At 61.8% G+C, this 57,671-nt stretch carries 44 protein-coding genes (1 of these 44 running past the window's edge); 25 read left to right on the top strand and 19 right to left on the bottom strand.

What is annotated here, in order from left to right; translation table 11 throughout:
• On the bottom strand, positions 1–1,658 hold the 5' portion of the coding sequence (locus L1073_RS03840) for a sigma-54-dependent Fis family transcriptional regulator (protein ID WP_246897010.1). 139 nt of this gene lie to the left of the window's left edge; only the first 1,658 of its 1,797 coding nucleotides appear in the window; the start codon lies at positions 1,656–1,658; its stop codon lies off the left edge, out of view.
• A 270-nt stretch (positions 1,659–1,928) separates the two neighbouring features.
• On the opposite strand from L1073_RS03840, the gene L1073_RS03835 reads away from it, so the two are divergent.
• The 8 genes from L1073_RS03835 to L1073_RS03800 all read left to right on the top strand — a co-directional run bounded on the left by L1073_RS03835 (position 1,929) and on the right by L1073_RS03800 (position 10,271).
• Positions 1,929–2,456, top strand: a complete 528-nt coding sequence (locus tag L1073_RS03835) for a 2,4'-dihydroxyacetophenone dioxygenase family protein (protein WP_246897009.1) — start codon at positions 1,929–1,931, stop codon at positions 2,454–2,456.
• Between the two features lie 8 nt (positions 2,457–2,464).
• Entirely contained in the window at positions 2,465–3,283 is an 819-nt protein-coding gene (locus L1073_RS03830) for an SDR family NAD(P)-dependent oxidoreductase (RefSeq protein ID WP_246897008.1), read from the top strand.
• Positions 3,283–4,299, top strand: coding sequence for an alcohol dehydrogenase catalytic domain-containing protein (locus tag L1073_RS03825; RefSeq protein ID WP_246897007.1), 1,017 nt, complete (start codon positions 3,283–3,285; stop codon positions 4,297–4,299). Before L1073_RS03830 ends, L1073_RS03825 begins: the two co-directional genes overlap by 1 nt.
• The gene (locus L1073_RS03820) at positions 4,280–5,566 is read left to right on the top strand and encodes an MFS transporter (protein ID WP_246897006.1); all 1,287 of its coding nucleotides are present in this window, start codon (positions 4,280–4,282) and stop codon (positions 5,564–5,566) included. Before L1073_RS03825 ends, L1073_RS03820 begins: the two co-directional genes overlap by 20 nt.
• A 68-nt stretch (positions 5,567–5,634) precedes the next feature.
• Entirely contained in the window at positions 5,635–7,089 is a 1,455-nt protein-coding gene (locus L1073_RS03815; RefSeq protein ID WP_246897005.1) for a carbohydrate porin, read from the top strand.
• Positions 7,090–7,640: 551 nt separating this feature from the next.
• Positions 7,641–7,748: an alcohol dehydrogenase catalytic domain-containing protein gene (locus L1073_RS17295; RefSeq protein WP_343322455.1), complete on the top strand. Its 108-nt coding sequence runs from the start codon at positions 7,641–7,643 to the stop codon at positions 7,746–7,748.
• Complete coding sequence (locus L1073_RS03805; protein ID WP_246897004.1) at positions 7,732–7,878, top strand: hypothetical protein; 147 nt, start codon at positions 7,732–7,734, stop codon at positions 7,876–7,878. The genes L1073_RS17295 and L1073_RS03805 overlap by 17 nt, the downstream gene beginning before the upstream one ends.
• A 290-nt stretch (positions 7,879–8,168) precedes the next feature.
• Complete coding sequence (locus L1073_RS03800) at positions 8,169–10,271, top strand: methyl-accepting chemotaxis protein (RefSeq protein WP_246897003.1); 2,103 nt, start codon at positions 8,169–8,171, stop codon at positions 10,269–10,271.
• Positions 10,272–10,420: 149 nt separating this feature from the next.
• Here L1073_RS03800 and L1073_RS03795 read toward each other — a convergent pair whose 3' ends face one another.
• The gene (locus L1073_RS03795) at positions 10,421–11,815 is read right to left on the bottom strand and encodes an aminotransferase-like domain-containing protein (RefSeq protein ID WP_246897002.1); all 1,395 of its coding nucleotides are present in this window, start codon (positions 11,813–11,815) and stop codon (positions 10,421–10,423) included.
• Between the two features lie 99 nt (positions 11,816–11,914).
• On the opposite strand from L1073_RS03795, the gene L1073_RS03790 reads away from it, so the two are divergent.
• The 3 genes from L1073_RS03790 (at position 11,915) to L1073_RS03780 (ending at position 15,936) form a co-directional block, all read left to right on the top strand.
• Positions 11,915–12,514, top strand: coding sequence for a LysE family translocator (locus L1073_RS03790; RefSeq protein ID WP_246897001.1), 600 nt, complete (start codon positions 11,915–11,917; stop codon positions 12,512–12,514).
• A 222-nt stretch (positions 12,515–12,736) separates the two neighbouring features.
• Positions 12,737–14,677, top strand: coding sequence for a methyl-accepting chemotaxis protein (locus L1073_RS03785; protein ID WP_246897000.1), 1,941 nt, complete (start codon positions 12,737–12,739; stop codon positions 14,675–14,677).
• Positions 14,678–14,946: 269 nt separating this feature from the next.
• Positions 14,947–15,936 carry a TerC/Alx family metal homeostasis membrane protein gene (locus L1073_RS03780; RefSeq protein ID WP_246896999.1) on the top strand — a complete coding sequence of 330 codons (990 nt, stop codon included), beginning with the start codon at positions 14,947–14,949 and terminating at the stop codon, positions 15,934–15,936.
• A 28-nt stretch (positions 15,937–15,964) separates the two neighbouring features.
• Here L1073_RS03780 and L1073_RS03775 read toward each other — a convergent pair whose 3' ends face one another.
• Entirely contained in the window at positions 15,965–17,539 is a 1,575-nt protein-coding gene (locus L1073_RS03775; RefSeq protein ID WP_246896998.1) for an alkaline phosphatase family protein, read from the bottom strand.
• 120 nt (positions 17,540–17,659) lie between these two features.
• On the opposite strand from L1073_RS03775, the gene L1073_RS03770 reads away from it, so the two are divergent.
• The 4 genes from L1073_RS03770 to L1073_RS03755 all read left to right on the top strand — a co-directional run bounded on the left by L1073_RS03770 (position 17,660) and on the right by L1073_RS03755 (position 21,203).
• Positions 17,660–19,429 (top strand): SLC13 family permease, encoded by a 1,770-nt coding sequence (locus L1073_RS03770; protein ID WP_246896997.1) that lies wholly within the window; start codon positions 17,660–17,662, stop codon positions 19,427–19,429.
• 94 nt (positions 19,430–19,523) lie between these two features.
• Positions 19,524–20,198 (top strand): alpha/beta hydrolase, encoded by a 675-nt coding sequence (locus L1073_RS03765; RefSeq protein ID WP_246896996.1) that lies wholly within the window; start codon positions 19,524–19,526, stop codon positions 20,196–20,198.
• The gene (locus L1073_RS03760; RefSeq protein ID WP_246896995.1) at positions 20,198–20,839 is read left to right on the top strand and encodes a DUF938 domain-containing protein; all 642 of its coding nucleotides are present in this window, start codon (positions 20,198–20,200) and stop codon (positions 20,837–20,839) included. Before L1073_RS03765 ends, L1073_RS03760 begins: the two co-directional genes overlap by 1 nt.
• A 121-nt stretch (positions 20,840–20,960) precedes the next feature.
• Positions 20,961–21,203, top strand: a complete 243-nt coding sequence (locus L1073_RS03755; protein ID WP_246896994.1) for a hypothetical protein — start codon at positions 20,961–20,963, stop codon at positions 21,201–21,203.
• A gap of 160 nt (positions 21,204–21,363) precedes the next feature.
• Here L1073_RS03755 and L1073_RS03750 read toward each other — a convergent pair whose 3' ends face one another.
• The 3 genes from L1073_RS03750 to L1073_RS03740 form a co-directional block, all read right to left on the bottom strand.
• Positions 21,364–22,776 (bottom strand): PhoH family protein, encoded by a 1,413-nt coding sequence (locus tag L1073_RS03750; protein ID WP_246896993.1) that lies wholly within the window; start codon positions 22,774–22,776, stop codon positions 21,364–21,366.
• A 303-nt stretch (positions 22,777–23,079) separates the two neighbouring features.
• Positions 23,080–25,122, bottom strand: a complete 2,043-nt coding sequence (locus tag L1073_RS03745; protein ID WP_246896992.1) for a CocE/NonD family hydrolase — start codon at positions 25,120–25,122, stop codon at positions 23,080–23,082.
• A gap of 60 nt (positions 25,123–25,182) precedes the next feature.
• Entirely contained in the window at positions 25,183–26,484 is a 1,302-nt protein-coding gene (locus L1073_RS03740) for an ATP-grasp domain-containing protein (RefSeq protein WP_246896991.1), read from the bottom strand.
• Positions 26,485–26,831: 347 nt separating this feature from the next.
• On the opposite strand from L1073_RS03740, the gene L1073_RS03735 reads away from it, so the two are divergent.
• Genes L1073_RS03735 through iadA form a run of 3 tightly spaced genes read left to right on the top strand, consistent with a single transcriptional unit; the run spans position 26,832 to position 31,485 of the window.
• Positions 26,832–27,686 carry a cyanophycinase gene (locus L1073_RS03735; protein WP_246896989.1) on the top strand — a complete coding sequence of 285 codons (855 nt, stop codon included), beginning with the start codon at positions 26,832–26,834 and terminating at the stop codon, positions 27,684–27,686.
• A complete protein-coding gene (gene cphA / locus L1073_RS03730) occupies positions 27,683–30,319 on the top strand; it encodes a cyanophycin synthetase (RefSeq protein WP_246896988.1) in 2,637 nt (878 codons plus the stop codon). The genes L1073_RS03735 and cphA overlap by 4 nt, the downstream gene beginning before the upstream one ends.
• Positions 30,316–31,485, top strand: a complete 1,170-nt coding sequence (gene iadA / locus L1073_RS03725; RefSeq protein ID WP_246896987.1) for a beta-aspartyl-peptidase — start codon at positions 30,316–30,318, stop codon at positions 31,483–31,485. Before cphA ends, iadA begins: the two co-directional genes overlap by 4 nt.
• A 36-nt stretch (positions 31,486–31,521) precedes the next feature.
• Here iadA and nirD read toward each other — a convergent pair whose 3' ends face one another.
• From nirD to L1073_RS03710, 3 genes are all read right to left on the bottom strand, one after another.
• Positions 31,522–31,890: a nitrite reductase small subunit NirD gene (nirD, locus tag L1073_RS03720; protein ID WP_246896986.1), complete on the bottom strand. Its 369-nt coding sequence runs from the start codon at positions 31,888–31,890 to the stop codon at positions 31,522–31,524.
• 180 nt (positions 31,891–32,070) lie between these two features.
• Complete coding sequence (gene nirB, locus L1073_RS03715; protein ID WP_246896985.1) at positions 32,071–34,638, bottom strand: nitrite reductase large subunit NirB; 2,568 nt, start codon at positions 34,636–34,638, stop codon at positions 32,071–32,073.
• A complete protein-coding gene (locus L1073_RS03710) occupies positions 34,635–35,918 on the bottom strand; it encodes an NAD(P)/FAD-dependent oxidoreductase (RefSeq protein ID WP_246896983.1) in 1,284 nt (427 codons plus the stop codon). The genes nirB and L1073_RS03710 overlap by 4 nt, the downstream gene beginning before the upstream one ends.
• A 597-nt stretch (positions 35,919–36,515) precedes the next feature.
• Here L1073_RS03710 and L1073_RS03705 point away from each other — a divergent pair.
• Positions 36,516–39,212: a nitrate reductase gene (locus L1073_RS03705; protein WP_246896982.1), complete on the top strand. Its 2,697-nt coding sequence runs from the start codon at positions 36,516–36,518 to the stop codon at positions 39,210–39,212.
• Positions 39,178–40,074, top strand: coding sequence for a uroporphyrinogen-III C-methyltransferase (gene cobA / locus L1073_RS03700; protein WP_246896981.1), 897 nt, complete (start codon positions 39,178–39,180; stop codon positions 40,072–40,074). The genes L1073_RS03705 and cobA overlap by 35 nt, the downstream gene beginning before the upstream one ends.
• A gap of 312 nt (positions 40,075–40,386) precedes the next feature.
• Here the strand turns inward: cobA and L1073_RS03695 are convergent, their stop codons facing one another.
• Both L1073_RS03695 and L1073_RS03690 read right to left on the bottom strand, forming a co-directional pair.
• A complete protein-coding gene (locus tag L1073_RS03695; RefSeq protein WP_246896980.1) occupies positions 40,387–40,611 on the bottom strand; it encodes an addiction module protein in 225 nt (74 codons plus the stop codon).
• Between the two features lie 79 nt (positions 40,612–40,690).
• Positions 40,691–41,626 carry a LysR substrate-binding domain-containing protein gene (locus tag L1073_RS03690; RefSeq protein ID WP_246896979.1) on the bottom strand — a complete coding sequence of 312 codons (936 nt, stop codon included), beginning with the start codon at positions 41,624–41,626 and terminating at the stop codon, positions 40,691–40,693.
• A 139-nt stretch (positions 41,627–41,765) separates the two neighbouring features.
• Here L1073_RS03690 and L1073_RS03685 point away from each other — a divergent pair, with 139 nt between their 5' ends.
• Positions 41,766–42,668, top strand: coding sequence for a DMT family transporter (locus tag L1073_RS03685; RefSeq protein WP_246896978.1), 903 nt, complete (start codon positions 41,766–41,768; stop codon positions 42,666–42,668).
• On the opposite strand, the gene L1073_RS03680 is transcribed toward L1073_RS03685, so the two are convergent.
• Positions 42,652–43,593 (bottom strand): LysR family transcriptional regulator, encoded by a 942-nt coding sequence (locus tag L1073_RS03680; RefSeq protein ID WP_246896977.1) that lies wholly within the window; start codon positions 43,591–43,593, stop codon positions 42,652–42,654. The two genes, L1073_RS03685 and L1073_RS03680, sit on opposite strands and share 17 nt — an antisense overlap.
• A gap of 169 nt (positions 43,594–43,762) precedes the next feature.
• Here L1073_RS03680 and aptA point away from each other — a divergent pair, with 169 nt between their 5' ends.
• Together aptA and L1073_RS03670 are read left to right on the top strand one after the other, a co-directional pair.
• Positions 43,763–45,106, top strand: coding sequence for an omega-aminotransferase AptA (aptA, locus tag L1073_RS03675; RefSeq protein WP_246896975.1), 1,344 nt, complete (start codon positions 43,763–43,765; stop codon positions 45,104–45,106).
• 170 nt (positions 45,107–45,276) lie between these two features.
• A complete protein-coding gene (locus L1073_RS03670; protein WP_246896973.1) occupies positions 45,277–46,767 on the top strand; it encodes a CoA-acylating methylmalonate-semialdehyde dehydrogenase in 1,491 nt (496 codons plus the stop codon).
• A 55-nt stretch (positions 46,768–46,822) separates the two neighbouring features.
• On the opposite strand, the gene L1073_RS03665 is transcribed toward L1073_RS03670, so the two are convergent.
• The 3 genes from L1073_RS03665 to L1073_RS03655 all read right to left on the bottom strand — a co-directional run bounded on the left by L1073_RS03665 (position 46,823) and on the right by L1073_RS03655 (position 49,289).
• Positions 46,823–47,254, bottom strand: coding sequence for a GFA family protein (locus tag L1073_RS03665; RefSeq protein WP_246896971.1), 432 nt, complete (start codon positions 47,252–47,254; stop codon positions 46,823–46,825).
• A gap of 54 nt (positions 47,255–47,308) precedes the next feature.
• Positions 47,309–48,322: a serine hydrolase domain-containing protein gene (locus L1073_RS03660; protein ID WP_246896970.1), complete on the bottom strand. Its 1,014-nt coding sequence runs from the start codon at positions 48,320–48,322 to the stop codon at positions 47,309–47,311.
• A 490-nt stretch (positions 48,323–48,812) separates the two neighbouring features.
• On the bottom strand, positions 48,813–49,289 hold the full coding sequence (locus tag L1073_RS03655; RefSeq protein WP_246896969.1) for a peroxiredoxin: 477 nt from the start codon (positions 49,287–49,289) through the stop codon (positions 48,813–48,815).
• A 173-nt stretch (positions 49,290–49,462) separates the two neighbouring features.
• Between L1073_RS03655 and L1073_RS03650 the strand changes: the two genes are divergently transcribed.
• Entirely contained in the window at positions 49,463–50,083 is a 621-nt protein-coding gene (locus L1073_RS03650) for a TetR/AcrR family transcriptional regulator (RefSeq protein WP_246896968.1), read from the top strand.
• Between the two features lie 72 nt (positions 50,084–50,155).
• Here L1073_RS03650 and preA read toward each other — a convergent pair whose 3' ends face one another.
• From preA to L1073_RS03630, 4 genes are all read right to left on the bottom strand, one after another.
• Complete coding sequence (gene preA / locus L1073_RS03645) at positions 50,156–51,454, bottom strand: NAD-dependent dihydropyrimidine dehydrogenase subunit PreA (protein WP_246896967.1); 1,299 nt, start codon at positions 51,452–51,454, stop codon at positions 50,156–50,158.
• Positions 51,454–52,833 carry an NAD(P)-dependent oxidoreductase gene (locus L1073_RS03640; RefSeq protein WP_246896966.1) on the bottom strand — a complete coding sequence of 460 codons (1,380 nt, stop codon included), beginning with the start codon at positions 52,831–52,833 and terminating at the stop codon, positions 51,454–51,456. Before L1073_RS03640 ends, preA begins: the two co-directional genes overlap by 1 nt.
• A 254-nt stretch (positions 52,834–53,087) precedes the next feature.
• Positions 53,088–54,530 (bottom strand): dihydropyrimidinase, encoded by a 1,443-nt coding sequence (hydA, locus tag L1073_RS03635; RefSeq protein WP_246896965.1) that lies wholly within the window; start codon positions 54,528–54,530, stop codon positions 53,088–53,090.
• 86 nt (positions 54,531–54,616) lie between these two features.
• Entirely contained in the window at positions 54,617–55,483 is an 867-nt protein-coding gene (locus L1073_RS03630) for a nitrilase-related carbon-nitrogen hydrolase (protein ID WP_246896964.1), read from the bottom strand.
• A gap of 614 nt (positions 55,484–56,097) precedes the next feature.
• Between L1073_RS03630 and L1073_RS03625 the strand changes: the two genes are divergently transcribed.
• Positions 56,098–57,603, top strand: coding sequence for an NCS1 family nucleobase:cation symporter-1 (locus L1073_RS03625; protein ID WP_246896962.1), 1,506 nt, complete (start codon positions 56,098–56,100; stop codon positions 57,601–57,603).
• The last annotated feature ends 68 nt before the right edge of the window (positions 57,604–57,671 follow it).

Genomic DNA, 57,671 nt, shown 5'->3' with positions numbered 1-57,671 from the left:
ATTTCCGCTTCTCGCTCGGTAGCGGGATTGATCGTCGTGTCAGGTCTGCTGACTTCAGCGGAGTCGGTGGGGCCGGCGGCCGTCTCGAGGTCTCCTGCGTCGTTGATTCGTAGCTTGGGCCCAGGATTTGAGGAGAATCCGGTGTCCTCGAAGAGATGGAGGATATCGATCGGCCCGCCATCGACGGCATTGATGACACCCCGTTCCATCAGGTTCTGGAGTTCGCGGATGTTGCCGGGATAGTCATATTCCAACAAGGCGTCGGAGGCCTTCCGGGTAAGCCCGGTAATGGATTTTCGGTAGCGCTCGGCGTATTGGCGTGAAAAATGCTCGACCAGCAGCGGGATATCATCGCGCCGCTCCCTGAGTGGTGGAAGCCGGATGGGGAAGACGTTCAGGCGGTAGTAGAGGTCCTCTCTGAACCGGCCGGCCTGAACCTCCTGGAAGAGATCCTTGTTCGAGGCAGCGACGATGCGCACGTCGACCCGGATCGACTGGCCCCCGCCGACCCGCTCGATCTCACCATCCTGCAGCGTGCGCAGCAGCTTGCCCTGGGCCTCCAGGCTCAGTGACGGAATTTCATCGAGAAAGAGGGTGCCGCCGTCGGCGCGTTCGAAGCGCCCCGGGCGGCTGCGCTCTGCGCCGGTAAAGGCGCCTTTTTCCACGCCGAACAGCTCGGCCTCTATCAGTGTCTCGGGGATTGCCGCGCAGTTGAGGGCGACGAAGGGGCCTTCGGCCAGCAGGCTGTTGCGGTGGAGGGCGTTGGCGAAGAGGTCCTTGCCCACGCCTGACTCGCCATTGAGCAGCACGGTGGCTGGCGTGGGGGCGACGCGTTCGATCTTCTGCAAGGCGATGCTGACAGCGGCAGACACACCCACGATTCTCTGGAAATCGACTCCGAGGGAAGTGTCCCCGGAGGTAGACGACGCCTCGGTCTTTCTGCGAGCGGTGCGAACTGGTGTTTCGTTTTTTGGCAACGTATGCCGATCGAGCTGCAGCCAACTGAGATCCTCGATGTCTTCCATGCGCTCATCGGTCGTTTCACCCACGATACGGCAATGCGAAGAGCCACAGCCGGCGCACTCGAGTTCACGGTAGATCACGCGCTTGCCATAGAAGGCGCTGGCATAGCCACTGGCGTAGCCGAGCTGCATCCAGCAGATAGGCTCCGGGGAAAGACCGTACGCCTTGATGTGCTCGGCGGCTTCGATGGAGTCATGCCAGAGAAACTCCGCGTCGAAGGTGCCGTTCGGGATGTCGTGATCGCGGCGTATCGTCTCGACCTTCACCATTCCCATCACGGCATGTAGGCGCTCACCCGCGGTCAAGACCCCGGCATCGTCGCTACCCGGCCAATGTTTTCGCACGAAGGCGGCATCCGAGGCGCCGGCCGAGAAGCCGACGCGCATCAGCAGGTCGCGTGCGCCGGTGGGTCCCAGGGCCTCGATCAGCTCTCGACGCAAGGCGCTAAAAGAGTTGGCGCCGAACAGCAGCATGCGGCGGGTATCGAACCAGATCCGCCCGTCGTTGGGCGTAAAACGCAGGCTCTCCGTCAAGTCGTGTAGCGTCGGCGGATCTCCGGCATGCAGCGCATCTTCGATGGAATCAGCTCGCTGAGCTTGCGCCGCTATCTCCGAAAGGCGCAGTTTTCTGGGCATATATTTACCCTACCTAAGTCGCATAAATTAATTCGGTCCGGCCTCGGTTTTCAAAATTTTTTGTGAAAATAATGAATTTTATAAAACTTAGAAGGTCGCTCTTTACTTTGCCGTTATCCATTGGTCTTTAGGGCGGGTGATATTTTGCTGGCTCAATGGGGAGTTATGCCCATTTCTTATACAAAGGTCTATTCCTCTTTGTCGATGGCATACCGCTTGCTGGTAGTTGATGGCAAAGCAGTATGACTCAGTATTTAGAGGAGAAAGACCATGTCGAATGCACCCGCAAGCTCGGCTTATAAAGTCGTCGAAGTACCGGAGCCGATGAAGGCAATGCAGGATCGATTCGGGCGAGAGGGGAGTTACGTCGGGCTCTCGGAAGCGGAAAGTCCGTGGGTTCCTTTTGGCGAAAACGCAGCTATACGCCATCTCGCTTTCGATGTCAGGAACAATGTTTACTGCAATATTTTGTGGATAAAGGGACCGGGCGTCATCGGCACGCACAAGCACCGTGGCATGGTGTGGGCCGTCGGCATGGAGGGGAGTTTTCGCTATCTGGAGTACGACTGGACCTGCGGGCCCGGTGAATTTATCACTGAAATGCCCGGCCAGGCCCACACCCTGGTGACCGATGAACCCAATGGCATGAAAGCGCTTTTCTGGATGCAGGGGGCCAATGAATTCTACGACGAAAATGGAGAGTGGGCAGAGACGCTGGATGTCTTCTGGTTCATCAACCATTACGTGACCTACTGCGAAGAAAACGGCATTCCCATCAACGACCAACTGTTTCTGTGAGGGATGCCATGCGCTTTTTTGAACAGTTCAGTGTCGAGGGGCGCTCGGCATTGGTGACAGGTGGTGCGTCGGGTCTGGGTCTCGCGTATGTCGAAGTGTTGGCGGAAAACGGCGCCAGGGTCACGCTCGCGGATATCGATACCGAAACTGCGGAGCGTGAAGCAGGTCGGTTGAGAGAGCGGGGGTTCGAGGTATACGCCCAGGCGCTCGATGTGGCCGACAGAGACCAAACGCACCTGGCATTCGAGGAACATGTTCGCCGCTTCGACGATCTGGATATCGTCTTCGCCAATGCGGGGATCGACCCTGGCGCGGGTTTCTGGAATCCGGCCGGGTGGCGCAACGAAGAGGGACAGGTCGACACGCTGGACCCCGCACGCTGGGACCGGACGATCGCCATCAACCTGACCGGTACCTTCAACACCGTACGCGTGGCGGCGAAGTACATGAAACCTCGTCGTCGCGGCTCCATCGTCGTCACCTCGTCGAATGCCGCCAACATTACCGAGCCCGTGGTGGGGCTCCCCTACATGCCGGCCAAGGCCGGTGTCTCCCACATGGTCCGCCAGTTGGCCCTGGAGCTCGCTGAGTTCGGGATACGTGTCAATACCATCGCGCCGGGCGGGTTTGCCACCAATATCGGTGGGGGCTGGCTCAAAGATGAAGCCGTACGGCGAAGCTGGGACGCCAAGGTGCCCCTCGGGCGAATAGCGGACCCCGAGCAGATCAAGGCGCTCGCGCTTTATCTGGCCTCGGAGGCGTCCTCGTATATGACGGGGGCACAGCTAGTTATCGATGGTGGAACTTCTCTCGGGAGGATCGCCTGATGCGTGCTGCCGTCTTTCATGAGTTACATCGGCCTTTGGAAATCCGTGAGCTCCCGGACCCCACGCCGGGCGACGACGAGGTCGTCATCCAGGTGAAGCGCTGCGGAATCTGCGGCTCGGACCTCCACATGACCGAAGACGCCGTGTTCGGTCTCTGCCCCGGTGCTGTGCTGGGTCACGAGTATGCCGGAGAGATCGTCGCCTGCGGTACAGCGGTCGACAATTTGCGAACGGGGCAGCAGGTCTCCGTCATGCCGTTTCGAAGCTGCGGGCGCTGCCTCGCCTGTCTTTCGGGAGACCCGGCCTGGTGTCGGCAGATGGTGCTCGAAGGCGGGGGCTATGGGGAGTATGCGGCAACCGCGGCACGCCAGTGCATTGCGCTGCCCGATGGCGTGAATACGGATGACGGCGCCATCGTCGAGCCCCTGGCCGTGGCGCTTCACGGGGTTCGGCTTTCCGGCCTGCAACCTGGCGATCGCGTGCTGGTTCTAGGCGCCGGCCCCATTGGCCTGGCGGCCGCCTTCTGGGCGCGTCGCTTCGGGGCGAAACAGGTCGTCGTCCAGGACATCGCCCGGTATCAGGAGCAGCGGGCCCACGACATGGGGGCAACCGGTTTCGTCTGCATGCCAGACGATCCCGTGGGAAGCGCGGAGCGTGAGCTCGGTGGGAAAGCGGACATCGTTTTCGAGTGTGCCGGTGTTCCAGGTCTCATCGCACAGGCCATCGATCAGGTCAGGCCTCATGGCACGATTCTGCTCCTCGGCCTGTGTACCAAGCCCGATAGCTTCGTCCCCTTTGCCGCCTTATCGAAAGAGGTACGCCTTCAAACGGCTGCCTTCTTTTCTCGGCGCGAGTACGAAAGTGCTCTGGATGTGCTCGATGCCGGTGCTATTGAACCTCGCCACTTGATTACCGAGACGGTGCCGCTGAAAAACGTGCCGACGGTATTCGAGTCCCTCAAAAACCGCACTCGCCAATGCAAGGTACTCATCAGCCATGAACAAAAACAATGCTAATGTCATGCCTAACACGCGCGCCAGCTCACGCTATCAGGTCATCCTGGTAGCACTGCTGAGCTTGAACTTCGGTATCGTCTTTTTCGACAGGAATGCGCTGAACTTCCTGATGCCTTTCGTCCAACCCGAACTCGGGTTGACGAATACCCAGATAGGCCTCACGGCCTCTGCGCTGTCGATTACCTGGGCCATATCGGGCCTGATATTTGGTGCCATGTCCGATCGCAGCGGGCGAAGAAAGATTTTTCTCATTCTGGCTACCATCACTTTCTCTCTCTGCTCTTTTCTGACGGGGCTCGCCACCTCCTTTCTGCTGCTGCTCGGCGCGCGACTGCTCATGGGGGTCGCCGAGGGTCCCATCCTGCCGATATCGCAGACAGTGACGGCCATGGAAGTGACGCCCGAACGCCGGGGCGTGGCCATGGGTGTGATGCAGAACTTCGGGTCGAATCTGCTGGGCTCTTTCGCGGCCCCGGTGGTACTGGTCGCCGTCGCCTCGGCCTTTGGTTGGCGAGAAGCCTTCTTCCTTGCCGGTATGCCGGGGCTGCTTGCCGCAGGACTCCTCTGGTGGCTGATGCGTGAACCTGGCGTCTCTCCGGTGCCGTCCGCCGTGGGTGACAAGCCCGCCTCACGGCGACCGAGCATTCGCGAGATGCTTGCGCACCGAAACATGGTCATCTGTTCACTGATGGCGATCCTGCTGGTCGGCTATCTGGTGGTCTGCTGGTCCTTCATGCCGATCTACCTGACCAGTGTGCGGGGCTACTCTCCACAGGCCATGGGCTGGCTGATGGGGACTCTGGGCATCTCGGCTGCCGTCGGAAGCTTCGTGGTCAGCGGTATCTCCGACAAGGTGGGCCGCAAGCCGGTCATGATCATTACGCCCTTCATGGGGCTGATTCTGACCCTGGGCGCAATGTACTTCCAAGGTCATGCCTTCATCCTGGCCATCCTGTTTTTCTTCGGTTGGTCCTTGAACGGCATATTCCCGCTGTTCATGGCCATTGTCCCGTCCGAGACAGTCGATTCACGCTACATCGCCACCGCGCTCGGCTTCGTGTGTGGTATTGGCGAGGTTCTGGGCGGCGGCATTTTCCCCACTTTGGCCGGTGCTGCAGCTGATATTGCTGGCGAGGCCGCACCGCTGTGGTTGATGAGCGGGATCTGTGTCCTTGCAGGCATTCTGGCACTGGGGCTTCAGGAGACCGCACCCGCGGTTTTGGCCAAGCGGTCGCAAGCGGCGTTAGCCTCGACATCTCTAAATTGAGTTAAAAAGCCGAGTGTCGAAAGCAACATAAAATTTATAAATGCATGCCGATAAATCCAAGGATAATAATGAATAATTCAATCTTGTCACGCCGATATGTCGAAAGGCAAGGTGGCCTTTCTAGTCAAAAGCATCCTGGGCTCAGAATGTTGAAGCTTGCCAAGTTAGGCTTGTTGCCAGCAGTCATCATGGCTATCTCGTTCAACGCCTGGGCAGAGAAGTCAGAACTATCGGAGCGACTCGATGATAATCGAAACGCTTCACACCTAACCCAAGGGGAGCCCCTTTTCAGCGAGCTGGGAAGAGAGCTGGAGGCTGCCGGCATCACCCCTCATTTATCGCTCTGGTCGCTGTGGGTCGGTAATCCTTCGACGGGACCGAGGGAGGGGAGTCATGCTGTTACCAACAATATATTTGCCGGCGCCGACCTGGATTTGGAAAGGATTCTCAGCATTCCCGATGCCGCCTTTCATCTAGAGTATACGTTCTTTCCTGGTAACCAGAATGTAGGGCAGCCTACGGGCCCTGCGTATGCCGGTGCGGCGGGCAGTTATTTTGGAGGATCGCCGGCACGCAACGATATTTCCAGCGGTTACCTGTCTCAATTTTCTTATGAGCAAGACTATTTCGATGGCCGGCTGAAGGCCGTGGTGGGGCGTACCAACGCCAGGCGCTATTTCTTCGAGAACAATTGCTCAAGTGTCGTGGCCTGCAACGATCCCATCTGGGACAACGCAACGGGATCGCTTCCGCCACCGTACGCGTCGTGGGGCGCCTTCGGGCAGCTCCAGATAGGTAACCATAAGAGTCTGAAGCTGGGTGTCTTTGAATCCGACCCTGGGCAGTATCTGGATGAGGGACATGGCTTCGACTGGAATCCATCGGATTCCGCGGGGGAAAGTATCCTGGCCGCGATCGGGCACGAGACGACGTTCTCGGAAAAAGCCTACCCGGGCCGATATGAGCTCATCGGGTTCTACAACACCAGTGACCAGTACGATCCACGTACCGGCGAACGTGACGAGAGTGGCACCGCCGGCGTCATGTTCAAGTTTCGTCAGGCGCTATGGCGCCCGGATGGAGGAATACGAGGCATCAAGGATCCAGAATCTCTTCTTTGGTTTGGATCGGTCGAGGCGGCGCCTGGTGACAACCAGCCCTACCAGGGTTTTGTCGAAACGGGGCTAACCTACTTGAATCCCTTTGATAGGCCTGCCGACATGGCCAATATCAAGGTGAGCTACGCCCGCTTGGGGGGGCGTCAGCTCGAGGCGCAGCGCGACGCACGCATGGCAAATGGAGGGTCGGCCGATACCGGATCCAGCAACGTGTATCGTATCGAGACGAATTACCACCTTGGGTTGCCCGGTTATATATTCCTTGAGCCTTCGGTGCAGTATGTCATCAACCCTAGTAACTTCTATAACCCTTCAGCACGCCATCTCAACGATGACGGGCTCGTGGTGGCCTTGCAGTTTGGCATCAATCTCGGCAAGGCCATGGGCTTGACTCCCGCGGATTGAAACGGGTGCTTGGCAAGAAACGCCATTAGATAAAATTGGCAAAGTCGGTGAACTGACAAGCTGATCTTCAAAATTACGGCGATGTTGGCGCCGGTAAAGGTGAAACTAGCGCTATTCATCGCCGAGAGGTCGAGCCGAAGAGGGTGAGATGACTTGAGTATTGTTTGGCTGTTTTGCAGCTATCCATTGCCTAAGGTCTCGCTGTCAGCGGCTCTTGAAGAGAAGCTAACCATGAGGTGGTAATCATGAAAAACAAAGACATTATGGATGTGCCGCCATCGACGGCATTCAAGGTTGTCGATGTTCCGAAACTCTATATTTGATTTTTCTGTAAAACGATGATCAATAGCCAGAAAAGGCAAAAAAGGAAAACATGACCCCAATCAACCTCTTTTCCCCGGCCCTTTCTATACTCAGTCAAAGTGCCTGCCGAGTCGCGGTGGGCGTTACCCGGGGAAGGGGACATGAAAGCACTTGTCTATGAGGGAGTGGGTCAGCGGGCCTGAAAGAAGAAGGAGCGACCGGGGATCGAGCAGCCCACGGATGCCGTCGTGCGGGTGACGCATACCACTATTTGCGGGACCGGTCTGCACATTCTAAAGGGCGATGTGCCGGCGGTGATGCCGGGACGTATCTTGGGTCATGAGAGCATCGGGTGATGAAGCCGGCGGCATCGATGCCGAAAGTCTGATCACCCATCGTTTCGCGCTGGACGAGATCGAAAAGGCGTATGAGGTGTTCTCGCGTGCCGCTTCGGAAAAGGCCATCAAGATGCTGCTGACCGCTTAAAGGCTCTCCGCTTCTACAATCTTTTCTGCTGTGCCGTAAGCCCTCTCTTTTTGGCTGCATATCCGAGAGCGACCACTCTCCATACCAACCCTAAAGGTTGCACCTGACATGCCGATACGCATGGCAATGGGCATTGCTTCCATGCCCATTGCCGTTCGAATCCTGTCCCCCCATGAGGTCGCTTCCATGTTGTCTTGTTTGCCCAGCTACCACGTAGCGGGCGGTGCCGTATCGACGTCGCCGCCGCCTGCATGTTCTTCCATCGAGCCGTCATGGCGGGAGGTGTGAGCATGCATTTCAAGTCGATTCGCACCCTGGTCGCGACGCTCGTCGGGGCCTGCATCGTGGTGCTGGTGGTGGCCTTGGTCGGCTATGTGGCCTTCGCCAACTCCCGGTCGGCGGAGTTCGTCGACCAAGAGACCCGTGAGTTGCTCGAGCAGAATATCGAACAGCGTCTGGATACCGTGGCCTCGACCCAGGCCGAGCGGATCAGGACCCGCCTGACCCAGGCACTGGGCCAGGCGCGTAACCTGGCCTCGCTCAATGAACTGATGGGCGAGGATGATGGCGTCTCGCTGCCCCGCGAGGAGCTGTCGAATGTCGTCCGAAACACGGTGGCGGAAAATCCCGACTTGTTGGATGCCTTCATCGGTTGGGAGCCCAACGCATTCGGCGATGACAGCGATTACACGGGCCGTGAAGACGCAGGCTATGGCCCCAATGGCCGTTTCATGCCGTGGTGGTATCGCGCCGAGGATGGCATCGAGGTGCTGACACTGGCACTGAACGACCGCCAGGAGATGCAGACGCCCGATGAGCAGGACATTCGCAAGGGTGAGTACTACCTGTGTCCGAAGGAAACCGGCCGGACTTGCGTCATCGATCCTCACTATTACGACTACGGCGGCGAACGCAAGCTGGTCACTTCCTTCAACGTACCGATCCAGATCGACGGTGAATTCCGCGGCGTGGCCGGTGTGGACTTCGACGTGGATTTTCTGCAAGGCCTGCTTACCGAGGCCAACCAGGGACTCTACGACGGCGCAGGGGACATGGCGCTGGTGGCCTCTCGCGGTGTGCTGGCTGCAGCTACCCAGGCGTCTGATGCGTTGGGTCAGGGAGCCTCTGACGCTCTCGACGAGTCGATGCACCAGCCGCTGTCCGCAGCCGCGAACGGCGAAACGACCTACCGTTTCGACGAGGCGGCCGAGCGCTTCGAGATCTATTATCCCTTCACCATCGGCGACTCACCAGCGTCCTGGGTGCTGACGATTCGTTTACCGGCCGATGTGGTCATGGCCGGAGCCAATAATCTTCACGGCGATCTCGAGGATCAGCGCCAGGCCGATATGATGGGCATGATGGCGGTGGGAGCAGTGATCACGGCGCTGGGCCTGGTGGTGAGCTGGTTGCTGGGCGGCAGCCTGGCGCGGCCTTTGCGCCAACTGGCCGGGAGCATGCGCGATATCGCCTCCGGCGGCGGTGATCTGACCCAGCGCCTGCCGGTACGTGGGCGTAACGAGATCGCCGAGCTGGCGACGCAGTTCAATGCCTTCGCCGACAAGATGAACGATGTGCTGCTGGAGGTGCGCGACAGCAGTGACTCGGTCCGCGTGGCGTCCTCGGAGATTGCCTCGGCGAGCCAGGATCTCGCCAGTCGCACGGATACCACCGCTTCCAGCCTGCAGGAAACCTCGGCCTCGATGGAGGAGCTGACCGGTACTGTCTCGCATACTGCGGACTCGGCGAGTCAGGCTAGCGGTCTGGCCGACTCGGCCAGTCAGTCGGCGACACGCGGTGGCGAGGTCGTCGGGGACGTGGTCAAGACCATGGACGAGATCGAGACCGCCACGCAGCAAGTCGCCGAGATCGTCACCACCATGGATGGCATCGCCTTCCAGACGAACCTGCTGGCCTTGAATGCCTCCGTGGAGGCGGCACGTGCCGGCGAGGAAGGGCGTGGCTTCGCGGTCGTTGCCAGCGAGGTGCGCCAGCTCGCCACGCGCAGTGCCGAGGCGGCCCGCGAGATCAAGTCGCTGATCGACAACGCCTCGAGCAAGACCCACAGCGGCGCCGAACTGGCACGCGGCGCGGGCACCGCGATGAACGAGATCGTCGAGGGCGTGGCACGCGTCACGGACGTGCTCAACGAAATCAGCGCCGCGACCAGCGAGCAGCGCGATGGCATCAGCCAGGTCAACGTGGCGGTGACCGATCTTGATAACATGACGCAGCAAAATGCCGCCATGGTCGAGGAAAGCGCCACCGCCGCCGCCGAGCTCAAGGGTCAGTCGGAACGTCTCGCCGAGACGGTGGGGGCCTTCACCCTGCGCGAGCGTGGCCAAGGCGCGAGCGAGCCCGCCGCTTTGCCTGATGGCTCCCGCACGAGCTGACGCATTACGGCAATGTGCCCTGATGAAAAGCCGCCGGTAGCAACCGGCGGCTTTTTCATTTTGCAGGGAGGAGCGACTTGCTGGGGGGGTGAGTATCACGAATATCATGCATGAGTACCGCACCGTTGTCCGGCACTTGAAACATGAGCTCAAAGGGTCTGCCAGGGCGAGGCCGGGACCTCTGCGAGGGCTTCGTCGATGATCGTCAATGCCTGCGTTAGTGATTCTCGGTCGACGGGCGGCCCTAGACACAGCCGTAGGGCTTGGGGCGCTGGCTCGCTGCCCATGCAGAATGGCTCAGGGGTAGAGACCTTGACGCCGCGTCGTGCCAGCAGGATCTGCAACTCGCTGCTACGCCGCCCTGCAGGGAGTGGCAACCAGAGGATCGACGAGCCCTCGTGGCTTAGCGGTTGATAGGCAGCCAGGCGTTCCAGAGCCAATTTGCGGCGGGCGGCAAGCTCACCGATCTGCCAGTGCAGTAGTTCTCGACTGCCAGGGTCCTCCATCCATCGGCAGGCCGTCTCTACCATCAGAGGTGGCGCCATCCAGCTCTGGGCGCGGATCGCCGTTCCCAGGCGTTCCACGAGGCGTTCTGGCGCTGTAAGACTGCCGACGCGTAGCCCGCCGGTCAGTACCTTGGAGGTGCTGAAGATGTGCAAGGTGCGCTCCGGTGCCAGCGTGACGAGTGGTGTGCCACGATTGGCCACGGGCAGATACTGCACGGCGTCTTCGATCAGCCAGATGTCGTGCTCGCGGGCTAAGGCCACCAATTGCTTGCGGCGTGTCTCATCGAGCTGGGCGCCTGTCGGATTGTTGAGGTCCGGCGTGGTGTAGAGCACTCGCGGTGGCTGTCGAGCGCACAGCCTGGCCAGGGCATCGACGTCCAGGCCGTTGGCGTCCATTGGCACTGCCGTCAGGCGTAGATGGGCCTGTTGAGCGGCGCAGATGAACCCGGGGTAGGTGAGGGTGTCGCTCGCGACCAGGTCGCCTGGCTGAGAGAGCACTTGCAGTGCGAGCTGGATGCCGTGCTGGCCACCCTGCGTAATCACCAGCCGACTTGGATCGTCGGGGAAGCCGAGGCTACCTTGCCAGGCGGCGATTCGCGCCCGCTGAGTCTTGTCGCCGGCCTCGGGCTGATACTCCGTGGCGGCCTGGAGGGCGCCGGGCGAGGCGGTGATGTGCTCGAGCGCACGTTGCAGGCCTTGGGCTCTTGACGGATGGGGTGGCGGTAGACTCATGCCCATGTCGATCATGCCCCGGTCGAGGGGCTGGCCGGCGCGAAAGCTGGTAGGGATTTCCTCGATCGAGCGACGCACATAGGTACCGCTGCCAACTCGGGACTCTACCCACCCTTGATGATGCGCCGTGGCGTAGGCGCGGGTAATGGTGCCGATGGTGACGCCTAGTCTATCGGCCAATCGGCGCTGGGGCGGTAGCTTATCGCCAGGGGCGAGTTCGCCACGCTCAATTCCTTGGGCGATGGCCTCGGCGATACGCCGGTAGCGTGGGCCGCCTTCAGGCAGCTCGGGTGTCCAAATTGTCATGGTGACAATAAAACCTTTGACGCCTTTATTGTACTCATTATGCTCAATATAGTCGGTAAATTGAAACCAGGAATTTAAAATTGTAGAGGTACAATCAAGATGGAGACCTTGGCCGCTCTAGGGCCCGCCGCACTGTTCATGATTTCCATGACCATCACGCCAGGCCCCAACAACGTCATGCTCACCGCATCCGGGGCCAATTACGGCTTCCGACGTACCTTGCCGCATCTGTTAGGCATCCTGGGCGGGTGCTTCTTGTTGTTCTCGGGTGTGGCGCTAGGCTTGGGAATGATCTTCGAGCGCTTTCCATTGGTACAGACGTCGCTGCGGGTGATCGGCAGCCTCTATTTGTTGTACCTCGCCTGGGGGATTGCCACGGCACCGCCGCCCTCCTTCGATGCGAGCGAAGGGCGACCGCTTAGCTTCTGGCAAGCCGCCGCCTTCCAATTCGCCAATCCCAAGGCCTGGGTCATGGGCTTGACGCTAATGGCGAGCTTTTTGCCCGAGGATGGCAATGCCTTGATCAATGCGTTCGTGCTGGCGGGCATGGCCGAGCTCGTGGCTTTTCCTTGCATCGCGCTATGGGCAGGATTTGGCACGGCCATTGGTCACTGGCTCAAGGGACCGCGCGCCTGGAGAGTGTTCAACGTGACCATGGGGGCGCTTACCGCCGCCTGTGTGATCTTTATCCTCGGCTGAGACTAGGCGAATACGCCGAACGCCTCCCGCATGAGCTGACGCATCACGGCAATGTGCCATGAAGAAGATCCGCCGGTATTAGCCGGCGGTTTTTTAATGTTTGTACGGAGGCTCGCTGTGGCGTCGTTTCTTCTCTTATAGATATAAAGAAAAGCGAGGCCAAGGCGATAGACGAAAATAGAGGGCCATAGTATCTCCGATATTATAAAATAAGAGGTTGCCATGAAACTGTTGCATCGCCTGTCCTTGGGACAGAAGTTTACGTTGACACTCGTCGTGCCACTCTTGGTGCTCGTTTGGTTCGCCATGATGGGCGTTCTCGAGCGGGAGCGGACCATGAGTAGCATGGAGCGGTTGGAAACCTTGACCGAATTGGCCAGCCGCGCGGGAGCGCTGGTGCATCAGTTGCAACGCGAACGTGGCATGAGTGCGGGGTATCTGGGAAGCAAAGGGGAATCCTTCGGCGAGGCGATTCAGGAACAGCGTCGTGCCACCGATGAGCGCCTGGCGGCATTCGACGAGGCCTTCGCGAAGGTGGATGCTGAAACGCTTGGGCAAAGGCTCGAAGCGCTCTTCGGCGAGGCGCACCAGCAGTTGCAGGCGTTGGCGGAGCAGCGCCGTGGTGTCGATGACCTCAGCGCTGAAACTGCCTCAGCCATTGGCTACTATACCACCATCAATGACCTGCTCCTGGGCGGCGTCGCAGCACTGGCGGATACCACTACGCAGGGCGAGCTGGTACAGCGCTTGGGAGCCTACTACGCCCTTCAGGAAGTCAAGGAACGGACCGGCATCGAGCGTGCTTTGCTATCAAATGCCTTCGCCGCCGACACGTTCAGTCCGCCGCTGTATCGTCGCTATCTGAACCTGCTGGGCGAGGAAAGCGCCTTCGATGAGACCTTCCACTCGCTGGCGACCCCGACGCTGATCGATGCCCTGGAAACGCGTCGGGAACGCCCCGTGGTAAAAGAGGCGATGGCGATGCGCGAGATCGCCGTACAACGCGGTGTCGAGGGTGGTTTCGATACCTCACCGACGACCTGGTTCGACAAGCAGAGCGAGCGCATCAATCTGCTCAACGAGGTCGTGCGCATGGGATCCGACGATTTGATAGCAGTTGCCGACCGTCTTCGGGAAGACGCGCGACAGGCCTTCTGGGGCTATGTAGTTGGCGCGCTGCTGGCCTTGGGTATCGCCATTGCCTTGGCGGTAATCGTCACGCGGAGCATTGTGGTGCCGCTCAAGCGAACGCTGCGTACCATCGACGAGAGCCAGGGCGATCTTACCCGACGTCTGGATGTGCGGGGTAGCGACGAGTTGGCGCAGCTCAATCGGGCTTATAATGCTTCCACCGACGATATCGAACGCGTGGTGGTCAATATCAAGCGCAGCGCTGAAACCATCAACTCATCGAGCGGCGAGATCGCGCAAGGCAATGAAGACCTCGCCCAGCGTACCGAGGAGCAGTCGTCGTCCATCGTCGAGACGGCCTCGAGCATGGAGCAGATCACTTCCACCGTGAAGCAGACCGCAGATTCTGCTGAGCAGGCACGTGAGCTGACGCAACGGCTCGAGGGCGAGGCGCGCGAAGCTGGTGATGTGGCCGGTAATACGCGCGAGGCGATGACCTCGATCAAGACATCCAACCAGCAAGTTACCACCATCGTCGAGGCCATCGACCAGATCGCCTTTCAGACCAACTTGCTTGCGCTCAATGCTTCGGTGGAAGCGGCGCGCGCCGGTGAGCACGGACGCGGCTTCGCGGTCGTCGCCGAGGAGGTGCGCAAGCTGGCGCAACGCTGTGCCGATGAAGCCAGTCAGATCCGTGAACTCGTGGCGACCAATGTGGCCAATATCGATCAAGGCGAACGCCTGGTCGGCGAGTCGAGCGACCGAATGACCACCATTGCCGAGGGCGTGCAGCAAATGGCGCAGTTCGTCACCGAAATTGCCAGTGTCTCCCATGAGCAGTCATCGGGTATCGAGCAGGTCAATCAGGCCATTTCGCAACTCGAGGAAGTTACCCAGCGCAACGCTGCACTGGTCGAGCAGGCCGCCGCCGCGAGCAAGTCGCTGGATGAAGAAGCCGAGGAGATGACCCACATGGTGGGTCGCTTCAAGGTGGCCGAGTCGGCGCGCACCGAGCGTCTTCCGGCGGAGTGAAGTCGTATTCATGGGATATCGACTATGCTGCCGTATCGGGGGTGAATGAGGCTTCAAAGCACGCCGCAGCGATAAACGTTGCGTTGCGGTAAGCCTCGTCCCACAATGCGCCGCAGCGGAAGGGGAGTATTCCCGAAGCGGGTCGCCAGGCCCGTACCTTCGCGCTGTCATCGTCAGCACGGGCGCAACGCCCCGGTGACAGCGGCTCGGCACTCATGCCAAGCGGGAGAGACCTTCGGCAACGTTGACCGTTGACCGGAGGTAGACCTATGCACGTCCCCCTGTGGGTATGGCTGGCCACTGTGGCTGGCATAACCGCGTTGTTCGTTTTCGATTTCTTTTCTCATGTCCGTAAGCCGCACGCGCCGAGCTTCAAGGAAGCGGCGGCATGGAGCGGTGTGTACATCGCCCTGGCCATGGCATTCGGTGCCGGGCTCTGGTGGGGGTGGGGCGCACAGCACGGCGCCGAGTATTTTGCCGGCTTCATCACCGAGAAGAGCCTGTCGGTGGATAATCTGTTCGTGTTCGTGATCATCATGAGCAAATTTGCGGTGCCGCGTATTCACCAGCAGAAAGCGTTGCTGATCGGCATCGTCATCGCCCTGGTCATGCGGGGTATCTTTATCGCCGTGGGCGCGGCGGCGATCCACCAGTTCAGTTGGGTGTTCTATATCTTTGGTGCCTTCCTGCTGTGGACGGCCTACAAGCTGGGCAAGGAAAGCTTCGAAGACAGCGACGAAGAAGAGGAATACCGCCCCAATCTGGCGGTGCGGCTGGTGCAGCGCTGGTTGCCCGTTACCAATGAATATCACGGCAAGAATTTGCTGGCGAAAGTCGACGGCAAGCGCGTGGTGACGCCGCTATTCATGGTGATCGTGGCGCTGGGCTTCACCGATCTTTTGTTCGCTCTGGATTCCATCCCGGCCATCTATGGGCTGACGCGTGAGCCGTATATCGTCTTCACGACCAACGCCTTCGCCTTGCTGGGACTGCTGCAGCTCTATTTTCTCCTCGGTGGCTTGTTGTCACGTCTGGTCTACCTGGGACTGGGGCTGTCGGTGATTCTGGGCTTCATCGGCGTCAAGCTGGTCCTCGAGGCCTTGCACGAGAATACGCTGCCATTCATCAACGGCGGCCATCCCATCGAGTCGATTCCCGAGATCCCCATCTGGTTGTCGATGACCATCATTGTCGGCGCGCTGGTGGTTACGGGGGTGGCGAGCTTGCTCAAGGACCGCCACGACCGGGCGCGTGCCTGATCGCATAGGCGGCCCGCTGTAAGCTTCTCTAGTCGGTGGCGCCGTAAAACTGGTGCAGCAGCTCGCGTAGCTCGTCCATCGAGCGCGCGGGCGTGTCGCGCCCAGGCTGCATTCCGCGCTGGAATCCGTGCTCGAGTAGCGGCGCGATCAATGCGGGGTCGCCACTGATGATGTGGATGGGCACTTCGCGGTTGGGGGTATCACCCAGCATGCCGGGGGCGGCCTGATGATCGCCCAGCAGGATCAGCAGGGTGTCGTCGTCCACGTAACGCTCGGCGTATTCGCCGGCGACCGCCAGCGAATACGCCAGTGCCGGGCCGTAGCGTTGCCGCATGCCGGCGTTATCTCCCCAAAGCTCGAGAAAGTCGCTGCCTTCGCCTTCCCAGCGCGCGAAGGCTTCGCCGTCGTCGAGTTCGTCCCAGGCCAGCGGTTCGATCACCGGCACCCAGGGCGCATGGCTGCTGATCAGGGCTAGTTCAGCGAACAACGGTTCGCGATGTTCGCGGCGTGCCTGGCGTAGGCGATGCCAGACGAACTGGTCGGGTATCGTCACCCAGCCCAGGCGCGGGCCGCGATAGTCGAGCCGCTCGTCGTCATGAATCTCGTCATAACCGAGTCGCCGTCCTGCGGGCCAGTCCCGGTAGATCGCCGGCATCATGGCGACGCTGGTGTGGCCGGTTTGTTCGAAGTCGTCGATCAAGGTGGCGCGAGGGCTTTCGAGAAAGAGGTCGTAGCGCAGTGTGGAGTCGACCCACAGCCCGCTGAGCACACTGGCATGCGCCAGGCGTGACTGCCCGCCAAGCGTGGGCGAGGTAACCCGGCCGCTGGCCACGCTGAGCCCGGCTTGCGCGAAGGCCTCGGCCATGGCGTCGAGTCGAGCGTTCACCGGCTCGGCGAAGGGCTCACGTTCGAGCGCAGCCATGCCGTAGGATTCCACGAACGCCAGAATGACATCGGTCTTGGCGAGGCCGGGCAAGGGCTGACCGTCCGGCGCATCGAGCGGGGATTCACGCTCGGACAGGCGTTCGTCGAAATCACGTAACGAGGCACGGGTCTCGTAGGCGCGGGTGGCCTGCTCGGTGAGCAGTGTAATGCCAGGCGTGCCGACGGGTGCCATGTCGCGCCACAAACCGAGAAGTGCCAGTCCCACGCCGAGCACCAGCGTGCCCCAGGCGCAGCGGCGTGGCGTGTCATGGCGAAGCAGCGTCGCCAGCAGATGGCCCAAGCCGAGGCCGATGGCCAGCAGCGCCAGGAGCGCCAGGAGCACCACTGCGATACTCACTGGCAGGCCCAGACTGTCGCGCAATAGCTCAAGCAGGATCGGTACCTGCGAGGGATCGAGATAGAGATTGAGCGGCCGGCCCTGGATCTCCTGGGTGATCGTGTCGCCCAGCGCACAGGCCAGCGCCAGCACGATCAGCGTAGCACTGGCGTACGCCAACAGCCGGCGCGCCAAGCGTCGTGGTGGCCACAGGCTCAGCACGCCGACCAGAATCAGGCCCTCCAGCGCCAGCCAGGGCATGGCGGCGACGCCTAAGCGGGGGATTGCCGTAGCGATGAGCGCGGCATTGACGAGTAGTAGTGTCAGCCACCAGCGAACCATGGGCGTTCCTTGTCTGTATAGATCAAAAAGTGTCTAAGACCATTCCCACAAATAACTTCCGGGAATATTCGTGGTTCGTCACAATGCGGGCATCGTATCTCTTGTCAGGACACTGGTGGTATGCCGTTCGATGCTTGGTTGACGCTGGCCATTGTGGCCGCGTCTTTTCTGTTGATGGCGACGAGTCGCCTAGGCCCGGACGTGATCCTCATGGGCGCGGTAATCGCGCTGTTCGGCGCTGGTGTCATCGACGCCGACGAGGCCCTGGCCGGTTTTTCAAACACTGGCCTTTTCACCGTGGCCTTCATGTACATTCTCGTGGCCAGCATACGCGAGACGGGGGGCATCGACCTGCTCATCCGCTATGTGCTGGGGCGACCGCGCCGTGAGCTAGGGGCTCAAGCACGTCTGCTGCTCCCGGTAGCGACGACAAGTGCCTTTCTCAACAACACCCCGGTGGTGGCGACGTTTCTGCCTGCGGTGCTGAGCTGGAGCCGGCGGCTGCGTTTGCCGGCGCATCGCTTGTTGATGCCGCTGAGCTTTGCCTCGATCCTGGGCGGTACCTGCTCGCTGCTCGGTACCAGTACCAATCTGGTGGTCGATGGACTGCTGCGCGAGCGTTATCCCGACCAGGCTCTGCATCTGTTCGATATTGCCTGGATAGGCGTCCCGGTGGCTCTGACGGGGCTGGCGTACTTGATGCTGGTAGGGCGCTGGTTGTTGCCCAAGCGGCGCACGGCGGCGGATGTATTCGAGAATCCGCGCGAGTACACCATCGAGATGCAGGTCGACCCGCAAGGCCCCATCGTCGACAAGAGCGTCGAGGAGGCGGGGCTGCGCCATCTCGAGGGCTTGTTCCTGGTCGAGATCGAGCGCGAAGGTAACGTCGTCTCGGTGGTGGGGCGCGGCGAGCGGCTCAAGCCCAACGACCGGCTGATCTTCGCCGGGACCACGGACGCGGCGGTTGAACTGCAACAGATACGTGGTCTGCGGCCTACCGGGCAAGGCCCGTCGAGTCTCAAGAAATCCTTTGCCGAGCGGCGTCTGGTCGAGGCGGTAGTTTCCGAGCAATGCCAGTTTTTGGGGCGACGGCTGCGCGAGGGGCATTTTCGTACCTTCTATGGCGCCTCGGTGCTGGCGGTGTGCCGCCATGGCGAGCGGGTATCCGGCAATCTGGGGCAGATCCAGCTACAGCCGGCGGACGTGCTGCTCATGGAAGTACGCCCGGCGTTCATCGAGCGCCATCGCCAGTCGCGGGATTTCCTGCTGATCAGCGAGCTCAACGGTCAGGCGCGCCCGCACCACGAGCGTGCCTGGGTGGCGTGGTCGATCATGCTGGGCGTGGTCGCCCTGGCGGCATTCGGCGTATTGAGTCTGCTCAAGGCGGCGATGCTGGGTGCCGCTCTGGCGCTGATAACGGGCTGTTGCTCGATCAGCTCGGCACGCCGGGGGCTAGATACGCAGGTGTTGCTGACCATCGCCGCTGCATTCGGTCTGGGGGCGGCGATGGAAAGCTCCGGTGCCGCTGCGGCGCTTGCCCAGGTTGCCCTGGCGCTGGCCGATGGCAATCCGTATCTGTTGCTGATCGGTACCTATCTGGTGGTGGCGTTGTTGACCGAGATCGTCACCAACAATGCGGCGGCGGTGATCAGCTTTCCCATCGTGACCGGCGCCGCGCAGCAACTCGGCGTGGATATCATGCCCTTCGTGATCGTGGTGATGTTCGCCGCCTCGGCGAGCTTTTTGACCCCCATCGGCTATCAGACCAACTTGATGGTCTATGGGCCCGGCGGATATCGCTTCGGCGATTATCTGCGTGTAGGCGGCGGGCTGAGCGTGCTGGTCGGCGTAATGACGTTGGCGTTGGTTCCGCTGGTCTGGCCGTTCTAGATCCCGTCAACATTGCCACTGACATGGACAGCCAGGGCCGTTTTGCACATCCTGAGCTTTTATATCTTCGAGTGCCTTTCAAGGAGCCGAGCCGATGGCCGATTCTTCGCCACTGATCATCGAACCCCGCCAGCGTGCCGCCGATGCCACGGTAATCCTGCTGCATGGGCTGGGCGCCGATGGCCACGATTTCGAGCCGCTGGTGCCGACATTGCCGCTGGCGGATGACCTGGCGGTGCGCTTTATCCTGCCGCATGCGCCGCGCCTGGCGGTGACGGTGAATGACGGCATGCAGATGCCGGCGTGGTACGACATCCTCGACATGAACCTTGGCCGGCGCATCGACGAGTCACAGCTCAAGGCGTCGGCGGACAGGGTGCATGCGCTGATCGATGCCGAGATCGCCAAGGGCATCGACAGCCGCCGCATCGTTGTGGCCGGGTTTTCGCAGGGCGGCGCGGTGGCCTATCACGCGGCGCTGACCTATCCCCAGCCGCTGGCGGGCCTGCTGGCGCTGTCGACCTATTTCGCCACGGCCGAGTCGATCCAGCTCAGCGAGGCCAATCGCGCGCTGCCCATCGAGGTGCATCACGGTAGCTTCGACCCGGTGGTGCCTGAAACCCTGGGTCACGAGGGTGCCGAACGGGCGGAAGCGCTGGGCTATGCAGTGAATTACCGTACTTACTCCATGCAGCATGCGCTGTGTCCCGATCAGATTGGGGATATCGGCCACTGGCTAAACGCACGTTTCGAGTCACAGGAGGCGTGATGCAGACGATGGAAACGCCCGAGCCCGGCGACGGCGTGCGCCTTTCCACGCCCGCCGCGAAGCGCAATCGCGCGCCTATTCTGGCGTTGCTGCGCGAGGTGCTGCCCGCCTCGGGTCACGTACTGGAGATCGCCAGTGGCAGCGGCGAGCATGGCGTGTATTTCGCCGAGCATCTTCCCGCGCTCACTTGGCAGCCCAGCGACCCGAACGAACGTGCGCGGCGCTCCATCGCTGCCTGGCAGCGTCACGCGGCGCTCAGCAACCTGCGTTCTCCCCTGGCGCTGGATGTAACGCAGCCCTGGCCCGATGAAGCCGGCGATCCGTCCGCCATACTGTGCATCAACATGCTGCACATCTCGCCATGGGCGGCGACCCAGGCGTTATTGCGCGAGGCAGGGCAGCGCTTGCCTGAAGAGGGCGTGCTGGTCGTCTATGGTCCCTTCATGCGCGATGGCGAACACACCGCCGCGAGTAACGCGGCCTTCGATGCCGACCTGCGCCAGCGCGACCCCGCCTGGGGCATTCGTGCGCTGGAAGACGTCGAGGCCGAGGCTCGGCTAAACGGTCTTGCGTTGCAACGCGTCGAGGAACTGCCGGCGAACAACCTGGGCGTGGTCTTTCGGCGTGCGGCGAACGCTTGATTTCTCGGCCCTGGCCCCAAACACTGTGGATAGACACATGGATAGATAGACATATGGATTGCGAGGGTCGCGGCACAAAGCGGCGCTCGTTCCGCCACTGCAGGATCATGGAGGAAAGGCGATGAACGAAAATTTTTCCGTCGATTTGCGTTTGCCCAAGGGATGCCCGAATTGCGGCAGCCACAAGGTGACGGTTTCCCAGGCGCAACAACCTGACGATATCGTGTTCTGCAGCTCGTGCAACACTGAGATCTGCGATTATCAGACCGCCAAGCAAATGCTCGACGAGATGCCGCGCAGCGAGAATGAACAGCTCATCGAGGATGTGGTCAACAACCGCAAGCCGTCCTCTACCGAAGAGTAGTCCCACGCTGATGTGGCGTATTCCCACGCCCGTCAAGTGAGTCGTCAAGACGGTTGTAACGTTGGTTGTAACGTCAGTGGCAAAGAGCGCGCCCCGGCCTTTTGGACGGGGCGCTTTGCTTGGCGAAGGATAAAAGGGACGCTGCTTTAGCGAAGCGTTATCAGAGCAGTTCCTCGGCGGCGAGGGCGAGGCGTGAGCGTTCGACGCTTTTCAGCGTCACGTGGCCGGCATGCGGCCAGTCGCGGAAGCGTTCCACGGCGTAGGCCATGCCGCAGGTGTTGGCGGTGAGGTAGGGTGTGTCGATCTGCCCGACATTGCCCAGCAGCACCAGCTTGGTATTGCGCCCCGCCCGCGTGATCAGTGCCTTGAGTTGCTTGGGTGTGAAGTTCTGTGCCTCGTCGATGATCAGGAAAGTATCGCTCAAGGTGCGCCCGCGCATGAAACTCGGCGAGCGGATCTGCACGCGGGAGCCGATCAACTGGCGGGTGGCGCCGTCGTTCCAGCTCGAGCTGCCGTGTTGTTCGTCGCGTAACAGGTTGTCCATGTTGTCGTGGAAGGCGCCCATCCAGGGCGACATCTTTTCTTCCTCGGTGCCGGGGAGGAAGCCGATATCCTCGCCCATGGGGATCGGCGCGCGGGTGAAGACGATACGCTCGAAGTGCTTGCTATCCAGGGTTTGTTGGAAGGCCGCCGCCAGGGTCATGTAGGTCTTGCCGGTCCCGGCGTTGCCGGCGATGGTGACCAGGTCGATCTCGGGGTCCATCAGCAGGTTGAGGGTGAAATTCTGGCGGCTGTCGTGGGCGTGTACGCCCCATACGCCGTCATGATGACGGTAGTTGGTCAGCAGTTGCAGCGTGGCGCGGTGCGGCGCGAGCGAGCGTACGATGGCCTCGAAACCGGCGCCGTTGTCGCTGTCCGAGACCAGCATACCGACGTGCCAGTCCTTGGGTAGCTCGCCCGCGAGGTGGTAGAAGGTGCCGTTTTCGGTGCGCTCGACATCGACCTCGACGTTGAGCCGATCCCACAGCCCTCGGCCTTCCTCGCCGGCCTCGGCGTAGACCTTGGCGCCCTCGATCATGGCGTCGAGGTCGTCGAAGGCGCGGTCGTTGAGGTAATCCTCCACCGGCACGTTCAGCGCCGCCGCCTTGACGCGCAGGTTGATGTCCTTGGTGACCAGGATCACCGAGGCATCGGGGCGCTCGTCACGCAGGCGGCAGGTCTCGGCGAGCAGGCGGTTATCGGGGGAATCGACCAGCGGGTCGAGCGTCTTGAGGTCGGTGTAGCACAGAAAACGCAGGCGGCCGCTGGGGCCATGACTCACGGGTAGCGGAATGCCTTCTTGAATTTGCTCGGGAGTGAAGCGAGAGGTCAGGTCGGACAGGGTGCGGCTGATCTGGCGCGCGGTCTGGGCGATTTCACGAATCCCATTCTTGTGCTTGTCGAGCTCCTCCAGCACCGTCATGGGGATGACGACATCATGTTCCTCGAAGTGGTACAGGGCTGCGGGGTCATGGATCAGGACATTGGTATCCAGTACGTAGAGCCGGGTCGCTTTCTTGTCGAGTCTCACCATCGGGGGAAGCACTCCTTGGTTAACGGCTTCTCCGACCCTGACAGGATGATGTTGCGCCCCTGTGGCGCCCGACTCATCCTGGCAGCGTCGCCTGCTAAACAGTCCGGTCGAGGTGGGGTGTCGGGCATTCTCCTTTGTGTGTTGCATGACTCAAGCATGGCCGAGCGACCAAAAATTGCAATTCAAGATTGGGTCAATATGCACTGTACTGCATGGCAGGTGGGAATTAGTTGGTGGAGCGGCGCGTAAGGTATCGCACCGCTTAAGATGGCGGAGGAACAGGGTGAGACTCGGCCTATCGTACTAAACGAGGTCGCGCGGAATCTCCTCATCCCAACTCTTGGAGAAGACGCGGCTGTCATCTTCGTAGGCATCAAGCGTGGCACGCAAGCGAAAGCTCTCGGCGGTGGAAGTCATCAAGGTACGGGTCACGCTGTGGACCATCCAGTCGCCACGCCGGAAGCTACGCTCCCACTGTGTCCACCCGCTGATGCTGTCGTAGTTGCCGTAGGCGTAGGTGTAGCGTTCGGTGATGCGCACCGAGAGCTCAAGGTCGATGTCATCGAGGCGGAAGGTGCCCTCGTCGTTGATGACTTCGAGCGTGGTTTGGTCATTGGCGAGATCGCGTATTACGCGCCATGTTTCCTGACTGGGCTGGATCAGGGTTCTGGGGAGTGGTGGTGCGGCCTCGGGCGGTGCAAATTCGGGCAGCGCGGCTTCTTCTTGGGGTTGGGGAGCGCGACACGGCAATAGCAACTGGCTGCCAGCGGGATGAATCGTCAGCTTGACCGGGGCCGGCGCGGGCCAGGCCAGCGGCCAGTAACTGCTCGAGACCGACAGCCGAATGGCGTTGCCTGCGGGGAACTGCTGGGCGATATGCTTGAGCGGCACGCGCACGTGATAGCGCGTACCCGGTTCCAGTGGCTGAGGGTGTTCGTCGCTGTCACGGTGGGTCAGGTTGAGCAGGCCATAGGAAATTCGCGTGGCCTTGTCGTCCTCGGCGATGTCGCTGAGGCGTATGGCGACCATTGCCACCGGTTGGTCGGCTTCGATCTCGAGTTCGACCACGGGCTGACCGCAGATTTCGATGTCTTGCTCGAGTCGCGCCGTCTGGAAAACCAGCGCGCCGCCGTCTTCATCGCGCTGGTCATGGGGGAGATCTGGCGGTGCGTTGTAGGAGCACCACTTGCCGGCGAACAGCCCCACCGATAGCGGTGAGCGGATCGTCAGCGGGGTGTCGTCGTGGCCCTCGGGGAGTGCGGAAGATGCCGTCAGCGGCAGCAGGTCGTGGCCGCTGGTCAGGCGGAAGGGCTGCATGTCGATGCGCGACGATGGCCAACTGGGTTCCGATACCCAGCGCCCGGGGCGCGTCTCATAGCGCGCCGAAGGCGGTACCGACTCCTGCATCCATACGCGCAGCATCGGCTCGTCCATGATGCCGGTATCCTTGCCCTTCAGCCACTGATCCCACCAGCGCAGCGATTCCTGCAGAAAGCCGATGGCGGGACCCGGTACGCCGAGATGGGGATACTTGTGCGCCCAGGGGCCCACCAACCCCTTGCGCGGCACGTCGAGTCCTGCCAGCAAGCGAAACACGGCGTTGCAGTAGCCATCGGCCCAGCCGCTGACGGCGTAGACGGGACAGCGGATGCGCGAGAAGTCCTCGCACACCGAGCCATGCTTCCAATAGGCGTCGCGGCGTTGATGCTGGAGCCATTTGGCAAGCCATAGGCCGCTTCCTTCGAGGCGTTCCTGCCACATCTCGCGCCAACGCTCGCCGACGAGCATTGGATCGGGCGGACAGGCATTGGCATCGAACATGGTCGAGGCCCACGACAGGTTATCGCCGAGCAGACAGCCCCCCATATGGTGGACATCGTCGGCGTAGCGGTCATCGGTCGAGCACAAGGTGATAACCGCCTTGAGTTCGGGGGGCTGCAATGCCGCGATCTGCAGGCCGTTGAAGCCGCCCCAGGAAATGCCGATCATGCCGACATCCCCGGTGCACCACGTTTGTTGCCCCAGCCACTTCAGAATTTCGACGCCATCGTCGAGCTCCTGCTGCAGGTATTCATCACGCAGCACACCATCCGATTCACCACTGCCGCGAATGTCGACGCGGATGCCGGCGTAACCGTGGCCCGCCCAGTAAGCGTGGGACTGGGCATCGCGCATCGCCGTCAGATCGCGCTTGCGGTAAGGCAGGTACTCGAGTATCGCCGGCACGGGCTCGCGTTCGGCATCCACCGGCCGCCAGATACGCACGGCCAGCCGACAGCCATCGGCCAGCGTGATCCAGTCTTCTTCCTCGTGAATCTGGCGGGGAAAGTGGTGGACGATATGCATACGCTACTCCTTTGAACGAGAGGTCATGGTGCGCTCGATGGGGATGACGATGACGTGGCATCAGCCGATGATGTCCTCGAACTCGAAATGTAGCTGTTCGGCGAGCCGTGCATAATTTTCTTCCAGCGCAGTATCGTCGTCCGCGCCCATCCATATATAGGCCAGCGCGAAACTGTAGCTATCCTGCTCGGGTAGGGAAGACAGTCGCGTGCCGATCTCGGCCTGCAGTGCGATCACGGTGCCGGGGAACGCTTTCTCCAAGGTCTCTATTTCATCTTCCGTGGGGACGCGGGTAACGGTGGCATCGACGAAAAACACCCGGTAGAAGAATTTTGCCGCGACCTTGAACGTCCCTTGGCGATAGGGCATGTCGGGCAATTGGCCCAGCGCCAGATCCACCGTTATCTGCTGATGGCTGACACCATCGACCTTTTCGAAAAGATCGCAGTGCGACTGGGCGACACGTGTATTGATCTCTAAAAGCCAGATACGATCTTGTACCTCGTCCCAGAAATACTCGATATTGAAAGCGGCATTGTCGTAGCCGATATGCGTCATTATCTGGCGAGTGAGTTCTCGCATTTTTTCCTGAATATGATCGGGAAGGTGCGACGGATACCGATAGTAGAAGAAGCTCAAGACCTGAGGGTAACGGATCGAGTCGACGATGCCGTAGGGAACGACATCGCCCTGGAAGACATACCCTTCCACCGTGCATTGCCAGCCACCGATGATCTCTTCCGCCATGCAATGGCCGCCATCGATGGCGCGCACGTCATCGGGTAGTTTGGCCTGATCCAGGATGAAGTTGAAAGGTTCGGAAATCGTCCCGATATCTTCGCGTAGGCGTGACGTCGCATGTTCGAAATCTTCGGGGCTTTCGATACGAAACCCTAGGCGTGAGCCCGATGACTTGATCGGTTTGACGAAGAAAGGAAAGTAAAGACCCTCCTCACCTATTTTATGTAGCGCCTCAGGATCGAAGGGGTCGAAGGCGGTAAAGCGAGGGATGTAATCGGCGATTACCTCGCGTTGGACGCTCCGGCTCCAATACTTGTGCTCGCATTTGAGCAGGCTCTCCAGGCTGGTGGAACGCGTACCGAAACGCTCGCAGAGCAGGGGCAGCATGGTCGACACGGGAAAGTCCATGTAGCCGACGATGGCGTCGATCGGGTCCTGAAATTCATTCAGCTGCGTCTCGGCCCGGGACAGCATGTCTTCGATGGGGAAAATTTCCGTGTCATAGACTTCCGAAGGCTCGATAACGCCATGGAACCGATAGTGCTCGGCACCACGCAGATGTTCCAGGCGTTTCCTGTTGAGTGCATCCAACCCGACAACGAACACGTTCCGATCGCTCATGATCGCCTCCTGGCGCAGACTCGGCTGTTGTCTTCCTTGCCGCCGAGGCTCGATGGTTCATACCGCTGGTGGGCCTGACCGCAAGGGGCAGGCGAGGGAAATGCCGATGGTTGAAGAATAGCGGATTATCGCTGCCGTGTAGTCACAATAGTCGGGAAAGCAGAAATCTCACCGTGCGACGGGAAAAGAGCAGTCCGCTTCGGTAGGTTGTCATTAATCTAGCGGGGAGGCTGAAGGGCTGTTATAAGTGAAGAATCGGGTTCGATTGTCACGCGATACGACATTGCTCATGGAAGAGGTAATGATTCAGCATTTCCTTAAAAGCGCCGCTAGGCGGCGGGAGGAGCATGACATCACGACCCCCAGCCGTATGCGGTCACATCGTGGCCATTGGTGGTGCCGAGGATAAAACCTCCGAGCTCGCCATTCTCAAGCGTGTCTTCGAGCTGGCACCTGATGACAGCAACGAAGTGGCTGTCATCGCCACCGCGAGCAGTATCCCCGAGCAGCTTCTGCCCAGCTACGAAGCGGCTTTCCGCCGGCTGGGTGCGAGTCAGGTCCACGCGCTGGATATTCAGGATCGCCAGCAAGCCGCCGATGCCGACAATGTCCGTTTGATCCAGCGCAGCGGGGTGATCTTCTTCACCGGGGGCGACCAGTTGCGTCTGACCAATGTGCTGGGAGGCTCCGCCACATTGCGTGCCATCCGCGAACGTTTGCGGGCGGGCGCCGTGGTGGCAGGCACCAGCGCGGGTGCGGCGGCGATGCCCAGCACCATGATCTACAACGGCGCGGCGGCGGATGCCTTGCGCAAAGGCGCGGTGAACATGACCTTCGGGCTCGGCTTCGTGCGCGGGATGATCATCGACAGCCATTTCCTCGAACGCGGGCGCTTCACCCGCCTCATGGAAGTCGGCGCCAGCAATCCCGAGCAACTGGGCATCGGCCTCGGCGAGGACGCTGGCGTCATCATCTACCCCAACCGGGTGCTCGAAACCATCGGGCCTGGGCACGTCATCATCATCGATAGCCGCGATCTGGCAAGTTCGAATATAGCGGAACTCGAGATGGGCGAGCCGGTCGCCATCGAGAACATGATTCTGCACGCCCTGGTCAGTGGCCATGGCTATGATATCGATGCGCGGCGTTATCTGGTGGCCGAGGAGCTGCAAACAGTATTGGCAGGGAGGCGCAATACATGAATATTCTCGAACACCGCGCGCTGCGCGGACCGAACTATTACAGCCGTTACCCGGCGATCTTCATGCGCCTGGATATCGAGGAACTCGAGACACGACCCAGCGACACCGTGCCCGGTATCGTCGAGCGCCTTACCCGAATGCTGCCGACCCTGGATGAGCATCGCTGCTCGGTGGGCCGTCCTGGTGGCTTTCTGGAGCGTCTCGAGCGTGGCACCTGGGCCGGCCACGTCGTCGAGCATGTGGCCATCGAGTTGCAGAACCTGATCGGTTTCTCGGTGGGGTATGGCAAGACGGTCGACTCCTACGAGACGGGGATCTACAACGTCGTCTATCGCTACCGCGACGAAGTCTGCGGACTGGCGGCCGGGGTCGAGGCGGTGGAGATCGTCACCCGACTGTTCGCGGGCGATGAGGTCGATATCGCGCCGATCATCGCCCGCCTCAAGGGCATACGCGACGCGCACATGCTGGGGCCATCGACCGCCTCGATCGTGGCGGCCGCGCAGCGTCGGGGAATCCCCTATGTGCGCCTGGATGAAGACACCAGTTACGTACAATTAGGGCATGGACATCGTCAGCAACGCTTTCAGGCGACGGTGACCTGCCGCACGAACCTGATTGGTCATGGCATCGCCCATGACAAGCATTGGACCAAGCGGATTCTCGGCGAGGCGGGTATTCCCGTGCCGCGCGGGCACGTATGTCATTCACGCGATGAGGCGCTGGAAACGGCGCATGAAATCGGCTACCCAGTCGTCGTCAAGCCGTTGATCGGCAACCACGGTCGCGGTGTCAGCACGGACATCGAGGATGACCAGGCCTTGGAAAACGCCTTTGCGGTCGCGTCCGGTCACAACGATGCGGTCATCATCGAGCAGTATATCCGCGGAGAAGATCACCGGCTGCTGGTGATCGATGGCAAGCTCGTGGCGGCGGCCAGGCGGCGTCCGGCCCATGTGGTCGGCGATGGCAAAAACACGCTGCGGGCGTTGATCGACAACGAGAATCGCGATCCGCGGCGTGGCATCGGCCATGAAAACCTGCTGACGCAGATCGATGTCGACGCACAGACGCTGCGCTTGCTGGCGCAGCAGAATTTGACGCTGGACAGCGTCATCACAAGTGACGAGATCGTCTATCTCAAGCCCACGGCGAATCTGAGTACCGGCGGCACGGCGACGGATGTTACCGAGGACGTGCACCCCGACGTGATCTACACGGCGGAGCGCATCGCCCGCCTGGTGGGACTCGATATCATCGGCATCGACCTGCTTGCCGAGACGCTGACGCGCCCGCTGGAAGAGCAGTCGGCGGCGGTGGTCGAAGTCAACGCCGGGCCGGGCTTTCGCATGCATCTTTCCCCGACCCACGGCACCGGCCGGGACGTCGGCGGTCATGTGGTCGATATGCTGTTTCCGGATAGCGAGGATAACGGCCGCATTCCCATCGTGGCGGTCACCGGCACCAACGGCAAGACGACTACGGTGCGTTTGATCTCGCATCTATTGCGTCAGGCAGGACGCAGTGTCGGCACGGCGTGCACGGGGGCCATCGAGATCGACAATCACGTCATCATGCGTGGCGACTACAGCGGCCCACAGGCCGCCGCAACCGTTCTGCGTGAGCCTACCGTCGAGTACGCCGTGCTTGAGGTCGCGCGTGGCGGCATCATGCGCCGAGGCTTGGGGTTCGATGAATGTCAGGTCGGTGTGCTGCTGAATATTGCCAGCGATCATCTGGGCGAGAGCGACATTCATACCCTGGACGAACTGGCGCGCTGCAAGAGCGTGGTGATCGATGCGGTCGGCGAGTCGGGGACGGCGGTACTCAACGCCGACGACCCGCGTGTGCTGGCCAGTAGTGAGTGGGCGCGTGGCGAGGTCGTCTTCTTCACGCTGGACCCCGACTCGCCGATTGTGCGCGAACATGTACGCGATCACGGCGTCGCCTTCACGGTGCATCACGGCCATATCGTGATGCTGCAAGGCCAGGTAGTGGCCGAGGTGCTTCCCGTGGCGAACGCGCCGATCACCTTCGATGGGTTCGCGCGCTTCAATATCGCCAATGCCCTGGCGGCGAGTGCGGCGGCCCATGCCCTGGGCCTGGGTATCGCCGATATCCAGCGGGGGTTGGAGACCTTCCACCCGACGCCGGGGCAGAACCCCGGGCGCACCAACCTGATCGATGCCGGGGGCGTGAAGGTGCTGATCGACTATGGCCACAACGTGCCGGCACTCGAGGCCTTGAGCGAACTGGTGAGCCGCATCCCGGCGCAACGGCGCATCGGTGTGGCGAGTGCCCCGGGCAATCGGCGTGACGAGGATCTGTTCGCGCTGGGGGCGCTGCTCGCCAACATGCATGACATCGTCTTTCTCTGCGATACCATCCCGCGTGGGCGCCCTGAGGGCGAAACCGTCGACTTGCTGCGTGCGGGCGCGGCGTCGGTGCCCGGCGCCTGCCGGGTCGAGACCGTCATGCAAGAACTCGACGCGGTGGATCGGGCGCTCGACGAGGCCACCGAGGGCGATCTGCTGGTGTTGTTGGTGGATGATGTCGACGCCGTCACCGAGCGTTTGCGCGGACGGCGTTTCGAGCCGTCTGCGCCGAATGGCGTCGAAGGAGCCCGTCCATGAACTCTGATAAGAAACGCCCTCTTGAGACGATGACCCTGCTGCGTGTTGGTGAAGCGTTTGCCCCCGAACGCTGCGAGGCGACGGATATCCTCATGGCCGGCGGGAAGATCGTGGCGCTGGGCCAGGATCTCGATGTTCCCCGTGGCTGGCCCATCCGGGAAGTGGACGCGCGTGATCTGATCGCGGTGCCCGCCTTCATCGACCAGCATGTGCATGTCACCGGCGGCGGAGGCGAGGGCGGTTGCGGTACGCGCTGCCCGCCGATCAGCGCCCATGATATCGCCTCGATGGGCATCGGCACGGTCGTCGGGGTGTTGGGCACCGACGGCATCAGCCGCTCGCCGGCCGATTTGCTGGCTGCGGTGCGTGGCCTCGCGGCCGGGGGGTTAGCGGCCTACATGTACACGGGTGCGTATCGCGTGCCGCCACCAACGCTCACCGGCGACATTCAGCGCGATCTGGCATGGATCCCCGAGGTCATCGGGGTGGGAGAAATCGCCATCTCGGATCACCGTTCGAGCCAGCCGCGTCAGGACGAACTCGAGCGGCTGGTGAGCGAGGCGCGAGTCGGCGCCATGCTGGCCGGCAAGCGGGGCATCTGTCATTTCCATCTCGGCGATGGCAAGCGCGGCTTGGCGCCCCTGCGTCGCTTGCTTGAAGACACCGAGATTCCGCCCGATCAGATCATTCCGACCCATGTGAATCGCCGCCCTGAGCTGCTCAAGGAGGCGGCGGATTACGCATTGACGTTCGGCGCGAGCGTGGATGTCACCGCCTTCGAGGACGCCGGTGACGGGCTGTCCGCGTTCGAGGCGGTGTCCCGACTACTCGAGCACGGCGTGCCCGCAGCGCGGATCATGCTGAGTTCGGACTGCAATGGCAGCCTGCCGGAATTCGATGCCGATGGCGCCTATGTGGGCATGCAGGTGGCGCGCAATACGGCGCTGATCGCGGATTGGCAACGTCTCGTGCGTGACGAGGTATTGCCCCTCGAATCGGCGCTGGGGCTGCTGACCGCCAACGTCGCTCGCGTGCTGGGCCTGGATGCCCACAAGGGACGCCTGGCGCTAGGCTTCGACGCCGATATCACCCTGCTCGATCGTGCCCTGCGCCCTCAGCGTACCTTCGTCGCGGGGCGCTGCGTATACGGTGACATTGCTGAGTAGGCATCGCCCGAAAAGTGCCTAGGTCATTGCCCTTCATCATGCCCTGATCATGACGTCATCGCCTTCGATCTTGACCTCCCAGGTACGCAGGCGAACGTTTTCATCCTCGACGCAGACGCCATCGGCGAGGCGAAAGTGCTGTTTGTAGATCGGCGAGGCGATCACCGGTTCGCCTTGTATATCGCCGACGATACCGCGCGCGATGACGTTGGCATTGGAAAACGGGTCGTGGTTGTCCACGGCGTAGACTTCGGGCGTCTGGCCGGGGAGATACAGGAGCGCGACTTGCGTGTCGGCGCTGGCCAGCCAGGCGGCGACGCCGGAGCGGGTCACCAGATCGGCCCTTGAGCACAGTGTCTGCCAGGTCTGGGTCATGGTTGGGGTAGCTACGGTTGCAGTCGACATAGTAATTTCCTTGTGCGTTCGGAGAGCGTGATAGACGCTCGGGGACAAGTCTCCGAGGAGGCGCTGTAAACCCTTCCCTGGGCGCTACCGACGCCATCCATGGCGTAGGACCTCCTCTTCGACCTGGCCCCGGCGCCCCTTGTGGGTAGGGCGGCGCAGCAACGGGAGTGACTCGGCCGTTCAGGCAGGCCTGAGCTGGCCGCGCTCCTCGGTCACGATAATGTCCGGATCGGGGCTGTCGTCATTGACGAAGGTGCGGAAGCGCTTGAGTTTTTCCGGGTCGGACAGGGTATTGGCCCATTCGCATTCGTAGGTGTCGATGATGTGCTGCATCTGGGCTTCGAGTTCGTCACCGAGGCCGAGGCTATCGTCGAGCACCACGTTCTTGAGATAGTCGAGTCCACCTTCCAGGTTCTCGCGCCACACCGAGGTGCGCTGTAGGCGGTCGGCGGTGCGGATGTAGAACATCAAGAAGCGGTCGATGGTGCGAATCAACTGGGCGTCGTCGAGGTCGGTGGCGAAGAGTTCGCCGTGGCGCGGGCGCATGCCGCCGTTGCCGCAGACATACAGGTTCCAGCCGTTTTCGGTGGCGATCACACCGACATCCTTGCTCTGCGCCTCGGCACATTCGCGGGTGCAACCGGAGACGGCGAACTTGAGCTTATGCGGCGAGCGTAGCCCCTTGTAGCGCTCCTCGAGATAGATCGCCATGCCCACGCTGTCTTGCACGCCGTAGCGGCACCAGGTGCTGCCCACGCAGGATTTCACCGTGCGCGTGGCCTTGCCGTAGGCGTGGCCGGTCTCGAAGCCGGCCTCGATCAGCTCGCCCCAGATATCCGGGAGCTGATGCAGTTGAGCGCCGAACAGGTCGACGCGCTGGCCGCCGGTGATCTTGGTGTAGAGCCCGTACTTCTTGCCGACTTCGCCGAGTACGATCAGCTTCTCGGGGGTAACCTCGCCGCCGGGGATGCGCGGCACGACCGAGTAGGTGCCGTTCTTCTGCATGTTGGCCATAAAAGTGTCGTTGGTGTCCTGCAACGGCACGTGGGCGGCATCGGTAATCGGCTCGTTGAAGCAGGCGGCGAGTATCGAGGCCACGGCGGGTTTGCAGATATCGCAGCCAAGCTTCGGGGATGATGAAGAGCCAAGCTTCGGGGCTGATGAAGCGCCCAGGTCATGACCGGATGACGTGCCGTGCTTGTCGATCAGCTCGCTGAAGGTCTTGATGCCTTCCACGCGGACGATGGAGTAAAGCTCCTGGCGGGTGTGCGCGAAGTGCTCGCACAGTGATTGGTCGACTTCCACGCCGCGCGCTTCCAGCTCATGATCGACGACGCTCTTGAGCAGCGCCGCGCAGCCGCCGCAGCCGGTGCTGGCCTTGGTCTCGCCCTTGACGCTGGCTAGATCCAGAGCGCCGGCGTCGAGCGTGGTGCAGATATCGCCCTTGGTGACGTTGTGGCACGAGCAGATCGTGGCCGTCTCGGGCAGCGCGTCCGGCCCCAGGGTGGGGGCGCCGTCACTGGAAGGCAGGATCAGCGAGGCCGGGTCCTCGGGGAGTTCGAGGCCGTTGGCATAGTACTGCATCAGGGTGTCGTAGCTGGCGTTGTCGCCGACCAGCATGGCGCCGAGGAGTTTCTTGGCGTCGCTGGACACCACCAGCTTGCGGTATTCCTGCTTGATCTCGTCGAGGTAGCGGAAGGTGCGTGCGCCGGGCGTGCGTTCGCCATGGGCATCGCCGATGGCGCCGACATCCACGCCCAGCAACTTGAGCTTGGTGCTCATGTCCGCACCGCTAAAGGTCGTGTCGCCCTCGGTTAGCGTGGCAGCAGCGGCCTTGGCCATCTGATAGCCTGGCGCGACCAGCCCGAAGATGCTTTCCTGCCACAGGGCGACTTCGCCGACGGCGAGGATCGCCGGGTCGCTGGTCAGGCAGTGATCGTCGATGACGATGCCGCCGCGCTCGCCGATCTCCAGGGCGCAGTCACGCGCCAGTTGATCGCGGGGACGGATGCCGGCGGAGAACACGATGAGATCGGTTTCCAGCACCTTGTCGTCCTGGAAGACCATGCGGTGAAAGCTCGTCTCGCCGTCTTCGATGCGCTGGGTGGCGCGGCCGGTGAGCACCTGCACACCCAGTGCTTCGATCTTCTCGCGCAGCAGCGCACCGCCCTCGGCATCCACCTGCATGGGCATCAGGCGCGGTGCGAATTCGACCACGGCCGTATCCAGGTCCAGGCCACGCAGTGCGTTGGCGGCTTCCAGCCCCAGCAAGCCGCCGCCCACCACTACGCCGGTATTGGCATCGGCGGCGGCGTCGCGGATCGCGTCGAGATCGTCCAGGGTGCGGTAGACCAGACACTTCTCACGCTCGTTGCCGGGAATCGGCGGCACGAAGGGATAGGAGCCGGTCGCCAGTACCAGACGGTCATAGGGGTAACGGGCGTGATCGGTCACCACCTCGGCGGCGTTGCGGTCGATGACGGTCACGGCCTCGTGAAGGCGCAGTTCGATGCCGTGCTCGGCGTAGTAGTCGGCATTTGAGAGCGCCAGCGAGTCGGCGTCGCGGCCGCTGAAGTATTCGGAAAGGTGAACGCGGTCGTAGGCCAGATGGCGTTCCTCGCCGAACACGGTGATGGCGTATTGACGATGTGCGCCGAGCGCGACGAGTTGCTCGATCAGGTGGTGGCCGACCATGCCGTTGCCGATCACGATCAAGCGCGTTGCGTTGGGGGATGTAGGCACGTTCATGCGGCTTCCTCCGAGAGAGTGTCGGGCGTATCTAGAGTGTCGGATGTATCGAGTAGCGGTTGTGCGTCGTGCTCGCCGAACAGCAGTGCCTGGCGGCAGGCGCTCAGGTCGCGCTGGGCGAGAGATTGCTGGAAGTACCAGGGGCCGGCGGCGGTATCGCCGTAGAGCACGGCGCCTTCCAGACGGCTATCGCGCAGCAGCAGTCGGCGGTAGTCGCCGTGCTGCGGGTCGTGGTAGGTGAGTACGTCGTGCTCGGGCGCGGGCGTGATGGGGCCGAAGGCGTACAGCGAGATCCCGCTGACCTTGAGCTTGGTGGCGCAGGGCTGTTCGCGGTAGGGCTCGGGCGTGTCACCGCATAGCCGTGCGGCAAGTACCTCGGCCTGGCGCCAGATGGGCTCGATCAGGCCGTAGGTGGTGCCCTCGAATTCGCAGCATTCACCCAGCGCCGAGATGCGCGGATCATGGGTGCTCAGATAGGCGTCGACCTGGATGCCGCGCCCGGTGGCGAGGCCCAGGGTCTCGGCGAGGGCGATATGCGGGACGATGCCGATGGCCTCGACCACGCCATCGGCCGCCAGCGTGGTGCCGTCTTCAAGTGTCACGCCGGCCACATGGCAGCCCTCGGCATCTGCTTCGTAATGGGCGAGCCTTGCGCCGGTGATGACATCGAGCCCGCGCGAGCGAAGTTCGTCGGCGAGCATACCGGCGGCGGTGGCATCGAGCTGGCGGTTCATCAGGTGCGGGCTGCGATGTATGACACTCACCGTCATGCCGCGCTTGCGCAGCCCTTCGGCGGCCTCCAGGCCCAGCAGGCCGCCACCGAGTACCACGGCGCGGCCGCCGGTATCGGCCAGACGCGCCAGCCGCTCGCCGTCGCGCAGGTCGCGAAAGGTGTGGATGCCGTCGAGGTCGTCGCCCGGCACGCCGGGGCGCGCGGCTTGCGAACCGGTGGCCAGCACCAGTCGGTCATAGCCGAGGCGGCGTTGCCGGTCGGTGGTCAGGATACGCGCCTGGCGGTCGATGGCGGTGACGCGTTCGCCGGCGATCAGGCTCACGCCGTGTGCCGTGTACCAGTCGCGTTCGCGCAGCGTCAGCGCCTCACGCTCCATCTCGCCGGCCAGCCACGGCGAGAGCAGGATGCGGTTATAGGCCGTCTCCGGTTCGTCGCCGAGGATGGTGATGTGACGCGGCCGATGGGGATGCGCCAGCACACGCTCGAGCAAGCGATGCCCGGCCATGCCGTTGCCGACGATCACCAGATGTTCGTCGCTTGCACTCATGCTGTCTGCCTCCCTGAAAATATGCAGCAGAAACGCAAAGGCGCCTGACACCCGATGGGAAAATCGGATGCCAGGCGCCTTTGCCTGAAGGTCATCGTGTTGTCATGAGCCGTGTGTCGGCTCCGGGCGGCGCAAGACGTGTGTGCGTCTCGGGCCCAAGGGGTCGACGTTGACCCGCCTTGTTTCGAGATATGCCAGAGATATGCCAATCGCCTGCCAAGGCTTTCTTTTCAGTCGCTTGGGTGATTTCGACAGGATGCGCCGGTGGCCGTGCATGGTGAGACGTGCGCACTGGCTGTGCGCATGGCGAGCAAATTGCACCAGGCTGGTGCCTTTCGATGCCGGGAGAGGAATGCAAGACAACCAAGTACCACTGCAAGTGGTTGTTTAAACGGCATTAGGGGCAAGGTGGCGCCAGGTTTGCAGGCGTGGTGTACGTCATTTTTTCGGCCACGGCGCGCTGAAAAACGCCAACGGCGGCGAGACGCAATTCATCATTGGCGGGCGGCCCACGCGGTCGCCCTACCAGGCAAAGAGGCCTGATCCTGCTGCGGCGGGGTCGGGCCTCTTGCGTTTGCAGGCGGAGGGCGAGATAGCATGCAGCAGCACACGACCTGCCCCTATTGCGGCGTCGGTTGCGGCGTCACGGCAACCATCGAGGACGGCGTCATGACCGGCGTCGAAGGCGACCGGGAGCATCCCGCCAACTATGGGCGGCTGTGCGTGAAAGGCTCGGCGTTGCATGAAACGCTGGGCGATCACGGGCGCCTGCTCGCGCCACGCGTGGATGGACGCGAGGTGAGCTGGGACGACGCGCTGGCCAGCGTGGCGAATCGCCTGGCGGCGGTGCGCGAACGTCACGGCGGTGAGGCGATTGCCGGGTATCTCTCCGGGCAATTGCTGACCGAGGACTATTACGCCGCCAACAAGCTGTTCAAGGGCTTTCTGGGCTCGCCGCATCTGGATACCAATTCACGGCTGTGCATGGCCTCGGCGGTGGCGGGGTACAAGCGTGCCTTCGGGGCGGATGCCGTACCGTGCAATTACGAGGATCTGGAAGAGGCCGAACTGGTAGTGCTGGTGGGCGCCAATTTGGCGTGGAATCATCCGGTGCTGTTTCAGCGTTTGCGCACCGCCAAGCAGCGCAACCCGTTGCTGCGCGTAGTGGTCATCGACCCGCGCGTGACCGACACCTGCGAGGTCGCCGATCTCTATCTGCCGCTCAAGCCGGGCAGCGATGCGCGGCTCTTCAATGGCTTGCTGGCCTTCCAGGCCGACAAGGAAAAGCTGGATCGGGTCTATCTCGAGCGTCATACCCAAGGATTCGACGCGGCACTGGCGGCGGCTCGTGACGAAGCGACGACGCTGGCCGCCATCGCCGACGATTGCGATTTGGACGTTGAGGCGCTGGAAACCTTCTACTATTGGTTCGCCTCGCAATTGCACGTGGTGACGCTGTATTCCCAAGGCATCAATCAGTCCTCGAGCGGCACCGACAAGTGCAACGCCATCATCAATTGCCACCTGGCGGGGGGCAAGCTCGGCCTGCCCGGCGCGGGGCCGTTTTCGATCACCGGCCAGCCCAATGCCATGGGCGGGCGCGAGGTGGGGGGCTTGGCGAATCAGCTCGCCGCGCATATGGATTACCACACCCCGGGTGCCCAGGCGCTGGTGACGGAATTCTGGCATGCGCCTCATCTGCCGGACGGTCCGGGGCTCAAGGCCGTCGAGCTCTTCGAGGCCATCGAGCGTGGCGAAATCCAGGCGCTGTGGATCATGGCCACCAATCCCGTGGTCAGTCTGCCGGATGCCGACCGTGCCAAGCGCGCCCTGGCGAAATGCCCGCTGGTGATCGTCTCCGAATGCATGGCGGATACCGATACCCTGGCGTATGCCGACATCGTGCTGCCGGCCAGTTCCTGGGCGGAGAAGGATGGCACTGTGACCAACTCCGAGCGGCGGATCTCGCGTCAGCGTGGCATGTTGCCGCCGCCCGGTGAGTCGCGCCACGACTGGTGGATCATCACCCAGGTCGCCAGATATCTAGGGTATGAGGACGCGTTCGCTTACTGTCATCCTCGCGATATCTTCGTCGAGCACGCGCGGCTTTCCGGCCATGCCAACCGCGCCGATGGCGTGCCGCGTGTGTTCGATATTTCCGCGCTGGCGGGGCTGGATCGCGCCGCCTACGATGCCCTGGTGCCGATCCAGTGGCCGGTGACCGAGGCCGCGCCAGACGGTACCGCGCGGCTGTTCGAGGACGGCTGCTTCGCCACGCCGGATGGGCGCGCGCGGCTGGTCGCGGTGACGCCGCACGCGCCGCGCCAGGCCGTGAGTGCCGCGCATCCGCTGCGCCTCAACAGCGGACGCGTGCGCGATCAGTGGCACACCATGACGCGCACCGGCCGTGCCCCGCGCTTGCTCAATCATCGCGCCGAACCCTACGTCGACCTGCATCCCGACGATGCCGAGGCCGCCGGCGTCGCGGATGGCGACCTGGCATGGCTTTACAACGCCCACGGTGAAGCCCGGGTACGGGCGCGCGTGGCGACGGCGCAGCGCCGGGGAGAGGTCTTCATGCCGATCCACTGGAACGCGCAGTTCAGCAATGCCGGGCGTGTGGGCACGCTCTTTGCCGCGCATACCGATCCCGTCTCCGGACAGCCCGAAACCAAGCATGGCGCCGTCGCGGTGGCGCCGCTGGCCATCGCCGAGGAAGCGACGCTACTGGTGGCGAACGATAGCGGTACGAGCTTCGAATGCGGATCGCTCGCTTATTGGGCGCGCATGCCGCTTAAGCATGCCGAGCGCTGGCAACTGGCCTGCGAGGCGGACGTGTCACTGCGTGACTGGCCGGCCTGGTGCGCCGCGCAGTTCGGGGTGGCGGCGACACTCTGGAGCGAGGACGTCGCGAGCGGGCGGCTGCGCGCGGCAGGAATTCGCGACGGGCGCTTGGTGTGGTGGCTGATGGTCGGCCCACCCAGCGAATTGCCGGGCTTGGCCTGGCTCGATGCCCGCTTCGGCGATATCGCGCTGGAAACCGAGCAGCGGCGTCGCGTGCTGGCGGGATGTGCCTCCGGCGAGGCTGATACGGGGCCGGTGGTATGCAGTTGCCATCAGGTCGGCGCCACGGCGATCCGCGAGGCGATTCGCGGTGGCGATAGCGATGTCGATGCGCTGGGCGCGCGCCTGGCCTGCGGGACCCAGTGCGGTTCCTGTATTCCCGAACTCAAGTCATTGCTCGAAGAGGAGGTGGCGCATGCTGGGGTTGATGAAGCGCTGGAAACGGCCTGAAGCATCCATCGCAAGCGTGAGCGCCTTGCTGGCGCGCTGGTGGCCCGGCACGCGGGAAAATCTCAGGGTACCGCTCGCTCAGACACCGGCGGCGGGACGCGCCACGCGCCCCGGCCATGTCTATCTGGTGGGGGCCGGGGCGGGCAGCGCGGATCTACTCACCCTGCGTGCCTGGCGTCTGCTCACGCACGCCGATGCCATCGTCTACGACCGTCTGATCGGCGACGACATCCTGGGCATGATTCCACCCCGGCGCGAGCGTTATTACGTCGGCAAGGCGCGCGGACATCACAGCGTGCCGCAGGCCGAGATCGGTAGCTTGCTGACGCGGCTGGCACGCGAAGGCAAGTCGGTGGTGCGTCTCAAGGGCGGCGATCCGGGCATTTTCGGACGCATGGGCGAAGAGCTTGCGGTACTCGCCGAGGCGGGATTGCCCACCGAGATCGTCCCCGGCATTACCGCCGCCTCCGCCACGGCCGCCAGCCTGGGCATGCCGCTCACCGACCGCGCCCATGCCCAGCAGCTACGGCTGGTCACCGCCCAGCACTGCCGCGCCGGTGGCGAGCCGGACTGGTCCGCGCTGGCGCGGCGCGACGAGACGCTGGTGTTCTACATGGGGCTTTCGAAGGTCACCGAAATCTGCCAAGGGCTACGCGGCGCCGGCATGCCCGACGACTGGCCGATCATGCTCGCCGCCAATGCCTCGTTGCCCGAACAGCAAACCCTGATCGGCACGCTCGGTGATATGCCCGATAAGCTCGCCGCCACGCCGCTACCCTCGCCATGCTTGATCGTCGTGGGCAGCGTGGTGCAGATGGCCAGAGAGGTGTCGAAAGAAGCGCGTGTCGGAAAGGAGGTGTGAGGGGCATAGTGTTGTGTCGCTTTTAAAGCCTGTACAGCCAGTACTGCGGGCGCCGTCGATCATGAGCAAACGCCAGGACCTGAAACCCTGTCGTGGTGTCGCGATAAACGATGGACAGTGGAAACCGGTGCAGAGGCGCTCGACGAATATTTGGCTCGTGAGCGATTTGCCAGCCGGCCGGTGATGCATCAATCAGATTGGCGAGAGCCTCGAACTCCTCTATCAAAGAGGACCCTAAGCCGGGAATCTTCGACTCGTAATAAGCTACGGACTCTAACAGTTCAGCTTCTGCTGCTGGATGGAATGAATAATTCATCGGGTCAGGGCGCGGGCTTTCCTCATGACGTCATCACTGGATACTGCCTGAACCGAGCCACTATCCAGCTCATCAGCTCTATGCTGGGCTTCGCGCAGCCAGTCTGATCGAAGCTCCTCCTCCGAAGGGGATTCCAAACTCAGGACCAGACGTTGAATCAGCCGTGCTCGTTCCTGTTTGGGCAAATGGAGCGCTTCGTCCTCGATTTTCTGGAGATCCATGGGACACCCCCCTGTCTGTTGCGTATTCCGGAATTTTGGCACGGAGGCGTGACAAGTGCCATGCCATTAGTTTAAGCGTCTAACCGTTTTTGTCCCGAAACCGTTCGGCCTCGCCAATGAGCCAGTCGATGAAGCGCTGGATGGCGGGTGGGGCTTGGCCGGTGGCGGGGAGGATCAGGTCGTAGGTGAACGGCGAGTCGATCACGTGGCGTTCGCCGAAAGGGCGTACCAGCACGCCGCTGGCGAGACGGTCGGCGACGACGGCCGGGCTGGCGAGTATCACGCCGCGTCCGGCGATCGCTTGGTCGAGGGCCAGGCCGTAGAGGGAGTACCGCTGCTGAATCGGCAGTGTCTTGCCCGGTAGCCCGGCGGCGTCGAACCAGTCTCGCCAGCCGGGAAAGTCGACGTTCTGTCGCGATTGCCAGACCACCTCGAGCAATGGATGGGCGAGCAGGTCGGCGGGCGTGTCGATGGGGGAGCGTTCCAGCCGGTCGGGAGAGCAGACGGGAAACAGCGAGTCCTCGAGGAGGCGCGTGCTCCTGACGCCGGGCCAGGGGCCGCGCCCGTAGCGCAGGGCGAGCCGTGCGCTGTCGCCGTGCCATACCGGGTCGCTCAGGTTCTGGTCCGCGTCCAGGGAGATCTCGACATGGCTTTCCAGCGCCTCGAATGCCGCCAAGCGTGGGAGTAGCCAGAATTGAGCGAACGATGGCGGCGCGCTGAGGGTCAGTGTGGTGGCCGCATGGGCGTGTTCATGCACGGCTTGTACGCCGTTGGCGATGCGCGCCAGGCCGGCATCGACATCTTCGGCCAGCAGATAGCCGGCCTCGCTGACGCGTACGCCGTTGGCATGACGCTCGAACAACGCTACGCCCAATCGGTCTTCGAGCTGCTTGACCTGGCGGCTGACCGCGCCGGGCGTGACGCCGAGGCGCTTGGCCGCCGTCTTGAAACTACCGGCGCGCGCGGCTTCCGAGAAGGCGCGTAACGCGTTGAGGGGCAGTCGTTCGATCTTCATGAGTTGAGTTTTCCTGAGCCTGAGGGAGCAGATTAATCGTTTGGATCGCAGTGCGGCAAATGCTCCACTGAGTCGTGATTCAAGAAGGGATGCGATCATGACGAAATCTTCCTCAGGCACTGTGACGTCTCGTGCCAGCATGACATCGACTCACGCGCGGCGCGGTCTCGACATGCCCGCTGGTGTGGCGATGACCGGTTTTTGTATGGCGCTGGGATTGCAGCAAGTCGCCATCAAGGCCGTGGCCGGGGATATCCCGCCGCTGGCTCAGATCGTCGTGCGGTCGTTACTGGCGGGGATATTGGTGCTTTGCATTGCGCGCTGGCGGGGAATTCGGTTGGCGGATTTCCGTACGCGCCTGGGTGCGGGCGTGCTGGTCGGCCTGGGCTTTGCGGGCGAGTTCGCCTTCGTCGCCTGGGGGCTCAATTACACTCTGGCGTCGCATATGTCGGTCTTCCTCTATACGGCGCCGGTGTTCGCGGCATTGGGGCTGCATCTTTGGGTGCCGGGCGAACAGTTGGTGCGCTCGCAATGGTGGGGGATCGGCATGGCGTTTCTGGGCATGCTCATCGCCATGGTGCCCTCGGCGTCTGCTGATGGTGGCGTCGGCGCGATACTTCTGGGGGACTTCCTGGGCTTGCTGGCGGGGCTTTCCTGGGCCGCGACCACGCTGGTGGTGCGCCGCTCTTCACTCTCCGAGGCGCCGCCGCTTCAGACGCTGACGTATCAGCTATTGACCGCAGGCGTGCTGTTGTTGCCCATCACGTTGTGGTTGGGCGATTGGCAAGCGGTCACGCTCAGCGGCATGGCGGTGGCCAGCTTGAGCTTCCAGACGCTGGTCATCTCGGTGGGGGCGTTGCTGCTGTGGTTTGCCTTGTTGCGCCGTTACTGGGCCTCGCAACTCGGCGTGTTCTCGTTCTTGTCACCGATCTTCGGGGTGCTGTTCGGGGCCGTGCTGCTCGACGAACCCTTGTCCTGGAATTTCGTACTTGGCGGCGTGGCGATTCTGGTGGGCATCGTGCTGGTCAGTCGCAAGGCTTGAGGGTCGTTACCTGTATCAGACGTTCCAGCTCTTCAAGATAGCTTTCCAGTACCAGGTTGGGGGGCGCGCCCTTGCGGGTGATGGCGCTGTAGTGGGTCAGGTAATGCCAGCGTTCGGGATTCAAGGCCCGCATGCGAGCGTCGCGCACCCAGCGCTCGGCGTAGTGGGTCGGCAAGTAGCCGATATAGCGGCCGGAGAGGATCAAGAAGGCGATACCTTCGCGGTCGGTCGCCGAGGCGGCGGCCTTGAGCGGAGCGTGGCACGCCTTGATCTCCGGCGTCTGTGCGTAGGCGGGCACCACGGCGTCATGCGCAGTGAGTCGTTCCTCGTCTATGTCCTCGGCGTCGAAGAGCGGATGATCGACGGCGCAGTAGAGCCTCGAGGCTTCCTCGTAGAGGGGCAGATACGCAAGCCCCGGCAACGTCTTGAGCGCCGGGATCACGCCGGTGTGCAGGCGACCGTCCAGCACGCCCAGCTCGATGTCGCTGGGCGGCATCATGCGGATATTGATGCGTACCTCGGGGCCACGCGCCTTGAGCGCGCTGAGCGCATCGGTGATATACATCTCGGGCATGGTCACCAGGTTATCGGTGATGCCGATACTGAGCTCGCCCTTGAGGCGCGCATGCAGGCCATTGACACGTGTGCGGAACCCTTCCACGGCGCTCTGTAGCTGGAGGGTGGCAGCGTAGACTTCGGTGCCCTCGTCGGTGAGGGAGAAGCCGCCGCGCCCTCGCTGGCAGAGTCGCAGGCCGAGGCGTGTCTCCAGGTCATTCATCGCCATGCTGATCGCCGCACGACTAATGTTGAGTTCTACCTCGGCGGCGGAAAACCCACCGCACTCTACCACCTTGCGATAAATCCTCAGAAGGCGGAGGTCGGCATCGCTGGGCTGGCCCATCAGGGTCTCGCTGCGGGAAGGCATGGCGGGATTCCTCTTCTCGATGATGGGTGCCTTAGAGGATAGCCTCGCCGGCCCATAAAGTTAACCAGTGGCTTGCATGAGATTCAGTATTTCTGGATTTAACTTATCGACGACTCCGCCTAGCTTTTCCGATAGAACAACTTATCACCGCCTAGCGGCAGGAGGAGAGATGTCGGATCGCGCGTTTCCACCTATGGCGGGCTTGAGCCCGGAACAGTTGGATGCCTACTGGATGCCGTATACCGGCAATCGTCAATTCAAGCGCGATCCGCGTCTCATCGTGGGCGCCAAGGGCAGTTACTTGACCGATGCCCAGGGACGCCAAATCTTCGATGCGCTCTCGGGACTATGGACCTGCGGCGCGGGGCATTGCCGTCCCGAGATCACCGAGGCGGTCAGCCGCCAGCTCGGCGAGCTGGATTACTCACCGGCTTTCCAGTACGGCCATCCCAAGGCCTTCGAGCTGGCCCATCGCCTCCGGGAATTGACCCCTCAAGGGCTCGATCACGTGTTTTTCACCGGCTCCGGTTCGGAGAGTGCGGATACTGCGCTGAAGATCGCGCGGGCCTACTGGCGCAAGAAGGGCAAGCCGAGCAAGACCAAGCTGATCGGGCGTTCCAAGGGCTATCACGGGGTCAACTTCGGTGGTTTCAGCCTGGGCGGCATCGGCGCCAATCGCACCTTGTTCGGTCAAGGCGTGGATGCCGATCACCTGCCGCATACGTTGCTCAAGGAGAACACCTTCACCAAAGGCATGCCCGAGCAGGGTGCCGAGCGCGCCGATGAGCTGCTGGAGCTGATCGCGCTGCACGATGCTTCCAACATCGCGGCGGTGATCGTCGAGCCGCTGGCCGGTTCCGCCGGGGTGATTCCGCCGCCCAAAGGGTATCTCAAGCGTTTGCGCGAGATCTGCGATGCACATGAAATCCTGCTCATATTCGATGAGGTCATCACCGGCTTCGGCCGCATGGGATCGATGACCGGCGCCGAAGAATTCGGCGTGGTGCCGGACCTTCTCAATGTCGCCAAGCAGTTGACCAACGGCGCGGTGCCCATGGGCGCGGTGATCGTGCAGGGCGAGATCTACCGGACGTTCATGGAACAAGGCGGCCCTGACTATATGCTCGAGTTGCCCCATGGGTATACCTATTCGGGCCATCCGGTGGCCTGTGCCGCCGCGCTGGCCGCGCTGGATGTGCTCGAGAACGACCGCCTGATCGAGCGGGTGCGGGAGATGAGCCCGGTCTTCGAGGAGGCGCTCCACGGTTTCAAGGGCACGCGCTACGTCAGCGACATCCGCAATTACGGTCTTGCCGGCGCCCTTCAGATTGAGCCATATCCCGGCGAGCCGGGACGGCGTCCCTTCGAGATCGCCATGAAGTGCTGGGAGAAGGGCTTCTACGTGCGCTACGGCGGCGACACCATTCAGCTTGGCCTGCCCTTCATCGTCGAGCGCGAAGAGATCGATCGCCTCGTCAATGTGCTGGGCGATGCCATCGGCGAACTGGATTGAACACTTCGTTTGCAACCCGGTATGGGATGAGCTGTTCCGGCGACAAGCCTCCGCGAGGGCGCTGTGAACCCGTCCATGGGCGCTACTTTTGCCATCCATGGCAAAAGACCCTCGCTTCGTCTTGTCCCCGGCGCTCATCTGGCTTTCCACTTCTTACAACGAGGTAATACATGACCACACTCGGCCATCTAATCAACGGCTCACGCGTCGCCGGAGAAGGGCGCACCCAGGATATCTTCAACCCCTCTACCGGCGAGGTCGGCAGCCAGGTCAGCCTGGCCTCCAAGGCCACCGTCGAAGAGGCCATCGCCGCCGCCCAGGCCGCCTTCCCGGCCTGGCGCGATACGCCGCCCGCCAAGCGGGCGCGGGTGATGTTCAACTTCAAGCAGTTGCTGGAGCAGAACGCCGACGAGATCGCCCGGCTGATCGGCCAGGAGCACGGCAAGATTGTCCACGATGCCAAGGGTGAACTCGCGCGCGGCATCGAAAATGTCGAATACGCCTGCGGTGTACCGGAATTGCTCAAGGGCGAGTACAGCAAGAATACCGGGCCGGGCATCGACTCCTGGAGCGAGTTCCACTCGCTGGGCGTGGTCGCTGGCATCACGCCGTTCAACTTCCCGGCCATGGTGCCGCTGTGGATGTATCCCATGGCTATCGCTTGCGGCAATACCTTCGTGCTCAAGCCCTCAGAGCGTGACCCGACTTCGGCGCTCTACATCGCCGAGCTGGCACTGGAAGCGGGCCTGCCCGCCGGCGTGCTCAATGTGGTCAACGGTGACAAGGAAGCCGTCGATACACTGCTCGATGACGACCGCGTGCAGGCCGTGAGCTTCGTCGGTTCCACGCCGATCGCCGAGTATATCTATAGCCGCGCCAGTGCCAACGGCAAGCGTTGCCAGGCGCTCGGCGGCGCCAAGAACCACGCCATCGTGATGCCCGATGCCGACATGGATAACGTGGTCAATTCGCTGAACGGGGCAGCCTTCGGTTCCTCGGGCGAGCGCTGCATGGCGTTGTCCGTCGCCGTGGCGGTGGGCGACGAGGCAGCCGATGCGTTGATCGCCAAGATGCAGACCCAGATGAAGACCCTCAAGGTCGGCCCCTTCCATGACGCCGAGAACGATTTCGGTCCGGTGATCACCAAAGCCCACCAGGAGAAAGTCTGCGGCTACATCGACGGTGCCGAGCAACAGGGGGCCGAGATCGTGGTCGATGGGCGTGGCATGAAGGTGCCGGGGCATGAGAACGGCTTCTACGTCGGCGGCACCCTGATCGACCGTGTCACGCCCGACATGACCTGCTATCTCGAGGAGATCTTCGGACCGGTGCTGCTGGTGGTGCGTGTCGGTTCCATGGAAGAGGCCATGAAACTGATCGACGCTCACGAGTATGGCAACGGCACCTGCATCTATACCCGTGACGGCGAAGCGGCGCGCTACTTCAGCGATCATATTCAGGTGGGGATGGTCGGCATCAACGTTCCCTTGCCGGTACCGGTTTCTTACCACAGTTTCGGGGGCTGGAAGCGCTCGTTGTTCGGCGATCTGGCCGCCTACGGTCCCGATGCGGTGCGCTTCTATACCAAGCGCAAGACCGTTACTCAGCGCTGGCCATCGGCCGGCGTTCGCGAAGGGGCGCAGTTCTCCTTCCCCTCCTGACACTCGATGGCCCCGCACATGCGGGGCCATTGCTTTCCTTGGCTGTCAGCGGCACCTAGCTGCCAGCGCTGCCCGCAAATTGCGCAAAGACCTCGTCGCCGGTCAGGCGGGGAGTGTCGTTGGCGAAATCGTAGAAGCTGGGCTTTTCATCGATGAAGATCTGCTGAGCGATTGTCCAGGGTTCGCCGGCATCCAGCAGACCGAGGGGAAAGGCGTAGTGCTGGCCATTGGCGAGACGGTAGAAGAGGTGCGTGCCGCACTGCCGACAGAAGCCGCGTTCGGCCCAGTCCGAAGACGCATATACGCTGACGTTTTCCTCGCCTTCCAGGGTCATGGGCTCGTCGCTTTCGATGGCAAGCATCGGGCCGCCGCTCCAGGTTTGGCACATGCGGCAGTGGCAGACACTCACGCCGTAACCGGTGAGCGACACGCGAAGGCTGACAGCGCCGCACAGGCAGGTGCCTTGGCTTTCATGAGAGGCTGACATGAGCGACTCCTTGTTGGGTGATGGCTGTGTTGTCGGCAAGACATGATGCCGATATCAATCGATGGCTTCGATCAGGTCGGTCGCGGCTGCCTTGACGCGATCCAGATAATTGCTGCCATTGGAAGGTGGCGTGGGATCGGCAGTCATGACGATGGTAGCGTCATGTGCCGGCACCACGAACAGTAACTGTCCCCCATATCCCCAACCATAATAGACTGCCGTATCGGCAAGCTGGGTAATGAACCACCCGTAGCCGTAGTCGTCCTGATTGAAATGCGAGCGGGTACGCGTTTGCCAGGAGCGCTCTACCCATTCGGCGGGGAGCACGCGTTCACCGTCGTACATGCCTTTTTGACGATATAGCTCGCCGATTTTCAACAAGGCGCGCGGCGAAAGCCCCATTTCATTGCCCCCGAAATAGATGCCTTGTGGGTCACGCGTCCAGGGCGGTATTGCGATCTCCAGAGGCGTGCCCAACCACTCGCGCATCAGCGTGAGCGTATCGCGGCCACTGGCATCGGTGAGCGCGGCAGAGAGCAGATGGCTATTGCCGGTCGAGTACAGCATGCGCCCACCGGGGTCGGCGACGAAGGGACGTGACAGGGCGTTGCCGACCCAATCGTCGCTGGCCACCCAACCTCCGTAGTTGGCGCCGGAGGTGCGTTCCAGCCCGGCCTGCATGGAAAGCAGATGGCCGACCTGGATGTCAGCGACGCGCGGGTCGGCCTCGGCGGGGACGCGATCACCGAGCAGGTCAGTGATCGGCTGATCGACGCCCTGGATGACGTCACGCGCGATGGCCGCGCCTACCAATGTGGAGATCAGCACTTTGGAGAGCGATTTGATGTTGGCTGTCTCGTCGACGTCGTGCCCGCGCCAGCCACGTTCGATGACTGTGTCGCCGTCGATGGCCATCAGTAGCGTATGCGTACGCGGCAAATCCCCGATACGTTGTGCGGCTTCCTCGAGTGCCGGGCGATCGATGGCCGCCATGGCGGGCAGTGCCATGCCGGCGAGCGTGATGGTCAGTATCGATAAGTGCCAGGAGCGACGTAGTAAAGACGACATTCGGCATGCATTCCATTGCAGGGAAAGGCTTAGTGTGGCCGATGGGTGGAAGAGACTCCAAAAGGCGAGCAAAAAAAGTCCCCAAGAAGGGGACTAGGGGAGCACGCCAGCTCACTCGGTTCATCGCTGCTGGGCAGCGACGCTAAAAAGGGAGAAGAAGGCACCAGATTCGATGGTTGGCGTTCTTCGTATTTTATAGATAGCGAAGTGCGTGCCATTTTTTATAAAAATTATATATATCAAATACTTATATTTTTAAGGCGTCGACACTGAATGCCACGATGGCGATGGTCCGGGGGAATGATGCGCCAAGAAGGAGAACTGTATAGTGTTGGCGCACCATGAGTGGGCAGTAGCGGCTTAGATCACGACAAGCAAGCCACCATGGACATAGATAATCTGGCCGCTGACGTCGCCACGAAAGCCAGTCAGGCGCTTACGAAATGGCCCGCCGAGAGGCGGGCCATGGGGAGGGCGACGCTGAGGGAACTTACAGATTGGCGAGAATGGTTTCGGCGCTGCTTTTCTCGACGCCCTTTTCATCGACGCCCAGGTAGCTGACTACGCCATCGTCGACGATCATGGCATAGCGCTGACTGCGCGTGCCCATGCCGGCGCCGCTGGCGTCTTTCTCCATGCCGATGGCGCGGGTGAAGTCTGCATGGCCATCGGCGAGCATGGTGATCGCCTGGGCGTTTTGATCCTGCTGCCAGGCACCCAGGACGAAAGCATCGTTGACGGCCAGGCAGGCGATGGTATCCACCCCCTTGGCGAGGATGTCGTCGGCATTAATCACGAAGCCCGGCATATGGGTGTTGGAGCACCCCGGCGTGAACGCGCCGGGCACCGCGAACAGCACCACACGCTTGCCGGTGAACAGCTCACCGGTGTCGAGGTCTTCGGGGCCGTTGGCGCCGTTGGTCTTGAGGGTGACGCTGGGCAGCTTGTCGCCTTGTGCGATGGTCATAGTGAACTCCTTAAGGTGATCGAGCCTGATCATTCACAGTGCGCTATTAGGTCGGTATACCGCAACCCTCAAGCATCGGATGGTCTTGCCGGTTGAAGCGCGCGGCGCAAGTGTGGTGAGAGCGGTGGTAGACTCGCACAATAGCGTGAGGATTCGAGCGGATTGAGAGAACAATGGCCAGACGTAAGGGATGGATTCGTCAGCAGAACGTGGAGAAGATCCTGCTGGCGGCGGAGCAGGTGTTTGCCGAGAAAGGCTACGCGGGTGCCTCGATGGGGGATATCGCACAATTGGCGGGGATTCCCAAGTCCAATGTGCATTACTACTTTTCCACCAAGGAAGAGCTTTACCGCGATGTCCTGCTCGAACTGCTCGAGGTGTGGAAGCAGGACGCGTTGTGCTTCGAGCTTTACGACGATCCGCGCATCGTGCTGTCCACCTACATTCGCGCCAAGATGAATCACTCGCGTGGCCGCGCGGCAGGGTCCAAGGTCTGGGCAGCCGAAGTCATGCAAGGTGGAACGGTGATCGGCGATTCGCTTCGCGATAACCTCTATGAGTGGGCCAAGCTCAAGGAAGCGAAGATACGTGAATGGGTCGAGGCGGGGAAGATCTGGCCTGTCGAGCCGTCCTATTTGCTGTATATGATCTGGGCGTCGACCCAGCATTATGCCGACTTCGATTACCAGATCTATCTCCTCAACGATGATGCGCCCCTCGACGACACTCAGTTCGAGCATGCGGTGCAGTCGGTGACTAGCGTCATCTTGCGTGGGATAGGGCTATCGCCGTGAGGTGAGCGTCCGCGAGCGGGGCGCGCCCCAGCATTGCTGCCAGGGGCGCCGCTCGAATGGATAGGAACACGTTCAGGCGGATTCACGAAACGGGTTGCGCGGGTCTTCGTTCCAGCTCATGTAGGGTTTTTCGCTTGGCTGCGGCACCATGCTGATGCAGTCCTCGACCGGGCAGGTGATCTGGCACAGGTTGCAGCCCACGCACTCTTCTTCGATCACCTCGTAACGCCTGGCGCCGGCGGCGTCGATCAGCTTGGCGATCGACTGGTGCGAGGTATCTTCGCAGGCGATGTAGCAGCGTCCGCACTGGATGCACGTGTCCTGGTCGATGTGGGCGATGGTCTGGAAGTTCATGTCCAGATACTTCCAGTCGGTGGTGTTGGCCACTGCCTTGCCGGAAAACTCGGCGAGACTGCGATAGCCCTTTTCGGCCATCCAGCGCGCCAGGCCGTCCTGCATCTCCTCGACGATGCGAAAGCCGTGGAGCATGGCGGCGGTGCATACCTGTACCGCGCCGGCACCGAGTGCGGCGAATTCCGCGGCGTCGCGCCAGTTGGAGATACCGCCGATACCGCAGATCGGCAAGCCTTGGGTTGCTGGGTCACGGGCGATCTCGGCGACCATATTCATGGCAATGGGCTTGACCGCCGCTCCACAGTAGCCGCCGTGAGTGCTCTGGCTGCCCACGGTGGGCTTGGCGACCATGTTGTCAAGATCGATCGAAGTGATCGAGTTGATGGTGTTGATCAGCGAGACGGCGTCGGCACCGCCGTGCAGTGCGGCCTGAGCAGCAACGCGAATGTCGGTGATATTGGGCGTGAGCTTCACGATCACAGGCTTGGAGTAATACTGCTTGCACCAGCGCGTGACTTGCTCGATAAGATCGGGGTTCTGGCCCACTGCGGCGCCCATGCCGCGTTCGGGCATGCCGTGCGGGCAACCCAGGTTGAGTTCGATGCCGTCGGCGCCGGTGGCTTCGACCCGCGGCAGGATCGCCTTCCAGCTCTCCTCGACGCAGGGCACCATGATCGAGACGATCAGCGCGCGTTCGGGCCAGCGCTTCTTGACCTCCGTGATCTCGCGCAGGTTGATCTCCAGGCTGCGGTCGGTGATCAGCTCGATGTTGTTGAAGCCCAGCACCTCGCGGTTCTTGCCGAAGTGCGCCGAATAGCGCGACGACACGTTGACTGCCGCCGGGTCCTCACCGAGGGTCTTCCAGACCACGCCACCCCAACCGGCCTCGAAAGCGCGCTCGACATTGTAGGCCTTGTCGGTGGGCGGGGCGGAGGCTAGCCAAAAGGGGTTGGGCGAGCGGATGCCGGCGAATTCGATGCTTAGATCGACGTCGGGTTTTTTCGCGGATGCCTTCATTACGCCACCTCCTGCTGGGCCATGATCTCGTTGTGGATGGCCTGAGCGGCCAGCTTGCCGTGCTGCACGGCCTGGACAGTCAAATCCTGACCGGCCGCGATGCAGTCGCCGCCGGCATACACGCCGGCAAGCCGAGTGCGGAAATTGCCGTCGACTTCGATCTTGCCGGCTTCTTGGCCGAGCTGGCCGGCACGCACGTCGCTCAGGCTGGTGTCATCGAAGGTTTGGCCAATCGCCGTGAAGACGGCATCGGCGGGGACGTCCAGGCTCTCGCCGGTGGCGGCGAGGGCACCGCCGCGGGATTCGGTGCGCGCGAATCGCATACCGGCCACGCGTCCGGCATCGTCGAGCAGCACTTGCTCAGGCTTGGCCCAGGTGACGATGCGCACGCCGTTGGCCTTGGCGATTTCCTGCTCGTGGCCGGTGGCGGCCATCGACTCGACTCCGCGGCGATAGACCAGGGTGACCGCTTCGGCGCCCAGGCGGGCCATTTGCACCGCCATGTCGATGGCAGTGTTGCCGGCACCGATCACCACGCAGCGTTTGGCCAGCGCCAGATCGCCAATGTCCTCGCTCTGACGTAGCTCCTTGATGTAGTCGGTGGCGGGCATCAAGCCGGTAGCGTGTTCCCCGGTTAAGCCCAGCTGGCGACTGGTGCCCAGGCCCAGGCCCAGAAACACCGAGTCGTAATCACGCTGCAGGGTGTCGAGATCGAGATTGTCACCCAGGCGCTGGCCGTGACGGATCTCGATGCCGCCGATCTTGAGCAGGAAGTCGATCTCCTTTTGGGCGTAGTCGTCGACCAGTTTGTACTTGGCGATGCCGTATTCGTTGAGCCCGCCGGGCTTGGCCTCGGCCTCGAAGATCGTCACCCGGTGGCCGAAGGTGGCCAGCCGGTGGGCACAAGAGAGTCCGGCAGGTCCAGCGCCGACGATGGCGATATGCTTGCCGGTATCGGCGGCACGCACGAACGGATGGCCGTCGAAGTGCATGTGATCGACGGCGTGGCGTTGCAACAGACCGATCAGCACCGGCTGGCATTCGGCGTCGTGATTGCGCACGCAGCTCTGTTCGCAGAGGATCTCGGTGGGGCAGACCCGGGCGCAACTGCCGCCGAGGATGTTCTCCTCGAGAATGGTCTGGGCGGCGCCGTTGATATTGTCCTCGGCGATCTCGCGGATGAAGCTTGGGATATCGATATCCGACGGGCAGGCTTCCACGCAGGGGGCATCGTAGCAGTACAGGCAACGCTGGCTCTCGATGAATGCCTGGCGCTGGGTCAACGGCGGATGCAGGTCGCTGAATTCGGCTTCCAGCGCAGTAGTACTATCACGGGTGCCATCGCCGGCTCGCGGCAGGTGGTTGAGAGGGTGGGTCACGGTAGCTCTCCTTCGGCACCGCCGTTCGCCAGGACGAAGCGGCGGGCCGGCTGTTGTTATGGGCTTAAAGTTTCATTCAACTCGACAGATTCAGTGGGCTTTTCCGGGGGCAAGACTTCGCGAGGGCGCTGTAAACCCTTCCTTGGGCGCTACCTTTGCCATCCATGGCAAAGGACCCTCTCTTCGTCTTGCCCCCGGCGCCCATCATCGCTGGGGTTTGGAAATGAGTTGGCATTCGGCAGGGAGAAGGAGCTTCAGCGCTCGACGGCGGTGGCCGCGTTGCGCTCGGCGCGCTTCTTGAGTACGTCATAGACGCCGGGGTAGGCGGGCCGCTCGATGTAGCGACCGGCGCCTTTCTCGGCGTGTAGTTCTTGGCCATCTCGCCATACCCACTTGCCTTGGCTGATGGTGTGGCGTGGGATGCCGCGCACGGTCTTGCCCTCGAAGATGTTGAAGTCGACGTTCTGGTGATGGGTCTCGGCGGAGATGGTGCGTGTGGCGCTGGGGTCCCAGACCACCAGGTCGGCGTCGGCGCCTTCCTGGATCGCGCCCTTGCGCGGGTACATGTTGAAGATCTTGGCGGTGTTGGTGGAGGTGACGGCGACGAAGTCCTGCATCGAGATGCGCCCGCCGTTGACGCCCTCGTCCCAGATCACGGCCATGCGATCCTCGATCCCAGCGGTGCCGTTGGGGATCTTGGTAAAGTCGTCCTTACCCATCGCCTTCTGATCGTCGCAGAAGCAGCAGTGGTCGGTGGCAGTGGTCTGCAGGTTGCCGGACTGTAGCCCGGTCCACAGCGCGTCCTGATGCGCCTTGCTGCGAAACGGGGGGCTCATGACGTGGGCGGCGGCCTTGGCCCAGTCGGCGTTGCGGTAGACGCTGTCGTCGATCATCAGGTGACCGGCAAGCGCCTCGCCATAGACCGGCTGGCCCTGGCGGCGGGCATAGGTGATTTCGTCGAGCGCGTCGCGGCACGAGACGTGCACCACATAGATCGGTGTGCCCAGCGTACCGGCGATGCGAATCGCCCGGCTGGCGGCTTCGCCCTCGACCTGCGGCGGGCGCGACAGCGGATGCGCTTCAGGGCCGGTGAGTCCCTGAGCGAGCAGCTTCTGCTGCATGTGGTAGACCAGTTCGCCGTTCTCGGCATGCACGGTGGGCACTGCGCCAAGCTCCAGGCAGCGGGTGAAGCTGGCCACCAGGATGTCATCGGTAGCCATGATGGCGTTCTTATAAGCCATGAAATGCTTGAAGCTGTTGACGCCATGCTCGCGCACAAGGGTGCCCATATCTTCATGCACGCTGTCGTCCCACCAGGTTACCGCGACATGGAAGGCATAATCGCTGGCGGCTTTCTCGGCCCAGCCGCGCCAGGTCTCGAAGGCCTCCATCAGCGGCTGGCCGGGGTTGGGAATCACGAAGTCGATGATTGTGGTAGTGCCGCCGGCGAGCCCAGCGGCGGTGCCGGTGTAGAAGTCCTCGCTGGCCACCGTGCCCATGAACGGCAGCTGCATGTGGGTGTGCGGGTCGATGCCACCGGGCATCACGTACTGGCCGCTGGCGTCGATCACCTCGGCGTCGGCCGGCGCTTCGAGGTCGACGCCGACAGCGGCAATCCTGCCATCTACGCAGAGCACATCAGCGCGGTAGATGTCGTCATGGGTGACGACGGTGCCGCCACGGATCAGGATGGTCATGATTTCAAACCTCTTGGACTTGTTAGCTGTTCGATCCAGTGCTTGGTTGCGCTGGATTAATCGGCTTGCTCAGTCATGCGGCCGGTCTACTCGCCATCCGTGAGCCGCGTGTAGGTTTCAGGTCGGCGGTCGCGGAAGAACTGCCAGGTATTGCGAATTTCGCGGACCATTGCCAAGTCGACCTCGTGGATCAGCAGCTCGTCTTCGCTGGCGCTGGCCTTGACTTCGATCTCCCCGCGCGGATTGGCGATGTAGGAATTGCCGTAGAATTCGCCGATGTTCCATGGCGCTTCGGTGCCGACGCGATTGATAGCGGCGATGAAGCAGCCGTTGGCGGCGGCCGAAGCGGGTTGTTCGAGCTCCCACAGGTACTGCGACAGACCAGCGACAGTGGCCGAGGGGTTGAAGATGATCTCGGCACCGTTGAGGGCCAGGGCGCGCCAGCCTTCGGGGAAGTGACGGTCATAGCAGATGTAGACGCCGACCTTGCCGTAGGCGGTATCGAAGACCGGCCAGTTCGATTTGCCCGGCTTGAAGAAATACTTCTCCCAGAAGCCGGCGAGCTGCGGGATGTGTGTCTTGTGGTACTTGCCGAGATAGCTGCCGTCGGCATCGAACACCGCCGCAGTGTTGTAGTAGATGCCAGGGACAGTCTCCTCGAAGATGGGTACGATGATCACCATGTGATGCTTGGCCGCAAGTTTCTGCATCATCTGACAGGTCGGCCCTTCGGGAACTTTCTCGGCGGCGGCGTACCACTTCTTGTCTTGGCTGGGGCAGAAGTAGGGCTGGTTGAAGACTTCCTGAAAACACAGTACTTGAACGCCGGCATCGGCGGCTTTCTCGATGTAGGGCAAGTGCGCTTCGTTCATGGCATCGCGGATGGCGGCCGGCTCGATGTCGGTCTCGACTTTCAAGGCCATCTGGATCAAGCCGATCTTCACTTTTTGCATCAATGAATCCTCATGTTGTGCTTGTTGTTAACGGTTGTCGTACACCGTTATGCATTGATTCGGCTTTTCTAAAACCTGTCTGTTAAGTCAGGATAATAAAAACTTAGTCGCTCATAAGGCGTTATTTCAAGTTGTTTTTGAATTTTTTGGGATGAATTTAAATTTGCGTAACCTATTAATTTAAAAACAATTCCCTATAAGGCTGCAAGGCGTGCACCAATTTTTGGTTTAAAAAATATAGGTTTATTTATATGTTTAAAAACATATATTTATGATTTTTATAAAGGCGCTAGAGTAGGTCGGAAGGCATTGTTATGCACCATTGTGGAACTTGTCTAGAGTGTCAGGATGAGCCTGACAAGGCATGTTGGATATGCACAGTGACGGTATGTGAGAAAAGTTGACGGTGCGGGCAGGATTGATTGATTTATTAAAATCAATGACTTGTTACGAATGGGCCAGGTTGATGGAAGCTGCTTTCAAGAAGGCTTCTCCCTCAAAACGCGAGATTGGGCATGCTTTTTGCGGGAAGATGGCAAGCGACGGTCAGTATTCAACACAATGCATAGCTTCCCGATGCGGGGAGTTGGCAGCCGCAAGAGGAGACAACAACAATGACGGCAAACACTTCACGCTCGGTGCAGCGTGGCGACCTTGTCGAGCTCGAGGTCGGTGACGACGTTCGGGAAAGTTCACGTTTCAATGAGGATATCGCCCCGACACGGTTCGAGGAGCGTACTTGGTCGCGCTGGAACGTCGCGGCCTTGTGGGTCGGTCTGTCGATTTGCGTGCCGACCTACACGCTGGGCGGCATCCTGACGGCCTATTTCGGGCTCTCGGTGAGCGAGGCATTGGTCACGATCCTGATCGCCAATATCGTGATCCTGGTGCCCCTGACGCTGAATGCCTTCCCGGGCACCAAGTTCGGCATTCCGTTTCCGGTGGTATTGCGCTCGTCGTTCGGTATTCGTGGCTCCAACGTTCCCTGCCTGATAAGGGCGCTGGTTGGGTGCGGCTGGTTCGGCATTCAGACGATGTTCGGCGGGCTGGCGATTCACCTATTGCTGTCGGCGGTCTTTCCACCCTGGCGTGCGTTGGAAGGGCTTGGCGAGGTGATCGGCTTTTTCCTGTTCGGTGCCATGAATCTGTATGTGGTGATCCGCGGTGCCGAGTCGATCAAGTGGCTGGAGACCCTTTCGGCGCCACTGCTGTTGGCCGTTGCCGTGGGGCTGATGGTGTGGGCCATGCCGCACGTGTCGATGACCGAACTGTTGAGTCAGCCGCCGTCGCGTCCAGAAGGTGCGCCAGTCTACGGTTATTTCTTCGCCGGGCTGACGGCCATGGTGGGTTTCTGGGCCACGTTGTCGCTTAACATTCCCGACTTCAGCCGTTTTGCCAAGAGTCAGAAGGATCAGATCGTCGGCCAGATCATCGGCCTGCCGTTGACCATGTTCTTCTTTGCCTCGCTGGGCGTCGTCATGACGGCGGCGTCGGCGTCGCTGGTGGGGGAAACGATTGCCGATCCGGTGAACTTGATCGGGCGTATCGATAATCCCTTCTGGGTGGTCATTGCCATGGTGCTGATCATCATCGCGACGATCTCGACCAATACCGCCGGTAATATCGTATCCCCGACTAACGATTTTCAGAACATCGCCCCCAAGCTGATCAACCAGACGCGCGGTACGCTGATGACCGGCCTGGTCGGGGTACTGCTGATGGGTTATGACCTGTTGCAGAAAGCTGGCGTGATCGTCTCCGACGTGACCCTCGAGAGCCTGTACTCCAACTGGTTGTTGGGCTATTCGAGCCTGTTGGGTCCGATCGCCGGGATCATGATCGTCGACTACTTCCTGATCAAGCGCCAGCAACTCGACGTTGCCAGCCTGTACAAGGATGGCGCTGCCTACCCGGCCTACAACCCGGCGGGGTTCATCGCCTTCTTCGTGCCGGTGGCGCTGACCGTGTTCTCGTTGGCGACGGGTGCCTGGACCTGGTTCTACGATTACGGCTGGTTCACTGGTTCGGCTCTGGGGGCGGTCATCTACTACGTTGCCATCCAGGTACTTGCCAAGCCGTTGAGCGAGGATGACGCGGTAACCGATAAAGTAGGCACCTGAGCGAGCGCGATGGGGTAATCGTGATGCTCTGTTCTCTACATGCAAGCCACCGCCCAAAGGCGGTGGCT

It is taken from the genome of Chromohalobacter nigrandesensis, from assembly GCF_023061285.1.
Classification (GTDB): domain Bacteria; phylum Pseudomonadota; class Gammaproteobacteria; order Pseudomonadales; family Halomonadaceae; genus Chromohalobacter; species Chromohalobacter nigrandesensis.
This window is presented reverse-complemented; position numbering and strand designations above follow the sequence as displayed.

What these genes read in the sequence shown, in the direction of transcription:
- L1073_RS03835 (WP_246897009.1), top strand. Translation starts at nt 1,929, where the DNA reads ATGTCGAATGCACCCGCAAGCTCGGCTTATAAAGTCGTCGAAGTACCG.
- L1073_RS03830 (WP_246897008.1), top strand. Translation starts at nt 2,465, where the DNA reads ATGCGCTTTTTTGAACAGTTCAGTGTCGAGGGGCGCTCGGCATTGGTG.
- L1073_RS03825 (WP_246897007.1), top strand. Translation starts at nt 3,283, where the DNA reads ATGCGTGCTGCCGTCTTTCATGAGTTACATCGGCCTTTGGAAATCCGT.
- L1073_RS03820 (WP_246897006.1), top strand. Translation starts at nt 4,280, where the DNA reads ATGAACAAAAACAATGCTAATGTCATGCCTAACACGCGCGCCAGCTCA.
- L1073_RS03815 (WP_246897005.1), top strand. Translation starts at nt 5,635, where the DNA reads ATGAATAATTCAATCTTGTCACGCCGATATGTCGAAAGGCAAGGTGGC.
- L1073_RS03805 (WP_246897004.1), top strand. Translation starts at nt 7,732, where the DNA reads ATGAGAGCATCGGGTGATGAAGCCGGCGGCATCGATGCCGAAAGTCTG.
- L1073_RS03800 (WP_246897003.1), top strand. Translation starts at nt 8,169, where the DNA reads ATGCATTTCAAGTCGATTCGCACCCTGGTCGCGACGCTCGTCGGGGCC.
- L1073_RS03795 (WP_246897002.1), bottom strand. Translation starts at nt 11,815, where the DNA reads ATGACAATTTGGACACCCGAGCTGCCTGAAGGCGGCCCACGCTACCGG.
- L1073_RS03790 (WP_246897001.1), top strand. Translation starts at nt 11,915, where the DNA reads ATGGAGACCTTGGCCGCTCTAGGGCCCGCCGCACTGTTCATGATTTCC.
- L1073_RS03785 (WP_246897000.1), top strand. Translation starts at nt 12,737, where the DNA reads ATGAAACTGTTGCATCGCCTGTCCTTGGGACAGAAGTTTACGTTGACA.
- L1073_RS03780 (WP_246896999.1), top strand. Translation starts at nt 14,947, where the DNA reads ATGCACGTCCCCCTGTGGGTATGGCTGGCCACTGTGGCTGGCATAACC.
- L1073_RS03775 (WP_246896998.1), bottom strand. Translation starts at nt 17,539, where the DNA reads ATGGTTCGCTGGTGGCTGACACTACTACTCGTCAATGCCGCGCTCATC.
- L1073_RS03770 (WP_246896997.1), top strand. Translation starts at nt 17,660, where the DNA reads ATGCCGTTCGATGCTTGGTTGACGCTGGCCATTGTGGCCGCGTCTTTT.
- L1073_RS03765 (WP_246896996.1), top strand. Translation starts at nt 19,524, where the DNA reads ATGGCCGATTCTTCGCCACTGATCATCGAACCCCGCCAGCGTGCCGCC.
- L1073_RS03760 (WP_246896995.1), top strand. Translation starts at nt 20,198, where the DNA reads ATGCAGACGATGGAAACGCCCGAGCCCGGCGACGGCGTGCGCCTTTCC.
- L1073_RS03755 (WP_246896994.1), top strand. Translation starts at nt 20,961, where the DNA reads ATGAACGAAAATTTTTCCGTCGATTTGCGTTTGCCCAAGGGATGCCCG.
- L1073_RS03750 (WP_246896993.1), bottom strand. Translation starts at nt 22,776, where the DNA reads ATGGTGAGACTCGACAAGAAAGCGACCCGGCTCTACGTACTGGATACC.
- L1073_RS03745 (WP_246896992.1), bottom strand. Translation starts at nt 25,122, where the DNA reads ATGCATATCGTCCACCACTTTCCCCGCCAGATTCACGAGGAAGAAGAC.
- L1073_RS03740 (WP_246896991.1), bottom strand. Translation starts at nt 26,484, where the DNA reads ATGAGCGATCGGAACGTGTTCGTTGTCGGGTTGGATGCACTCAACAGG.
- L1073_RS03735 (WP_246896989.1), top strand. Translation starts at nt 26,832, where the DNA reads ATGACATCACGACCCCCAGCCGTATGCGGTCACATCGTGGCCATTGGT.
- cphA (WP_246896988.1), top strand. Translation starts at nt 27,683, where the DNA reads ATGAATATTCTCGAACACCGCGCGCTGCGCGGACCGAACTATTACAGC.
- iadA (WP_246896987.1), top strand. Translation starts at nt 30,316, where the DNA reads ATGAACTCTGATAAGAAACGCCCTCTTGAGACGATGACCCTGCTGCGT.
- nirD (WP_246896986.1), bottom strand. Translation starts at nt 31,890, where the DNA reads ATGTCGACTGCAACCGTAGCTACCCCAACCATGACCCAGACCTGGCAG.
- nirB (WP_246896985.1), bottom strand. Translation starts at nt 34,638, where the DNA reads ATGAACGTGCCTACATCCCCCAACGCAACGCGCTTGATCGTGATCGGC.
- L1073_RS03710 (WP_246896983.1), bottom strand. Translation starts at nt 35,918, where the DNA reads ATGAGTGCAAGCGACGAACATCTGGTGATCGTCGGCAACGGCATGGCC.
- L1073_RS03705 (WP_246896982.1), top strand. Translation starts at nt 36,516, where the DNA reads ATGCAGCAGCACACGACCTGCCCCTATTGCGGCGTCGGTTGCGGCGTC.
- cobA (WP_246896981.1), top strand. Translation starts at nt 39,178, where the DNA reads ATGCTGGGGTTGATGAAGCGCTGGAAACGGCCTGAAGCATCCATCGCA.
- L1073_RS03695 (WP_246896980.1), bottom strand. Translation starts at nt 40,611, where the DNA reads ATGGATCTCCAGAAAATCGAGGACGAAGCGCTCCATTTGCCCAAACAG.
- L1073_RS03690 (WP_246896979.1), bottom strand. Translation starts at nt 41,626, where the DNA reads ATGAAGATCGAACGACTGCCCCTCAACGCGTTACGCGCCTTCTCGGAA.
- L1073_RS03685 (WP_246896978.1), top strand. Translation starts at nt 41,766, where the DNA reads ATGACATCGACTCACGCGCGGCGCGGTCTCGACATGCCCGCTGGTGTG.
- L1073_RS03680 (WP_246896977.1), bottom strand. Translation starts at nt 43,593, where the DNA reads ATGCCTTCCCGCAGCGAGACCCTGATGGGCCAGCCCAGCGATGCCGAC.
- aptA (WP_246896975.1), top strand. Translation starts at nt 43,763, where the DNA reads ATGTCGGATCGCGCGTTTCCACCTATGGCGGGCTTGAGCCCGGAACAG.
- L1073_RS03670 (WP_246896973.1), top strand. Translation starts at nt 45,277, where the DNA reads ATGACCACACTCGGCCATCTAATCAACGGCTCACGCGTCGCCGGAGAA.
- L1073_RS03665 (WP_246896971.1), bottom strand. Translation starts at nt 47,254, where the DNA reads ATGTCAGCCTCTCATGAAAGCCAAGGCACCTGCCTGTGCGGCGCTGTC.
- L1073_RS03660 (WP_246896970.1), bottom strand. Translation starts at nt 48,322, where the DNA reads ATGTCGTCTTTACTACGTCGCTCCTGGCACTTATCGATACTGACCATC.
- L1073_RS03655 (WP_246896969.1), bottom strand. Translation starts at nt 49,289, where the DNA reads ATGACCATCGCACAAGGCGACAAGCTGCCCAGCGTCACCCTCAAGACC.
- L1073_RS03650 (WP_246896968.1), top strand. Translation starts at nt 49,463, where the DNA reads ATGGCCAGACGTAAGGGATGGATTCGTCAGCAGAACGTGGAGAAGATC.
- preA (WP_246896967.1), bottom strand. Translation starts at nt 51,454, where the DNA reads ATGAAGGCATCCGCGAAAAAACCCGACGTCGATCTAAGCATCGAATTC.
- hydA (WP_246896965.1), bottom strand. Translation starts at nt 54,530, where the DNA reads ATGACCATCCTGATCCGTGGCGGCACCGTCGTCACCCATGACGACATC.
- L1073_RS03630 (WP_246896964.1), bottom strand. Translation starts at nt 55,483, where the DNA reads ATGCAAAAAGTGAAGATCGGCTTGATCCAGATGGCCTTGAAAGTCGAG.
- L1073_RS03625 (WP_246896962.1), top strand. Translation starts at nt 56,098, where the DNA reads ATGACGGCAAACACTTCACGCTCGGTGCAGCGTGGCGACCTTGTCGAG.